The organism is Candidatus Edwardsbacteria bacterium, from assembly GCA_018821925.1.
GTDB lineage: Bacteria > Edwardsbacteria > AC1 > AC1 > EtOH8 > UBA2226.
This window is the reverse complement of record JAHJLF010000044.1, coordinates 1-42,563: the sequence shown is the minus strand read 5'-3', so window position 1 is coordinate 42,563 and position 42,563 is coordinate 1. Positions and strand designations below refer to the sequence as shown.

34 protein-coding genes are annotated in these 42,563 nt (G+C 52.7%); all 34 read right to left on the bottom strand.

The features are described 5' to 3' along the window. Positions 1–1,193: WD40 repeat domain-containing protein (locus KJ869_04830; GenBank protein MBU1576516.1), on the bottom strand; the 1,193-nt coding region annotated here is incomplete at its 3' end. A gap of 118 nt (positions 1,194–1,311) precedes the next feature. Next, positions 1,312–2,712 carry an FAD-binding protein gene (locus KJ869_04825; protein MBU1576515.1) on the bottom strand — a complete coding sequence of 467 codons (1,401 nt, stop codon included), beginning with the start codon at positions 2,710–2,712 and terminating at the stop codon, positions 1,312–1,314. A 7-nt stretch (positions 2,713–2,719) separates the two neighbouring features. Further along, positions 2,720–3,718, bottom strand: a complete 999-nt coding sequence (locus KJ869_04820) for an asparaginase (protein MBU1576514.1) — start codon at positions 3,716–3,718, stop codon at positions 2,720–2,722. A 252-nt stretch (positions 3,719–3,970) separates the two neighbouring features. Beyond that, complete coding sequence (fusA, locus tag KJ869_04815) at positions 3,971–6,055, bottom strand: elongation factor G (protein MBU1576513.1); 2,085 nt, start codon at positions 6,053–6,055, stop codon at positions 3,971–3,973. A 154-nt stretch (positions 6,056–6,209) separates the two neighbouring features. Then, positions 6,210–7,556 (bottom strand): RIP metalloprotease RseP, encoded by a 1,347-nt coding sequence (rseP, locus tag KJ869_04810; GenBank protein ID MBU1576512.1) that lies wholly within the window; start codon positions 7,554–7,556, stop codon positions 6,210–6,212. An 18-nt stretch (positions 7,557–7,574) separates the two neighbouring features. Then, positions 7,575–8,096: a hypothetical protein gene (locus tag KJ869_04805; GenBank protein ID MBU1576511.1), complete on the bottom strand. Its 522-nt coding sequence runs from the start codon at positions 8,094–8,096 to the stop codon at positions 7,575–7,577. Between the two features lie 244 nt (positions 8,097–8,340). Beyond that, entirely contained in the window at positions 8,341–9,531 is a 1,191-nt protein-coding gene (locus KJ869_04800; GenBank protein MBU1576510.1) for a tetratricopeptide repeat protein, read from the bottom strand. Positions 9,532–9,586: 55 nt separating this feature from the next. Further along, positions 9,587–11,464, bottom strand: coding sequence for a hypothetical protein (locus KJ869_04795; protein ID MBU1576509.1), 1,878 nt, complete (start codon positions 11,462–11,464; stop codon positions 9,587–9,589). Further along, entirely contained in the window at positions 11,461–12,738 is a 1,278-nt protein-coding gene (locus KJ869_04790) for a helix-hairpin-helix domain-containing protein (protein MBU1576508.1), read from the bottom strand. The genes KJ869_04795 and KJ869_04790 overlap by 4 nt, the downstream gene beginning before the upstream one ends. 534 nt (positions 12,739–13,272) lie before the next feature. Then, complete coding sequence (locus tag KJ869_04785) at positions 13,273–14,433, bottom strand: tetratricopeptide repeat protein (protein MBU1576507.1); 1,161 nt, start codon at positions 14,431–14,433, stop codon at positions 13,273–13,275. A 210-nt stretch (positions 14,434–14,643) separates the two neighbouring features. Further along, on the bottom strand, positions 14,644–15,807 hold the full coding sequence (gene ftsZ / locus KJ869_04780) for a cell division protein FtsZ (GenBank protein MBU1576506.1): 1,164 nt from the start codon (positions 15,805–15,807) through the stop codon (positions 14,644–14,646). 166 nt (positions 15,808–15,973) lie between these two features. Beyond that, the gene (gene ftsA / locus KJ869_04775) at positions 15,974–17,203 is read right to left on the bottom strand and encodes a cell division protein FtsA (GenBank protein ID MBU1576505.1); all 1,230 of its coding nucleotides are present in this window, start codon (positions 17,201–17,203) and stop codon (positions 15,974–15,976) included. Positions 17,204–17,254: 51 nt separating this feature from the next. Beyond that, a complete protein-coding gene (locus KJ869_04770; GenBank protein ID MBU1576504.1) occupies positions 17,255–18,046 on the bottom strand; it encodes an FtsQ-type POTRA domain-containing protein in 792 nt (263 codons plus the stop codon). Further along, positions 18,043–18,954, bottom strand: a complete 912-nt coding sequence (gene murB, locus KJ869_04765) for a UDP-N-acetylmuramate dehydrogenase (protein MBU1576503.1) — start codon at positions 18,952–18,954, stop codon at positions 18,043–18,045. The genes KJ869_04770 and murB overlap by 4 nt, the downstream gene beginning before the upstream one ends. Next, positions 18,951–20,312: a UDP-N-acetylmuramate--L-alanine ligase gene (locus KJ869_04760; protein MBU1576502.1), complete on the bottom strand. Its 1,362-nt coding sequence runs from the start codon at positions 20,310–20,312 to the stop codon at positions 18,951–18,953. The genes murB and KJ869_04760 overlap by 4 nt, the downstream gene beginning before the upstream one ends. Continuing rightward, positions 20,312–21,412 carry an undecaprenyldiphospho-muramoylpentapeptide beta-N-acetylglucosaminyltransferase gene (gene murG / locus KJ869_04755; protein MBU1576501.1) on the bottom strand — a complete coding sequence of 367 codons (1,101 nt, stop codon included), beginning with the start codon at positions 21,410–21,412 and terminating at the stop codon, positions 20,312–20,314. Before murG ends, KJ869_04760 begins: the two co-directional genes overlap by 1 nt. After that, positions 21,339–22,574 carry a putative lipid II flippase FtsW gene (locus tag KJ869_04750; GenBank protein MBU1576500.1) on the bottom strand — a complete coding sequence of 412 codons (1,236 nt, stop codon included), beginning with the start codon at positions 22,572–22,574 and terminating at the stop codon, positions 21,339–21,341. Before KJ869_04750 ends, murG begins: the two co-directional genes overlap by 74 nt. Then, positions 22,571–23,935, bottom strand: coding sequence for a UDP-N-acetylmuramoyl-L-alanine--D-glutamate ligase (murD, locus tag KJ869_04745; GenBank protein ID MBU1576499.1), 1,365 nt, complete (start codon positions 23,933–23,935; stop codon positions 22,571–22,573). The genes KJ869_04750 and murD overlap by 4 nt, the downstream gene beginning before the upstream one ends. Before the next feature lies 1 nt (position 23,936). Beyond that, on the bottom strand, positions 23,937–25,025 hold the full coding sequence (gene mraY, locus KJ869_04740; protein ID MBU1576498.1) for a phospho-N-acetylmuramoyl-pentapeptide-transferase: 1,089 nt from the start codon (positions 25,023–25,025) through the stop codon (positions 23,937–23,939). Continuing rightward, entirely contained in the window at positions 25,026–26,378 is a 1,353-nt protein-coding gene (locus KJ869_04735; GenBank protein ID MBU1576497.1) for a UDP-N-acetylmuramoyl-tripeptide--D-alanyl-D-alanine ligase, read from the bottom strand. Then, positions 26,378–27,841, bottom strand: coding sequence for a UDP-N-acetylmuramoyl-L-alanyl-D-glutamate--2,6-diaminopimelate ligase (locus tag KJ869_04730; protein MBU1576496.1), 1,464 nt, complete (start codon positions 27,839–27,841; stop codon positions 26,378–26,380). Before KJ869_04730 ends, KJ869_04735 begins: the two co-directional genes overlap by 1 nt. After that, complete coding sequence (locus tag KJ869_04725; protein MBU1576495.1) at positions 27,841–29,346, bottom strand: penicillin-binding protein 2; 1,506 nt, start codon at positions 29,344–29,346, stop codon at positions 27,841–27,843. The genes KJ869_04730 and KJ869_04725 overlap by 1 nt, the downstream gene beginning before the upstream one ends. Further along, on the bottom strand, positions 29,343–29,735 hold the full coding sequence (locus KJ869_04720; GenBank protein MBU1576494.1) for a cell division protein FtsL: 393 nt from the start codon (positions 29,733–29,735) through the stop codon (positions 29,343–29,345). Before KJ869_04720 ends, KJ869_04725 begins: the two co-directional genes overlap by 4 nt. Next, on the bottom strand, positions 29,732–30,655 hold the full coding sequence (rsmH, locus tag KJ869_04715) for a 16S rRNA (cytosine(1402)-N(4))-methyltransferase RsmH (protein ID MBU1576493.1): 924 nt from the start codon (positions 30,653–30,655) through the stop codon (positions 29,732–29,734). Before rsmH ends, KJ869_04720 begins: the two co-directional genes overlap by 4 nt. A gap of 16 nt (positions 30,656–30,671) precedes the next feature. Then, positions 30,672–31,061 carry an STAS domain-containing protein gene (locus KJ869_04710; GenBank protein MBU1576492.1) on the bottom strand — a complete coding sequence of 130 codons (390 nt, stop codon included), beginning with the start codon at positions 31,059–31,061 and terminating at the stop codon, positions 30,672–30,674. A 32-nt stretch (positions 31,062–31,093) separates the two neighbouring features. Then, positions 31,094–31,522, bottom strand: a complete 429-nt coding sequence (mraZ, locus tag KJ869_04705) for a division/cell wall cluster transcriptional repressor MraZ (protein MBU1576491.1) — start codon at positions 31,520–31,522, stop codon at positions 31,094–31,096. A gap of 384 nt (positions 31,523–31,906) precedes the next feature. Further along, a complete protein-coding gene (locus KJ869_04700) occupies positions 31,907–32,650 on the bottom strand; it encodes a hypothetical protein (GenBank protein MBU1576490.1) in 744 nt (247 codons plus the stop codon). Beyond that, complete coding sequence (gene polA, locus KJ869_04695; GenBank protein MBU1576489.1) at positions 32,637–35,243, bottom strand: DNA polymerase I; 2,607 nt, start codon at positions 35,241–35,243, stop codon at positions 32,637–32,639. The genes KJ869_04700 and polA overlap by 14 nt, the downstream gene beginning before the upstream one ends. Positions 35,244–35,374: 131 nt before the next feature. Continuing rightward, positions 35,375–37,183 carry an ABC transporter ATP-binding protein/permease gene (locus tag KJ869_04690; protein ID MBU1576488.1) on the bottom strand — a complete coding sequence of 603 codons (1,809 nt, stop codon included), beginning with the start codon at positions 37,181–37,183 and terminating at the stop codon, positions 35,375–35,377. An 82-nt stretch (positions 37,184–37,265) separates the two neighbouring features. Next, positions 37,266–39,047 carry an ABC transporter ATP-binding protein/permease gene (locus KJ869_04685; protein MBU1576487.1) on the bottom strand — a complete coding sequence of 594 codons (1,782 nt, stop codon included), beginning with the start codon at positions 39,045–39,047 and terminating at the stop codon, positions 37,266–37,268. 60 nt (positions 39,048–39,107) lie between these two features. After that, positions 39,108–40,226 (bottom strand): ribosome small subunit-dependent GTPase A, encoded by a 1,119-nt coding sequence (gene rsgA / locus KJ869_04680; protein ID MBU1576486.1) that lies wholly within the window; start codon positions 40,224–40,226, stop codon positions 39,108–39,110. Positions 40,227–40,847: 621 nt separating this feature from the next. Beyond that, the gene (locus KJ869_04675) at positions 40,848–41,444 is read right to left on the bottom strand and encodes a hypothetical protein (GenBank protein ID MBU1576485.1); all 597 of its coding nucleotides are present in this window, start codon (positions 41,442–41,444) and stop codon (positions 40,848–40,850) included. 38 nt (positions 41,445–41,482) lie between these two features. Further along, positions 41,483–41,962 (bottom strand): peptidoglycan-associated lipoprotein Pal, encoded by a 480-nt coding sequence (gene pal, locus KJ869_04670; protein ID MBU1576484.1) that lies wholly within the window; start codon positions 41,960–41,962, stop codon positions 41,483–41,485. 138 nt (positions 41,963–42,100) lie between these two features. Then, positions 42,101–42,563: response regulator transcription factor (locus tag KJ869_04665; GenBank protein MBU1576483.1), on the bottom strand; the 463-nt coding region annotated here is incomplete at its 5' end.

The following is a 42,563-nucleotide window of genomic DNA, read 5'->3' as shown; positions in this document are numbered from 1 at the left end:
TTAATTATCATTTTTTGAAGCTCATCGTATTTGGATTCTATACTAATAAATATGCCCCTTTTTAAATTAATATATCTTGAAAATGGCAAACCCGGCATTTCTTCCATTTCAAATTGCCCATCTTTATTAATAAATGCCAAATTATTTTCATTTTGAGTGAACATCGCAGTGCCATTATCAAATACCATTACTTTTCTACCGCTTGTACTTATTTTTTCATTTATAACTTTGTAGTATGCTTTGGTACTAGTATTCACCAAAAAGGCCCCACCATCTAAATGTGCACAAAGATATTTATTATTATCACTTAATATAAGTCCTAGTTGTCCTACTTCTGTATTAATTTGCCACATCATTTTACCGCTATCATTATATTTTCTTAAATATCCCTTATAAGGATTGCCTGAGTGTAAAATAACAAAATCACCTTTATTTGATGTAACAAAATCGGCAGTAACATACTCCCTATTAAAATCCTCTACTTTAAAAAGCAGATCACCATTGCGTTTAAGGGCATATAGTTTATATGAGTTGACGTCGGTTAATTCATTTCTAACCAAGACGAATATCTTGTCCTTCACAAACTGAACCTTACCCGTAGGCCCTATCCCTTCATAATATCCAACCGGTTTATCAATCGCCTTAATCAGACTGCCTTTATTGTCATACAATTCAATCATCCCTTTTATGCCATTGATGGTTAATATATACTTCCCATCAGGGCTAATGGCATTGGTGATGCCAGCATCATTTTTCGAAAGCAACTTCGCTCCGGCCTCGTCATAAATTATATATTTATATCTTATATCATACCCGTTCGCTGAGCCAATATACTGACTTGAAACGCAGAATTTCTTACCATCAGGCGTCCAGCTAATTGCCCATGGTATATCCCAAGGTTTTTCGCTTCTTGTTGCTAATGTTGTCGTTTTAACTATTCCGCCACCACTGTTAAAATAAACCAACTTATACCAATATGTTTCCCTAAATATCAACGCTTTCTCCGGATAGCAAACAGTCGTATCCGGGCTAAAGAACAGTTCCAACACTTCTCCGTCCAGTTCCGGGCTGGTCCAAACTGTATGAACGGCTTCGCTATCAGGCTGTTCGGCCGCACAAAGATAATTATTGCCATAAAGGCACAAAATGCCAAGTATTGTTGCCAAACTGAGATATTTTAATATATGGTTCATAGTTTAAGCCTATCATTTCTATATATTATTTCTCGTGGATTCCCATTTTCATGGGAATGACGATTGGACAACGGAAAATATTTTTCGCGCCGTTTCGTGTGTTTCGTGGGGAAAGGAATTATAAAAATATCTTTTCGGGATTCAATATGTTCTGCGGGTCAATGGCCCCTTTGACGGCCTTCATCATAGCCAGGGCCGGGGCGTCCACCGCCAGCGGCAGGTATTTTTTCTTAACATAGCCGATGCCGTGCTCCCCGGAGATGGTCCCGCCCAGCTCCACCACCTTGGAGAACATCTCTTTGAGCAGATCCGGCAGAACCTCCTGCCATTTTTCGGTTTGGGATTCCCCTTTGAGGATATTGACATGGATGTTTCCGTCTCCGATATGCCCGAAGGAAACGATCTCCATGGAATATTTCTTCTGCAGCCGGCTCAGCTCCAAAAAAAGCTGCGGTATTTTTGACTTGGGGACCACCACATCCTCCCGCTCCCGGACCGGGCTCTTGGCGGTCAGTGCTTCGGATAGGGAGCGCCGGATCTCCCACAGCCGGTCCTGCGAAGGCCGGTCCTCGGCCACCAGCACATCCAAAGCGCCGTAATTTGAGACGATCTCTCCGATCCTTTCGTACAGCTTCTGCAGATCCTCCCGGGCCTCTCCATCCAGCTGGACCAGCAGATGAGCCTCGGCCTCCCGGTAGGGTGCCTTCTTTTCCAAAAAGGCCTCGGCCGCCAGAATGGCCTTCTTCTCCATGAATTCCATGGTGGCGGGGATTATCCTTTCCCGGATCACGGCATTGGTGGCCTTCACCGCGTCCTCGATAGAGGAGAACGGGATCAGGAGGTCAACCTGGGCCTTGGGTTTGGGCAGCAGCCGCAAAGTGATCTCGGTAATGATGGCCAAGGTTCCTTCCGACCCGCATATCAAATGCATCAGGTCGTAACCCGAAACGTCCTTGATGATCCTGCCCCCCAGCCGGGAGATATCGCCGTTGGGCCAGACCACCTCCAACCCGCACAGATAGTGCCGGGTGACGCCGTATTTGAAGGCCCTGGCCCCGCCGGCGTTCTCGGCTATGTTCCCGCCGATGGAGCAGGACTCCAGACTGGCCGGATCCGGCGGATAGAACAACCCCTTCTCCTCGACCTCCTTCTGCAATTGTCCGGTAATCACCGCCGGCTGGGTGACCACCATCAGATTCTCTTGGTCTATCTCCAGGATTTTGTTGAATCGCTCCAATGACAGCAGGATTCCGCCGCACACCGGCAGGGCCCCGCCCGACAATCCGGTGCCGGCGCCCCGGGGAGTAACCGGGATCTTCTCGGCGTTGGCCAGTTTCATTATGGCCGAAACCTCAAGCGTATCGGCCGGCTTGACCACCACCGCCGGCATGAACTTGTGGTGCAGGGTCTCGTCGTGGGAATAGGGCTCCTTGTCGTCGTCCAGGGTTATCAGATATTTCTCCCCAACGATAGAAACCAATTTTTTTAGAATATGGTTATTTACCTGGTTATAATCCATTCTCTCCTTAAGCGCAGAAATATTCGCGGCATTCGAAGGCCTTTTTTATTTGAGCTATGTTCATCCCTTTGCCCAGCAGGATCATCAGCTTGATCCGGGCCTTCTGCCCCGGCAGATGCCCGCCCAGGATCACGCCCTTCCTGATCAGCTGTGCCCCGCCGCCAGGGTAGGCATAGGTTCCCAACACCCTGCCCCCGATGCAGCGGGAACAAAGAACGACCGGGATCTTTTTACCGATGGCGTATTCTATGCCGGGCACTACATCTGGCGGAATATTGCCCCGGCCCATGCCCTCGATCACTATTCCCTTCGACCCGGAATCGACGGCATATCTAATAAGTCGCGAGTCCATCCCCACTGCCATTTTAAAAAGATCCACCCTGGGCTGTATCTTCCTGACTGCATAATGCTCACGGTACATCGGCTGGCGATAGAACAGCACCCGGTCCTGATCCACCCAGCCCAAGGGCCCAAGGTCGGGGCTACGGAATGTCTCAAAAGAATCGGTGCTGGTCTTGGTCACCTCCCCGGCCGAGTTGATGGTGTTATTCAGGAACACCAGCACCCCCTTGTTGCGGGCATCGGGCGAGACCGCTGTCCGGGCGGCGCCCATCAGGTTGGCCGGGCCGTCCCAGCCCAGCTCAGTGCAGTCCTTCATGGCCCCGACCACCACCACCGGCTTGGGAGAGGATATGGCCAGGTCAAGAAAGTAGGCCGTCTCCTCAAGGGTATCGGTGCCGTGGGTGATGATCGCGCCTTTGATATCTGCCTTAGCTAGATATTTTCTGGCGATGCTGGATATCTCCAGCATCATCTCCGGCGTGATATGCGGCCCGGGGAACTGCCCGTAGTCGTGCACCTCTATCTTGAAATTTTTAGTGATCACCGGCAGAAGCTTGAGGATGTCCCGACCCTTGAAGGCCGGCACCGCGCCCCCGCTCTTTTTGCTGGATTTCATGGAGATAGTGCCGCCGGTGAAGATGATGGCTATTTTTGGTTTTGTCATTTATTTAACATTGATTTATTTACCACAGAGGCACAAAGACACAAAGTAATTTTCATTTCTATTATTATGCAGTGAGTTTTTGTGGAATCTAGTCTATCACAAGTTACATAGATATGCTGAATCTTCGCGTCTTGGCGGTTAAAAAGTTAACATTATAAGCTTGTCCAATACAACTGAATATTACTGCAAAAAAGCCCGGCTTTTAAGAAAAAACGAGGCGATCTTATCGCCCCGTTTTTTGATTGTATGGAATTATTTCTGTTTTTCTTCCTTTTCCTTCTTGGCCTCTTCGATGATCTTTTGGGTGGCCTCGAAAGGCACCGGATCGTAATGGGAGAACTCCATCTCGAAGCTGCCCCGTCCCTGGGTCATGGAACGCAGGGAGGTGGAATATTTGTACATCTCGCCCTGGGGCGCGGTGGCCTTGATCACCTGCATGCCCTTGGCCGAATCCATCCCGCTGATGCGGCCCCGGCGGGAATTGAGGTCGCCCATCACCTGGCCGGCGAATTCCTCAGGGAGGGCCACCTCCAGTTTCATGATGGGCTCCAGTAGAACAGGGGAGGCATCCAGCACGCCCTTCTTGAGGGCCATCGATCCGGCGATCTCGAAGCTGGTTCCGGAGGAATCCACCGGGTGATAAGAGCCGAAATATATGGCCGCCCTTAAGTCCACAATGTGGTAGCCCGCCACCGCCCCTTCCAGCATGGCCGCCTTGACGCCCTTCTCCACTGAGGGGATGAAGTTTCCGGGCACCACTCCGCCCACCACCTCGTCCACGAACTCGAATCCTCCGCCCCGGGGCAGCGGCTCCAGGCGCAGCCAGACATCTCCGTACTGGCCGTGCCCGCCCGACTGTTTCTTGTGCTTGCCCTGAATCTCCACCTTCTTGGAGATGGTCTCGCGGTAAGGGATTCTGGGCTTGATGATGGTGACCTCCACACCGAATTTCCTCTTCAACCGCCCGACCATGATATCCAGGTGCAGTTCGCCCAGGCCGTTGATCAGGGTCTGCCGGATCTCAGGGACGAAGCCGTAGGTAAAGGTGGGATCCTCCTCGTTAAGTCGGGAAAGCCCGACCGATATCTTGCCTTCGTCATCCTTGGATTTGGCTTCAACTGCGACCGATATCGACGGATGGGGAAGGATGGCCTCCGGCAGGATGATCTGGTTGCCCTTGGTGCTGATGGTGTCGCCGGTGCCCGATTCTTTCAGCTTTACTGCGATGCCGATGTCGCCGCAATTGATTTTGGTTGCATCGATGCGGTCCTTGCCGTTGGGAAAGTAGAACTGTCCGATTTTTTCGGCTTTGCTGAGGGAGGCGTTATAAAGCTCTATCCCCGGCTCCAGCGTGCCGGAATACATCCGAAAATAATTCAGATTGCCGGCATGCGGTTCGATAAAAGTCTTGAACATGAACAGCACCGGGGTTCCGGCCGGGTCGCACTTGATGATTATTTCTTCATCGCTGCCGGCTTTTTTGGCAACCACTTCTTCGGTATCGGCCGCCGTCGGGAAGAAGGCCACAATGGAATTCAACATGGCGTTAACCCCCACCTGGAAATAACCATCTCCGGCGAACACCGGGACCAAACTTCCTTTTCTGATGGCTATTTTTAAACCCTTGGATACTTCCTGATCGGTCAGGCTATCGCCGTTCAAAAATTTCTCCATCAGGCTATCGTCGGATTCGGCCACCGCCTCCACCAGTTTATCCCGGTATTCCTTGGCTTTGCCGGCCATATCGGCCGGAATTTCTCCGATGGTGGAATTTCCCTCGCTCTCGGTAAAGGCCTTCATCACCGTAAGATCCACCACTCCCTTCAGGTTCAACTGGTCGCCGATGGGCAGGGTCAGGGGCACTGCCTGATGGCCGAACATGTCGCGGACCTGTTCCAGCGATTTATAAAAATCGGCATGCTCCTTCAGCAGGCGGGTCAGGAAGATGGCCCGGGGAAGCTTCAGTTCGTCTGAGTACTTCCAGCACTTGTCGGTGCCCACCTCTATCCCGGCCACCCCCTGGGCCACGATGATCACGCAGTCGGCCACCCGCATTCCGGCCTTGACCTCGCCGGCAAAATCAGCGTAGCCCGGAGTGTCTATTACATTCAGCTTATGGTCCTGGTGTTCGCAGGCCGCCAGGGCCGAGAAGATGGATATCTTGCGGGTGGTCTCATCGATGTCGAAATCGAAGATGGTGTTGCCGTCGTCCACCCGCCCCAGGCGCCCGGTGGGGTTGCCGGCATGGACCATGGCCTCGGCCAGGGTGGTCTTTCCGCAACCGCCGTGGCCAGCCAATACAATGTTGTGGATCTTGTCCGCAGTATAATTCTTCAAAACGTCCCTCCCGATATATGTAATTTTGTTGTTTTATAAAGTAAACAGGATTTGAATTATAACAATCTTGATATATAAAAGTCAACAATATATTGATTTTTCAGCCGAACCCCCGATTGTGAACCTGGCACCAATCATCCCAGCCGTAATCTGCTTATTTGGCCTGCTCGATCTGCTGGCTGTTCTTCTTGACCGCCGAGTGCCGGCTGAATATCTTCATGCCGTCGTTGAGAATGGTGAACAGCATCAGCATGATCAGAATGGCGATCCCGATCTGCTGGATGACCACCTGCACCTTGACCGGCAGGGTCTTTTTTCTTATCCCCTCCAGCAGGCTGAAGAATATCACGCCCCCGTCCAGCACCGGCAAGGGCAGGAGATTAAGAACCATCAAACTGATGGAAAGTAGCGCCACCAGCAGCATCAGGTCGCTGAAGCCTTTTTTGGCGGTGCTCCCGGCCATCTCTCCTATCATCAGAATGCCGCCCAGCTGTTTGGCCGAGGAGGGTTTTACCACTATCTTGTATAACACGCCATAAGTGCGGGCCACCAAGCTTCCGGTGCTGACCGTGGCATTGGCGATCGAGGCCCAAAGTCCCAGGCGCAGTTTATAACTCCCGAACACCGGGGCGGTGACACCAATGACGCCCGCCGTGCCCTGCCCCGGATAATCCTGTTCCACCGGGGTGATCCGAACACTGAAGGTATCGGAACCACGTTCGATCAACAGCTTGGTCTCCCGCCCGGCATTCTTATTGATGATCTCCCTCATGCCGTCCCATGTTTTTACCGGCAGGCTGTCTATGGCCAGTACGATGTCCCCGGCGTTAAGCCCGGCCTGATAGGCCGGCAGGCTGGGGTAGACCTCTCCCAATTGCGCCGGCACCGCGGGCTCGATATTCTCCAGGAATTTTATCCGTTGGGATGAGGGAATATTAAGAACTATTCTCTCTCCGGTCCGGTCTAAGGTGAGGGATAATGAGTCGGCCGCTCTCTCCGTCTGCAGTTCCTGCCACATGCCGTGCCAGGTTTTTACTTCTTTCCCGTCAATCGAAACTATCCGATCGCCCTCGGTTATGCCTATCTGCTGGGCTATGCTTCCCGATCCCACCTTGCCGACCGAAGTGGAATAATCTGGAGCGTTGAATCCGACCAGCCCCAGCATAATAAATATCAGAAAGGCGGTAAGCAGATTGGCCATCGGGCCGGCCAGGGCCATCAGCACCCGGCCCCACCAGGGGGCGGCCATATAGTCGCCGGGCTTAGCGACATAGTTTTCTTCAAAAGCTTCCTCGCCGTCCAATTTTATATATCCCCCCAGCGGGAGAGCCGAGATCAAATACTGGGTATCGCCTTTTTTGAATCCGAACAATTTGGGGCCGAATCCCAGGGAGAATTTCAAGACCCTGATGCCCACCTTCTTGGCCACGTAGAAATGGCCCAGCTCGTGGACAAACACCATGATCCCCAGAACGAACAATGTTGCCAGAATTGTTATCACTATTATGACTCCTGTTTGTTATTTGTTATTAAAAGGCATGCAAACCAGACCCATGGTGCCCAAAATATTCACCGTGTTCTTTTGATCTTCGACCTTAAGATAATCCAGGCCTAGGGAAATTCCCACGCTGGGAACAAGTTTGATGACCGCCCCGCCGCCGATCCTGAAGATTGTTTCGCTTTGGCTATAATTTCCAGATGAGCTGGTAATGATATCCATCTCGCCGGCCACAAAAGGCAGGAACTTACTGTTCTTGTTTCCAAAGTACTGGGCAATTCGCGGCCCGATCAAGGTCATGGTGGAACTGCTGCTGTACGGCGAATAATAATAACTAATGTTGCTGCTGGACATGGATGTTCCGATATTAATGAATCCCACACTGCCACCCAAAGAAAGTCCGTTATTTATCAGGTAATTCCAGCTCGCCCCGGCTGCAAAAATTGTTGTGGTATAGGTGTACTCATAACTGGTCTCGTCCCACCAAACAAGTCCGGTTACTTTCTGGCGGCTATAAAAATAGGCGGAGGCAAAATTATACATACTGAAACCCTCCAACCGCAGGGAGGGTTCGAAAGATTTAATAACGGCAATGCTATCGGTTATTACAGTAACGGGTGCTGGAGATTCGGGATTTAAAACCTCTGTTTCTGTTTGCTGGATAGAAACGCTATCGGATGCTGCAGTTTGTGAATATGCTTTACTTTGTGGTGAAATAATAATAATAAGGGAGACCAATGCCGGCAGTAAGACTCGGTGCATGGGAACCTCCTTTAATGAATTTGCTTTATTTTATCTCAAAGGCCTGCTTTAAAAACGCCTCTCCCTCGGACATCTTTTCCTGGGCAAAACACAATTTGGACAGCATCTTCAGCATCTCCCCCACCTTGATGTGTTTGGGACCGTATCCTTTCTGCCAGATGGCCATCGAACGGTAGCAGAGGGCCTCGGCCTCGCTGTTCCGGCCCTGCCCGTGCTGCAGCTCCGCCAGCCGGACCAGGGGCTCCGCCACCTCGGGATGATCCGGCCCCAGGGTGCGTTCATAAATGGAGATGGCCCGGAGATAATAGGCCTCGGCTTTATCATAATATCCCTGGACCGAAGAAAGGGTGGCCAGGTTTTTATAGGTGGTGGCCAGATAGGGACTTTCCTGCGGCAAATGGATCTCGTCTATCTCCAAAGCCCGGCGGTAGATGGTTTCGGCCTCCACAAATTTCTGCTGCGTTCGGTAGAGGTCCCCCAGGTTATTTAGATATATTGAGATATCCGGATGTTCCGGGCCCTGTGTCTTTTCTTTTATTTCTATGGCTTTCAGGTATAGCTCCTCGGCCTCGCTCTTTCTTCCCTGAGCCGTATAAACCTCGGCCAGGTTGTTGTAGCATAAGGCTATTCTAGGGTGCTCGGGGCCGTAGGCGTTCAGTGACATTTCGAGGGTCGTATTGCACAGGGACTCGGCCGCCGGCAGACGGTTCAGATCGCGATACAGCCCGGCCAGATTCATCAGTATTTCTGCCAGCATCGGATCATTGGCGCCGGATTCCTTTTGGAAGATTTCCCGGGCCTTAAGTAAAATTTCCTCGGCCGGTGCGAACCGGCCCAGTATTTTGTAAACCGTCCCGATATTGGCCATCAGTCTGGCCTGCGCCAAGTTATCGTGCTCTGCCAGTTTTTTATAGAGGTTGAGGGATTTTTCATAAAACGGCAGGGCCTCGTAATAACGCCCCTGAATGCTGCACAAAACTGCCACCTTATTAAAACAAGAAGCAACTGTCAGGCTCTCCGGGCCGGATTCCCTGATGGTTATCTCCATAATTTTGCGGTGCAGGCGATCGGCCAAGGAAAACTTTCCCCAGTGGGTATAGATCTCCGCCAGTTCTTTTAGCAGGGGGATCAATTCGGGGCTGTCCGGACCGAGCCTTGCTTCCGCCTCCCTCAGCTCAAGCTCTTTGCTTTTTATTTGGTCCCTGTCTCCAGGCATAAACCGGTTCCTTTCGATCTTTAATCCAGTGCATCATTATAACATAAAATTGGATCTATTTTAACAAAAATTCCAGTTCGATTCCCAGCTCAGTGTTTTTAGTAATCTGGCCCTGGTAATCCCTTATCTGCCTGGCTATTTTCAGATAAAAGGCCCCGGAGCGCCCCAAAGCATATCTCAAAAATAAAGCATCCCGCCGCCCCAGGCCCCAGTAGCCGTGAAAGCTCCCCCCGGACCTTAGCTCCGGCTCCGCCAGGTAGAGTCTGGCATCGTAACTGGGTGCGTGATGAAAAACCGATTGAGTTTGGATCGTAATATCTTTAGGCAGCTGGGCTTTTACGGCTAAGGATATTATTTCGCCGCGTTTCTTGCCATCGTACCGGGAATCCCCGAAAAAGGATGTTTGATACCTGCCGCCGGCGCTGTAATTTTTTGCCAATTGCCACCGCAGCCCGGCCTTGAGGGTAATGTTCGAGGTATGGTATACCGGATCGCCGGATTGTCCATCGTCAAAATATTCCTTCTGCAGGGATCTGATCCGAAGATCGGCCAGGAGACCCTGGAGTATTTTTTTATCCAGCCTGGCTTCGTAGCGAAAACCCCTGTAACCCTGGGATGAAATGGGAAATGGCTGCCAGGGATAGAATTGGTTATAGATGGCCGATACATCAAAACCCAAAGGAGCCCGGTACAAACCGGCGATGGTGGCCCCCTTTTCGTCATCGCCGCCGTAATAATTTTCCGAATTGAAACGGGGAGGGTTGAATTCCGGGGAATATCCGTAAAAATTGATTCGGCCGGCATAATCCCGCTCCATAAACCCGATCTCCCCGATATACCCGCCAACCGCCCCCTCTCCCTTGGCCAGCTCAAGCGAGGCCCAGTTTTTATCCCTTATGGTCCTGGCATCCAGGCTGATCAGGGAAGCATTATATAATCCTTCGACCGACGTTTTATCGAAGGACCGGTTATAGCCGGTTATCCCGATATTGCAGAAGCGGCCGGCGCTTATGCCCGCCCGTCCGCCGATGATGGTTTCGGCCGAATTGTTTTTCCTTTCCAGCTCCGCATCGCTGCGATGATGTCCGTCGTCATAGATGCTGGTTATTTGGTCCAGCGAATCTATTTTGGCATCCATCTGCCGCCGGGAGGCAAAACAGATAATGTTTAAGTTGTCATCTAATGGGTATTTTAAGCATAGTCCCCTTAAGCCCCTGTATTCATGGGATGAAAAATACGGCCGGATCGCTGCCGCGTCAAGCCGGGCCGAGCCGGTCCAGTAGCTGGAGAATATGCGGGGTGAGCTGCCGCCGAACACCAGCCCCTCCCCGATCTTCATCTGATAATCCCCTATTATTACCTGCTTTGTTCCCCCGCCATCCGACCACCATACATTGCCGGAATAATAGTCGTTCCAGGCCGGCTCGCCCACATCATGCTGGCATTGCCCGAACATCTCCCAATTTTTCTCCGGGCGAAACCACATCCGGGTGCGGCTCTCCATCGGCGAACCGTGAAAACTGCCGTCGGCAATGCCGTCCGCATCCGGCCATTTTCGCTGCAGCCTGGTGGAAAACTTTAATTTGACGCTATTGGTGGGGAGATAGGAATCAAGGCAAATATAGGGCAGCAAAGATTCCACGGCCGGCAGATCCAAAATGGAATCCCTGGCCAGAATGAATGGGTCGTTCAATTTGGGGTGGCTTTTTAAATACCGGTCCAGCCGGAGGGCCTGGTAGGGGGTGATCGCCGGAAGGATCATCAGTTGATCAAGATTGGCATGATTGAGATTTACCGGGTGCTCCTGCAGATAGAGCATCTGCTCGGCAAGATCCTGCGAGGCCTGCTCGTCCTCGATGTCGGGCATCTCCTGAGCGCCAGCATTTAAGGAGATTGCTATCAGCATCACCAAGCCCTTCAGGAATTTGTTCATGGCCCGATAGTGATAAGATTCTTTATCTCTTCGTAGGTCTTCCGCCCGATGCCCTTGACGTTCATTATATCCTCCAGGCTCCGGAATGGTCCGTTCTCCTGGCGGTAGGCGGTAATGTCCCCGGCAGTCTTGGATCCGATGCCCGGCAGAGCGGCCAATTCCTGGGCCGAGGCCTGGTTGATATTGATAATTACCGGAATATCGGGTTTGTATTCCAGAGTCATATACGGTACCATTCTCTCCAGCATTGAGAGGCCGATCCCCCTGACTTCGGCCAGGTCATCGAGGTATTTGAACGGCCCGATGCTGTCGCGATAAGCAATGATATCCGCGGCCGATTGGGGCCCGATACCCGGCAGGAGGCAGAGGTCATCAAATGAAGCGCCGTTGGGATCTATCTTTTCGATGATTTTGACGGTTTGAGTATTCTCTATCCTGACCTCCTCATGCCTGGCAAATATCCTCTGGGTGATATAGTTCAGGCTTAGGCAGTGGGATAGCCCCAGATCGGTGTGGGTCCTGACGGCATAATCCAGCCTTAAATTTTTATATATCACCCCGAAGCCCAGGCTGGCTGCATTTGGCCGGTCGCAGAATCCGGCCCGGAGGGCTAAAAGGTTGCGATAGCGGTATTCCTGCCCGATGCGTACCTGGCTGGGCCAGTCGCGCTGGCAATACAGTTCAAAGGACAATGTAATTTCATCTGAGGGCTCCACCGCCACGCCCAGCGAAAGGCTTTGCGAGATCTCCTCCCGGTTTTGGCCGATGGTCGGTCGGTTCACATTGGCAGCCATCATTCCCAGCGCCAGCCATTCTGCCGGTTTGCCCAGCAACCCTAGGTCCAGCCCCATTCCGGCCGCTGAGCCGTATCTTTCGATGTTTAACTGATAGCAGTTAAGGGAAACACCCACTGCCGCCTTTTCTATCAGGCGGTAGGAGAAAGCCCCTTTTAAAATATTTTCCCGGTAAAGGCGATTGCCCATAGTAGCCAGCACCACGCCCACGCCCATTTTATCCTTACGATGGGCATAGGCGCCGGAGAAGGCCGTCAGGTCTGTCAGCCCGAACGGGATCGCACTGCCGCTGGAGGCCGAGAGATCGCCTGCCAGCGCCGGCAGGGCCGGATTATACAGGTCGCTGCCGGTCATGTCGGATAGCGCCACCCCGGCCCCGGCCAGACCGTAGAGCCGGGCATCGGTCTGGATCTCTTCAAAGGAGGCAACGGCTAAGACTGGAAACAGCACCACCAGGGTCAAATGATATGCAGTTTTCATAAACAACTGACATTCTATTTAGTGTTACGATATTGACATTGCCATTAGATTATACTAATACAATTTATTGATTTTTGTCAATGACCCAAATTAAGATTCTTTAAAATATTTTTTTGGAGGGTGAGGGAAAATGAAAAGCCTCGGAAGGGGTGGTCAGGACAGGCATGTATGTGGGCGTGATACACGAATCGCCCCTACAATATTGGATTTGGCATGCAACCAAAACACCCCTCCTGTCCTCCCCTTATTAGGGGAGATAAATCCCCTCGCCTGGTTTAGCAGGAGAGGAGACAAGGGGGTGAGGTCAATATAAAAACCCCTTCCCAGTGGGGAAGGGGTAGGCCTGCCCGCCTATATGGGCTACAGGCTAATGGCGGGGGTTGGGCTGGAGGTGTTCAAATAAAGGAGATATCAAAGCGTTCCCGGCCATCCGCCGAAGAGATAGCGGACGGCCTTCGCTTTTGTAACAATTTCATTATATGTTATAAAACAATGATAAATCAAATACTAAATCGCCATAGATTCCTATTTTTCTTACTTGTAACACCTGTCAATTTCCGTCTTTAATTTTTCCGCAAGGGATATATCTTTATGTTTCAAAGTTTCATACTCATTTAATGCAGAATATTTATCTTCAAGCAATAAATATATTAAACCTAAGTTGTAATGTATATCATTTCTATCTTTTTCGATTTCAAGAACATCAAAACATACTTTTTTAGCTTCATTGTATTGGCCGATATAGCAGTAACATTGTGATAATTTTAGGTATGCATCAATAAATCCTGGTTTTTTATCTATTGCTTTTTTAAACGCTTCTATTGCTTCAGTGTAATTTCGCAGTTTGCCATAACTGAGGGCCAAACTAAAATATATTTCATCATAATTTGGATCAGATTCAATCACTCGGTTGAAGTAAAATATTGCCGTAGAATGCCTATCATTAATTGCGTATATCAAGCCCAGTAAACAGTTGGCTTCACTAAAGTCTTTTTCCAATTTCACGGCCTTTTCAAGGTATTCAATGGCTTTTTGTTTGTTGCCAAGTTTATAATATGCAAGACCGATATTATAATAAATCCCAGCACCGTTTGATTTCAATTTGAGAGCTTTATTATATTCCAGTATGCTTTTTTCTCGATCTCCAAGTTTATCGTAACAATTGCCTAAATAGACATATATATCTGAATTGTATTTTGGGTTTAAGTTTATGGCATATTTATAATAATCAATTGCTGTTGAAGTTTGTCCTTCTTTTTCATGGATAATACCCAGATAGTAATAGGGGTTGGCATCCTTTGGTTCACATTCTATGGCCTTTTCTAAAACACTTTTAGCCGCGGAAAACATTTCTTTTTTATAGTAACACCATCCCAACAAGATATAGGCGTCAGTATATCCGGGATTCATTTGAACGGCTTTTTGAAACTGGCTTATCGCCTTATCCCTTTCACCAACATTTTCATATGCCTTTCCCAACGAATAGTGTATCTCCGGTTTTCTAGAATCACTCTCCATAAGCCTTTCATAACAACCAATGGCCTTATTGTTTAAATTGAGGTGCAGATATAAATTTCCCAGATAATATAAGCCAGTCCCGTTATTTAACAAGACATATATTGCTATTATCAACAACAGGGCGTATAAAAATATGGCCCATATTATTTTGGTAGCTATTTTTTTCTTATTATCCATACTTGAAGTGTCATTTGATAATTTACAGAATCATACATTAAAAACAAGTATTTCGTCAATCCTTATTTAAAAAGCTTCATCCGCTAAGGATGAAGCTTAAATAAAGAAGAGATCAAACCACTTCCGGCCATCCGCCGAAGAGATAGCGGACAGCCTTGGCTTATAAAATCTTAATCCTATTATCCGTTATCCGCAGACCGAGACCCTTTTTTAGTCCATCAAACGCCGCATGTAGGTGGGTATCTCCAAATCGTCCTGTTTTACAGCACTGACCTGGCCTTTGGTGACTATGGTCTGGATGTTGGAGCGCTGGTCCTTGCGCTGAAAGGTCCCCGGAGCCAGGTTCTCCTTGCGGAAGGACTGGGGAAAATCTATCCGGTTGTTGTCAGGGAGGTCCTTCTCCATCTTGGGTGCGCCGCCGCCCAGGCCGGTGGCGATCACGGTCACGCTCATATTATCCCCGGCCTCAGGGTCTATCACCGTTCCAAAGATCAGGTTGGCCTCCTCGCCGGCCGCACTGCGGATCACCAACGCCACCTCGTTGACCTCGGTCAGGGTCAGCTCGTCGCTGGCCGAGATGTTCAGCAGGATGGCCTTGGCCCCCTTGATGGAAACGCCCTCCAGCAGGGTGTTGGCGATGGCTTCCTCGGCCGCGGTGATGGAGCGGTTCTCGCCGGTGCCGATGCCCACGCCCATCAGGGCATCGCCCCGCTCCAGCATCACCGAGCGAACGTCGGCGAAGTCTACGTTCACCAGGCCGGGAACGGTGATCAGGTCCGAGATGCCGCGGGTGGCCTTGAGCAACACATCGTCTATGATCCGGAAGGATTCAGTCAGCTTGGTCTGCTTGCCCACCACCGACAGCACCCGCTGGTTGGGGATGACGATCAGGGTGTCCACCCGCTCCTTCAGATCCCGGATGCCCTCCTCGGATTGCAGGATCCTCTTGCGACCCTCCCACTCGAAGGGCTTGGTGACCACCGCCACGGTTAGGATATTCATCTCCCGGGCCAGGTCAGCCACCATCGGGGCGGCCCCGGTCCCGGTGCCCCCGCCCATCCCGGCGGTAATGAACAGCATATCGCTGCCCGAGATCATCTCGGCCACCCGGGCCTTGTCCTCCTCGAAGGCCCGGCGCCCGATCTCGGGATTGCCCCCCGAGCCCAAACCCCTGGTCAGCTTGTGCCCGATCTGCAGTTTCTGGTTGGCCAATGATTTCCTCAGCACCTGCAGATCGGTATTGACGGCGATGAAGTCCACCCCGTTCAGGCCGGCCTCCACCATCCGGTTGACGGCGTTACCGCCGCCGCCGCCCACTCCCACTACCTTGATGTTGCAGCGTTCGCTGATAACATCCTCTTCAAATTCCAGCATTCTCTCTTCTCCTTTATTTATTTTCTTGGGTTCGTTCTGAATGATGCCGTACAACGGCTCGGCGATCGCCTCGGCGATCTGCTGTTCCAAAAGTTTTATCTGTTCGGCCATGATCGGACCTCCTGATTTTCGTGTTCCCTGATAACGAGTTTATATGATTTTATTTTCATCCGTTGAAAAGATCGCCGAACCAGCCCTTCATCTTGCCCAGGATCGATTCGAAGGGATTGCTGTCGTCTATCGAGTCCCCCTTGAACCTCCGGGCGTAGCCGTAAAGCACCAGCCCCACGCCGGTGGCGTACATCGGGTCCTTGATCAGGTCCACCACCCCGCTGACGCCGCGCGGCTCGCCCAGCCTGGCCGGCTGGTTGAACACCTGCTCCGCCAGGGAAGCGGACCCGGGAAGCTTGGCCGCACCGCCGGTTAGGACCACCCCGGCCCCCAGCATCTCGCCGTAGTCGGACCGCTTGATCTCCCGGCTGGCTAAGCTGAATATCTCCTCCATCCGCGGTTCGATTATCTGGGCCAAAACCTGGCGGGACACCTCCCGCTCCTCGCGCCCGGCCACCCCGAACACCCCGATCATCTCATCCTCCTTGACCTGCGACAGGGTGGCGCAGCCGTATTTCTTTTTGATGCTCTCGGCCTGCTCGGTGGGGGTCCGAAGACCGATGGCGATATCGCTGGTCAGGTTGTTGCCGCCTAAACCTATCACCGCTGTGTGACGGATGGAGTCCTCGAAGAACATGGCGATATCGGTGGTCCCGCCCCCGATGTCCAGCAGCGCCACTCCCAGCGACTTTTCGTCCGGTGTCAGCACCGCATAGCTGGAGGCCAGCGGCTGCAGCACCAGGTCGTCCACCTTGAGTCCCGCCCGCTTGATGCTCTTGTAGATGTTCTCGGCCGAGGCCACCGCCCCGGTGACTATATGGACCTCCACCTCCAGCCGCACCCCGGCCATCCCGATGGGGTCCTTGATGCCCTTCTGGTCGTCGACGATGAAGCCTTGGGGGATCACATGCAGGATCTCCCGGTCCATGGGAATGGCCACCGCCTGGGCGGCATCTATCACCCGCTCCACGTCAGCTTGGGTTATCTCGTTGCCCCCCCGGGAGACGGCGATCACCCCCCGTGAATTGATGGAGCGGATATGATCCCCGGCGATCCCGGCATAGACCGAGTTTATCTTGACCCCCGCCATCAGCTCGGCCTCGGAGACCGCCTTCTCGATGGACCGGGCGGTCTTCTCCAGGTTGACCACCACCCCCCTCCGCAGGCCCTCCTCCGAGGAACAGGTGCCGACCCCCACTATTTTAAGCTGATCCCTCTCGACCTCGGCGATTATGCAGGCGATCTTGGTGGTGCCCAGATCCAAACCCACGATTGTATTAGCCATTTCCGGCCTCCTTTATGATGCTCTTGACGATTTATATTTTCAAAAATATTTTTAGTTGTCTCTGGCTTTATCTTCTTGTCCCAGGACCAGCGCCTGTCTCTTGATCACAGCCTGTCCGTTGAAACGCAGGTCTATCCCGGTGGTGGTAAGGTTTTCGTTCTTCAGGGTTTCCAGCACCTCTCCCAGCTTCTGCCATTGCTTTTTAAAGTGACCGTTGCCGAAGTGTACCGCCACCCCTCCCGGCAGCCACAGCTTTATATCGTTCTCGTCGGCCGGATCGAACAACCACTCGTTCTCCACCCAGGGGGCCGACTCTATCAGCCTCAGGGTCCGCCAGACTCCCACTGTGCCGGCTCCCTTCATCTTCAATCGGGGAAGTTTTTCCCTGCAGCTGTCAGCGGACATTAGAGCGGTCCTGAAGACCATCCCTTCAGCGTCGATAATCAGCTGGCCATCATGCTGTAGTTCGGCCAGAGGCTTCCGCTCGGTGATATGGAGGTCCACTATCCCCCAGGGCCACACCGTGAATTTGGTTCTTTTTACCGCCGGATATTTTTGGCAGACCCGGGCCGCGATTTTGTTATACCCTGCCCTCCAGAGGATCCGGCCGTTCAGGTCTCCGGCTATTTCCATGATCCCGGCGGTATCCGTCATCCGGTTCCCGTTGATATTGACCTGTTTTATGGTAAAGATCCCTTTTTTAAGGACTTGTTTATATCCATAGAATCCTGCGGCCAGCATTGCCGAGAAGATGATCAGAACCAATACGGCTTTCAGTTTACCTTTTTGCCGGCGCTTTTTATGTAGTCGCCCGGCGCTCTTCCGGTCGAAATAAGCGGTCATGGTTCCCCGACGGTCTTGACTTCGGGCACCAGCTCTATGCCGATAGTTTTATAGGTTCTTTCCTTTATGATGCCGATCAACTTCAATACATCGGCCGCTCGGGCCCCGCCGTTGTTGATAATGAAGTTGGCATGTTTGCTGGAGACCTTTGCCCCGCCTATCTTTTTCCCCTTTAGGCCTGCTACGCCGATCAGTCGGCGGGCTGAATCATTAGTTGGATTTTTGAAGATGCATCCGGCCGAGGGCAGGCTCAAGGGCTGATTTCTCTGCCTTTTGCTCATCCACTGTTCCATGGCTGACTTTATCCTGTTCCTTCGGCCCTGCTGCATCTCAAGCTCGGTGCCAGCGATCACAAAGCCCTCGGGATATTCGGAATGGCGGTAGCCGAAATTTATCTGGGCGGCCCGCAAGGTCAGCCGGTCACCGGATTGAGTATATCCCCAGACCTTTTTGACTATATCCGACATCTGGCCGCCATAGGCCCCGGCATTCATCAACAGCGCCCCGCCCACCGAGCCCGGGATCCCCACTCCCCACTCCAGCCCGGCCAGGCTCATTTCGGCCGATCCTTCCACTAGCCGGGGAAGGGCGTACCCGGCGCCAACCTTAAGGGTGTTTTCTTTTCTGTCCGCCTGCCGGAACCCGGCGGTCATCTTTATCACCACTCCCCGGATGCCGCCGTCCAGCACCAGCAGATTGGTGCCGTTTCCCAGAACCATATATGGAATCCTTGACTTATGTATCCCGGCCAGCAGGTTCTGCAGGTCAGCCTCATCGGCCGGGATCACCAGCAGGTCGGCCGGCCCGCCTATCCTGAAGGAGGTATGGCGGGACATCGGCTCGCTGAAACGGCACTGTCCTTTGGCCTTGGCGGCCAGCTGTTTTAATATATTTGATGGGATCTTCATTTATTAAGGAATTCTTCCCCGTATTTATATATATCCCCGGCCCCCAGGGTAATGACGATATCGTTGGGCTTGACTATCTTCTCCAGTTCGTCCGGAATATTATTTTTATCGGCCACATAGTGGACATTGCGGTGGCCCTTCTCTCTGGCCGCCTTGGCGATCAGCTCCCCTGTCACCCCCTGGATCGGGGATTCCCGGGCCGGGTAAACGTCGGTGACCACCAGCACGTCGGCTTGGAAAAACGCCCCGCCGAACTCAGTGTGGAAATCCCGGGTCCTGCTGTACAGGTGCGGCTGGAAGACCGCCACCACCCGGCGGGAAAAGCCGTCCTTGGCCGCCTTGAGGGTGGCCTCTATCTCGGTGGGATGATGGCCGTAATCGTCAATCACCAGCGCCCCGTTCTTCTCGCCCTTTATCTCGAACCGGCGATAGACCCCGTTGAATTCCGCTAATGCCTGGGCGATTTTTTCAAAAGGTATCTCCATGTCCAGCCCCACCGCGATGGCCGCCAGCGAATTTTTTACATTGTGCACTCCGGGCAGGTTCAGGTTTATATTTCCCATAAACCCCCGGCCATTGTGCACCTCAAAGCTGGTTTTCATTCCGTCGAACTTCAAATCCCTGGCCTGCAGGTCAGCCTGCGATGACAGGCCGTAGGTGATGCACCTCTTCTCCAGGCGCGGCATGATGGCCTGCACTCCCCGCTCGTCTAAGCAGGCAATGATGGCTCCGTAGAAGGGAACCTTGTTGGCGAATTCCACAAAGGCATTCTTGATCTCGTCCAGGTCCTTGTAGCAGTCCAGGTGTTCGGCTTCGATGGTGGTGATCACCGCTATCACCGGGGCCAGCTTCAAAAACGAACGGTCGAACTCGTCGGCCTCGGCCACCAGATATTCTCCGGTGCCCAGCTTGGCGTTGCTGCCTAATGAGCGGACCTTCCCGCCGATGACCAGGGTGGGATCCCGCCCGGCCTGGGTCAGCACCTGGCCGATCATGGAAGTGGTGGAGGTCTTGCCGTGGGTTCCCGCTATACCAATGCCTATCTTAAGGCGCATCAGTTCGGCCAGCATCTCGGCCCGGCGGATCACCGGGATCTTTTTCTCATGAGCGGCCCTGACCTCGGGGTTGTCATCGTGAACCGCCGATGAGGTGACCACCACTTCAGCCTGTCCCACATTCTCGGCCCGGTGCCCCTCGACTATTTTGGCCCCCAGTTTCTGCAGGTGCTCGGTAACCTCGGAAAATTTAAGATCGGAGCCCGAGATCGAATAACCCAGGTTGAGAAGCACCTCGGCGATCCCGCTCATGCCGATCCCCCCGATGCCCACAAAATGTATTTTTTTAATCTTTCCGAACATTACTTTCCCGTCATTCTTATTATATTATCTGCGATTTTATTTGCCGCATCCGGGCTGGCCAGAGTTTTGGCGGCATTGCCCATCAGGTTGTATTTTTTCTGGTCGAATAAGATACCCGATATCTTTTTCGCCAGCACTTCCCCGTTCAGATCCCGGTCCAAGATCATCATCGCCGCCCCGGCCTGCTCCAGACTTCGGGCATTGTATTCTTGGTGATTGCTGGCGGCATAAGGATACGGCACCAGTATCGAGGGCAGGCCACAGGCCAGTGTTTCCGAGACCCCGGCCCCGGAGCGGCTGATTACCAGGTCGGCGGCCGCCAGGGCATGAGGCATTTCATCAATATAGGCCAGTATTTTTATTTTTGTTGCAAACTGTTTGATGCCTTCTGCTACCAGGGCATGATCTCTTTTGCCGGTCTGGAATATTATCTGAATATCCTTAAGATATCCGGATCGATCGAGATATTCCAAAGAATCCAGCACCGAAACATTGATGCTGTGGGCCCCCTGGCTTCCGCCGAATACCAAGATGGTCTTTTTATTTTCATCCAGCCCGAACCGGGCCGTTCCCTGGCCCCTTGCTATTCTTCCGATCTCGGGCCTGATGGGATTTCCGGTGAAGATAACCTGGGACTTGGGATTCAGATAACGGGCGCATTCCGGGAAGCCTCCATATATCTGGCCGGCGAACCGGGCCAAAAACCTCACCGCCTGGCTGGGCATCACATCCAGGGCCAGCAGGGCCACCGGAATTCTTAACACCCAGGCCGCCATCACCGGAGGGACCGAAACATAACCGCCGGTGCCCAGCACCACATCCGGGCGGTTACTGATCATGTGAAAGAGCGATTGGATGGTGCCGGTTGCCATCCAGAGAGGGGAAAATATTTTGGCTGTCCAGCTCTTCCCCAAAAAGCCCCTGGCTGAAATATATTTTATCTTATAGCCCATCCCCGGCAGCACCCGCGATTCTATGCCCCGCTTGGTACCGTAGAACGTGATCCTGGTCTGAGGGTCCGCTTGTTTAACGGCGGCGGCTACGGCCAGACCAGGATAGAGATGACCTCCCGTCCCTCCACCGGCTATCGCTAACTCCATTGTTCTTCCTGATAAAAGTTTGACCGGACTTTTCCCCCCGGTGCTTTGAGATATTCAGTATCAAACCCACCGATACCGCATTGGCCAGCAGGGCCGAGCCTCCGTAGCTCAGGAAAGGCAGCGGCAGGCCAGTGATGGGAAAGATCCCCAGCGCCACGCTGATGTTGATGACCGCATAGATGAATATTCCGCAGCTTAATCCCAGCACCGTCAGGGACTCGAACCGGTCGCTTAATTGCAGCGAGAGTTTAATCCCCCGCCACAGGATGACCAGAAAGACCAGCATGATTATCCCGGCAAACAAGAGACCGCCCTCCTCCCCGATGATAGAGAAGATGAAATCGGTATGGGCCTCGCTTACGAAAAGAAACTTCTGCCGGCTTTGCCCCAAACCCACCCCAAAAAACCCGCCGGAGCCGATTCCCAGGAGGGACTGATGGGTCTGCACCAATGTGTTTTTGATATGCCCCGAGGAGGATTCTATCAAAGCAGATAACTCCTCGGGTCTGGTCAGCCCCCACCAAAATCCGGTCAGCCGGCCCAGCACATGCTTTTGGGTCAGGGCCGCGGCCGCAAATGCCACCGAGGCCAGGCCCAGCCCGCCCACCCAGGCCAGCAGGTTGGCCCCGCCCAGGAACAGCATGGTATAGCCCAGGATCGATAATGCCATGGCGCTCCCGAAATCGGGCTGAAGGCCAATGATGACCGCCAGCAACACCACCGCCGCCACCCCCGGAATATATCCGATCTTTATTTTTTTGAAATCCTCGCCCTTTTTATCTATGAAATCGGCCAGAAATAACACCAAGGCGATCCTGGCAATCTCCACCGGCTGTAGTCCCATTATCCAGCTACGGGATCCTCTGACAGACTGGCCCAGAACCAGGGTAAGCAGCAGCACCACCAGCATCACCCCGAAGAATGGTACTATCAGGCTCCTTAATTTCCGGTAATTGATATTGAGAGCTACCAGGAAAAATACCAGGGCCAAGGCCACCCTTATCAGCTCCCGCTTGAAAAAGAACAGGCTGTCGTTGGAGAATTTGGCCGAACTTCCGGACATGAACCCCCCGGCGCTGAAACTCATGATCAGTCCGAATCCGGTCAGCACCAGCACCGCCACCAATAGGTAATGATCTATTTCTCCGCTCCTGCTGTTCATCTGTTCTCCAAATTATGAACCGCCTGTTTGAACTGTTCCCCCCGGTCCTCAAAATCCCTGAACATGTCGAAACTGGCGCAGCCTGGCGCCAGTATCACCGCATCGCCGGCCTGGGCCTGCTGGGACGCCAGCCGGACGGCATCGGACATGTTGCCGGCCAAAAGAGCCTTGCTGAAGCCCAGAGAATCCAGCTCGGCTTTGAGTCGTTCTCTGGCCTCCCCTATCAACACCGCTGCCCGGGCCCGCTGGGAAATCTCGGCCACGAAATCGGAGAGATCAATCCCCTTCTCCTTGCCGCCGGCTATCACAATCAGTGGTGAGTTAAAAGCCTGAAGGGAGCTTACCCCGGCTGCGCTGTTGGTGCACATGGAATTGTTTATATATCGGACGCCCTTTATCGTCGCCACCTCCTCCAGGCGATGCGGCACTCCCCTGAACGAAACCAATCCTGCCGCCATATCGGACAAAGAAACGTCTAGGACGGAGGCTGCGGCTATCGCCGCCAGGGCATTGGCGATGTTATGTTTTCCCGGAATTTTAAGTTCCTTGGCATCCAAAACTTTGTGGCTTTTTTTATCATGTGATATGTATAGGCTTTGGCCGTCCCACCAGGCTCCGTTCTCCACTGTTTTTGTCAAACTGAAACCCCGTCTTTTTCCCCGGTACCCGCTGCAATATTTCTGAACATTGGAATCATCCAGATTCAGAACAGAATGGTCCGTTTCATCCTGATTTTTCAACAGCTCCCCTTTGAGCCGGGCATAGCTTTCGAAATCAGGGTGCCGGTCCAGGTGGTCCGGCGATATATTTGTCACCACGCCGATGTAGGGTTTGAAGGTCTTTATGGTCTCTATCTGAAAAGTGCTGATCTCTGCCACTATGATGCTCTCGGGATTGGCTTCGACGGCCAGCTGGCACAGGGGCCGTCCCGGGGCTAAGTTTCCGCCGATATGAGCGTCCAGTCCCGATTTTTTAAGGATGCTGCCGATCATGGAGACGGTGGTGGATTTGCCATTGGTTCCTGTGACCGCGATGATCCGGGACCTGGTTGCCCGGTAAGCCAGCTCGATCTCGCCGATCACCTCGATGCCCATCCTGGCGGCCTTCTGCAGGATCGGAATATCGGTGCGGACCCCCGGGCTTACCACTATCATCCGGCTGCCCAGCAGCTTTTCGGTGTGCCCTCCTGTTTCATAGGCCACGCCCAAATTATCCAACTCTTGTAGTTCTTCGGAGCCGATGCTTTTAAAATCGGAGACAAAGACATCCGCCCCGGCTTTTTTTAAAAGTCTGACCGCCGCCATCCCGCTACGGGCCAGGCCGATCACCGAGATTTTTTTATGTGCCAGATCGAGCTTCATTCTATCTTATCTTCAGGGTGCTCAGGGCCACCAGGGCGCAAATCAGCGCTATTATCCAGAATCGGGTGACAATTTTTTCCTCGCTCCAGCCCATCAGGGTAAAATGGTGATGGATGGGAGCCATTTTGAATATCCGCTTCCCGGTCATCTTGAAGGAAGCTACCTGTAGGATGACCGATAGGGCCTCCATTACGAAGACCCCGCCCACGATCAGCAGCAGTATCTCCTGTTTTATCAGAACGGCAGTGGTGCCTATGGCCCCGCCCAGGGCCAGCGAGCCGGTGTCGCCCATCATTATCTCGGCCGGATGGGCGTTGTACCACAGGAAACCCAGCGAAGCCCCGACAATTGCAGAGCAGAATATGGTCAGCTCTCCGGAGCCCTTCATGAAGATGATGTTAAGATAGCTGGCCAGCTTGAAATTCCCGGCAAAATAGCACATGACGGCATAGGCCGCGGCGGCGAACAGCACCACTCCTATGGCCAGGCCGTCCAGCCCGTCGGTCAGATTGACTGCATTCGATGTCCCCACTATGACCATGACCACGAAGGGAATGAACATCCACCAGGCCAGATTGATGAAGATATTTTTAAAGAACAGAAAATTGGTCTTGGTGGCAAATTCCGGATTCAACGGATAGATGACAAGGATGGCCCCTATTATTACCGACAGAACTATTTGCCAGGCCAATTTTTTCCTTCCCACCAGGCCCTTGGGCTGCTTTTTGACCACTTTTAGATAATCGTCGCTGAAGCCGATAGCAGCCAGACAAATAGTGACCACGGACGCGATCTGAATATACCGGTTCGTCAGGTCGGCCCACAGCAGCACCGGTATTATTATGGACGCCAGGATGATCAACCCGCCCATGGTGGGGGTCCCAGCCTTTTTTTTATGATGATCAGGGGTGTCCTCCCGGCCGATATCGCCGATCCTGAGCTTTTTTAGCCACCGGATCATGTAGGGCCCGATCAGAAAGGATATCAGCAGCGCCGTCACCAGGGCATAGGCCGAGCGAAAAGTGATGTAGCGAAACAGATTGAAGAAGTGGATCTTATCGGCCAATGGGTATAACAGCAGATACAGCATCTATGATAATCCTTTTATGGCGTTGACGATCTCCTCGAAATGCCGGCCCCGGGAGGCTTTTACCAGGACCACATCGCCTTTTTTCAGGATGTTACCCAGCTCGGCTATCAAAGCGGCATTATCCTGATAATGGCGGCTGTTCTTCTTCAAGCCGGAGGCCCCCAGATAGATATCGTTCCCCAGCGGCCCCACCGCCAACACCAGGTCGGCATTCTCCGCCGCAAATGCCCCGATGTCGTGGTGCCTCAGCTTTTCGATGCCCCCCAGTTCCAGCATCTCCCCCAGGATGGCCACCTTCCTCCGGGAAACATCCCATGATCCCAGTACTTTAAGCGCCGCCCTCATCGATGGCGGGTTGGCATTATAGGCATCGTTGATAATGGTGAATTTGCCGGCCGTTATTACTTCCAGGCGCATGGGGCTTGGTTCCAGCCCGGCCAGCTTTTCGGCAGCGCTTTTGATATCCACCCCCAGCGCCTCCCCGACAGCAATGGCCGCCAAGCAATTGTAAACATTATGCAGTCCCGGTTGCCTGATAATGACCCACTGCCCGTTCACTTTGAAGGAGGTCCCGTCCGGGCCGTAATTTATCTGCTCGGCCCTGTAATGGCAATCATCGCCCATCCCGAATTTTATGATTTTGGCCCTGGTTCTGGTGGTCTGAGCCATTACGTTTGCATCATCGCCGTTGACCACCGCCAGTCCGCCTTTGGGAAGGGCCTCCAATAATTCGCCCTTGGCTCGGCCCACCGTTGGTAGGTCTTTCAGGTACAGGGTATGGCCCTCGCCCACGTTGGTTATCATCCCGATCTCCGGCTCCACCAGACGGCACAGATCGGCTATCTCACCCAGGGCGCTCATCCCCAGCTCCATCACCCCGATCTGGTGTTCTACGGTAAGTTTGAACAGTGACAGCGGTATGCCGTACTGGTTGTTCAGGTTCCCCTGATTCTTGAGAACATTGTATTTGGCGGAAAGGATGGCCGCCGTCATCTCCTTGACCGTGGTCTTGCCATTGGTGCCGGTGATGCCTATCATTTTGGGATTGTATTTTTTCCGATAAAAATAAGCCAGCTCCTTCAGCGCCCTGAGAGTGTCGGACACCTTGATGAATCCGGGAACCGTTTCGCCGTTCCGGTCTATGTTTCCGGATATCATGACCCCAGAGGCCCCGTTCCTGATCGCCTGGGCAACAAATTCATGCCCGTCGAACTTGGGTCCTTTTATGGCGATGAACAGCTCCCCCGGCTTTATGGTGCGGGAGTCGATGCTGAGCCCTTCGGCCAGGCCATCCCTGCCCGAAAGCGTTCCGCCCACCGCCCGGGCTATCTCCGACAGGCTCATGTTCTCCATCAGACGCCCAGCCTTTGTTTCAGGGCTTCTCCTGCGATCTCCCGGTCGTCAAAATGGATCTTGGCTGCGTTCAGTATCTGGTAATCCTCATGGCCTTTGCCGGCTATGATTACCATGTCCCCTTTTTGGGCCAGTTCGATGGATTTGTATATGGCCTCTTTGCGATCGGGCAGCAGGATATATTCCCGGCCGGACAGACCGGGCAGAATATCGTTGATGATCTGATCCGGGTCCTCGGTTCGCGGGTTGTCCGAAGTTACGACCACTATGTCGGAATTCTTTGCCACCGCCCTGCCCATCAGGGGGCGCTTGCTGCGGTCGCGGTCGCCCCCGCAGCCGAAAACGGCTATGATCCTTTGGGGCTTAAGCTCCCTGGCCGCATTCAGGAGATGTTCCAGTTCCTCGGGGGTATGGGCATAATCCACTATCACCGAAAAATCCTGGCCCAGGTTCACCGGCTCGAACCTGCCGGGCACGCTGCTGATCTTCTCCAGGCCGGACCTGATCTCTTCCAGCGGTATGCCGCAGGACAAAGCCGCAGCTGCAGCCGCCAGGGCGTTATAAATATTGTGCCGGCCGGCTACCGCCAGGTTTATTTCTATCGCCCGATCGCTTATTTTTAATCCGAACTTTGAGCCCTGTGGAGTGCTGATAATATTATCCGCCGTGATATCAGCCTGGCTGTCTATTCCGAAGGTCAAGGTTTTGGTCCTGACCGCTTCCCTGACCCGGCCGGCTGCCGGGTCATCCAGGTTGATCACCGCCGTGGCCCCGCCCCACAGGTTCTGGAACAGCTTCAGCTTGGATTTAAGATAGCTTTCCATATCGCCGTGGAAATCCAGGTGATCCTGGGAGAAGTTGGTGAAAACCGCGGTGGAGAAATTTATGCCGGCCACCCGGTCCAGCTCGATGCCGTGCGACGAGGCCTCCATGATGGCGGTATCGGCCCCGGCGCTGACCATCCGGAACAGCAGATCCTGGAGGTCCAGCGATTCCGGAGTGGTGTTGGGGGCCGAGAATTTTCTGTCCCGTATCCAGTAGTTGATGGTGCCCAAAAGGCCGGTCCTCCTGCCGGCCGTTTCCATGATGGAGCGCAGCAGATAGGTGGTGGTGGTCTTCCCGGCGGTGCCGGTCACCGCGATCATATCCAGCTGGTCCGCCGGCCGGCCCAGGAAAGCGGCTGACATCAGAGCCATGGCCCGGCGGCAATTGGCCACTTTGATCCAGGGGACATCATCCGATATTTTATTGCTCTCGCTGACGATCAGGCCGGCCCCGTTGGCCAAAGCCTGCCCGACGAACTTATTGCCGTCGGATTGGTAGCCGGAAATGGCAAAGAACAGATTTCCCTTCTCTATTTTCCGGGAATCATAATGCATCCCGCTGATCTCCATCCCCTCCGGCAGTGCTGACCGGGAGACGATCTGATCGGGGCAGGATTTTATGAGTTCTGTTATCTTCATCACAATTTCGTATTTATCCCCGTATGGTTGGCCATCAGGTCCTGGGCGAAACCTCCGGGCAGGCTGATGATCCGCTTCATTATATTGCGGCAGACGGGCGCCGCCACCTGGCCGCCATACACCTTGCCGTGCGGTTCGTTGATTATCACCGTCACCACCAGCCGGGGGGATTCCGCCGGAATAAAACCGATGAACGAGGCGATGTATTTATCCCGATCGTAGCCCTTGCGGCCTTCGGCCTTCTTCTGGGCGGTGCCGGTCTTGCCGGCGATCTTCCAGCCGTTGATGGCCGCCGGCTGGCCGGTGCCTTTCTCCACGCACTGTTCCAGCATGGCCACCAGTATTCTGGAGGTCTCCTGGGATATCACCCGGCGGAGGGTATCGGCTTTCTCGGATCCCGGCACTGCTTCACTGTTTTCCCCATACCCCCTAAGCAGCCGCGGTTTCACCAGAAATCCACCATTGGCGATGGCGGCATAGGCTGCCGTCAGCTGAATGGCATTGACCGAGAGACCTTGGCCGAAGCTGATGTTGGCGCCCTGGATCACCGACCATTTATCCGGCCTCTCCATCACCCCCTCGGTCTCTCCGGGAAACTCTATTCCGGTCTTGCATCCGAAGCCGAAGGAACGGGCATATTGGTAGAGTTTCTCCTTGCCCAGTTCCTGGCCGACCTTGACCAGGCAGATATTGCTGGAGTGGGCAATGGCCTCCGAGGCGGTTATCGGGCCGTATTTATGTTTCTCGGCCTCGCCGATTTTGTAGCCGCCGATGCTGAAAGTGCCTTTTTCCCCGTCGATGATATCCTCCGGTCCGGTCACCCCTTCCTCGATCGCGGCCGCCATGGTGATGATCTTAAAAGTGGAGCCGGGCTCGAACTGCTCCAGCACCGCCCGGTTAATGTATGATCCCCGGCCATAGTTATTGAAACGGTTGGGATCGAACGAGGGATAACTGGCAATGGCCAGTATCTCGCCGGTGCCGGGGTCGGAGATCACCACTGCGCCCGAGGACGCCCTGGCTGACTTGGCCCCCCTATCCAGTTCCTGGTCGGCTATGGCCTGGTATTCGGCATCGATGGTCAGGAAAACGCTGTGGCCGGCCTTGGCCGGGGACGAGGCATATTCCAGGGTGGCATGGGTCCGGCCGGTGGCGTCGCGCTGTCTGATGGCCCAGCCGCTCTGCCCTCTTAACAGATCGTCGTATAGGAGCTCCATTCCCTCCAGGCCCCGGCCATCGTCTCCGATGAAACCCAGCAGCTGGGCCCCCATCGAACCGTAGGGATAGGAACGCCGGCCATCAAAAGACAATGCCAATGGCCGGCCGCAACGATCGTATATCCTCCCCCGCTCCGGCAGGATCCCTATCCTTTGCTGGTGCTGTCTTTGGGCCAGATATTTATAATGGCCGCCCCTGACTGACTGCAGCCAGACCAAACGGCCAAACATAACGGACCATATCACCAGGCCGGCTAACGCCAATATGGTAAGCCGGCCCCGGTTCATTGCTGCCCCCAAGCGGTTGATGCCGGCTTGAAGACCCCGGCCAGGTTAGAGGACCAACTGGCTTTGCCCCTGCCTCTGGGCGGCAGGATCATGGCCACTATCTGGGATTTCTCAGGATAGGCCAGCCCCAGACTGCCCACCGCCATCTGCTCTATCCTGCCCCGGAATGATAATTGCTGTTTCTCCACCGTCAGCATCTTTACCCGGTCGGAGACCCTGCGGTTGGCTTCCTGATAGTATTCTATGGCCGCCACCTGCCGGGCCAGATATATCTTCTGCCATACGTAGCAGAACAATACGGCAAAAAAGGCCAGGGAGATGGCCGCGATCAGCCAACCGGTCTTGTCCCGGCCCGGCTGGTATTCGCCTCTATGTAAGTACTTGCTCATAATTTTTCCGCCGTTCTGAGATGGGCGCTTCGGGCCCTGGGATTCTGGACGATTTCGTCATCATCCGGCAATACCGGCTTACGGCTCAGTATTTTTATTGCCGGCTTCTTGCCGCAGGCGCAGAAAGGCAATTGTTTGGGGCAGGTGCAGGGATCGGCCGCCTGGCGGAAAAGATCCTTGACCATTCCGTCCTCCAGCGAATGATAGGTCAGCACCACCAGTCTTCCGCCGGGAACCATGATGTCAATCGCCGCCTGCAATCCTTTTTTCAATGAACCCAGCTCGTCGTTGACCTCTATCCTTATGGCCTGAAATATGCGGGAAAGTGTCTTGGTCGGCATCTCAGGCCTGGTACTCTTGATGATTTCAGCCAGTTGTCCGGTGGTTGTTATTCTGGATATCTCTCTTGCTTTTGCGATCGCCCTGGCTATCTTGCCGGAAAACCTTTCCTGGCCGTATTCCCAAAAAATCTTCTTTAGTTCAGCCGGCTGGTAGTTATTTATGATCTCCTCGGCCGTCAGGGAAGAATTTCCCATCCGCATGTCCAGCGGACCGTCGCCCTGAAAGGAGAAACCCCGCTCCTGCCGGTCGATCTGGGGAGAGGAAACCCCCAGGTCCAGCAGCACCCCGTGGATGTCAAAGGAGATGTTGGCCATGATATCCGCCAACTCCGAAAAATTTCTCTCAAAGAACAAAACCCTGTTGCCGAATGTATTTAAATTCTCCCGGGCCGCCGCCAGGGCCACTGGGTCGCGGTCCAAGCCGATCAGTTTTCCGTCCGGCGAGCTTCTCTCTAATATTTTTTTGCTGTGTCCGCCGCCGCCCAGTGTCCCATCCAGGTAGTTTCCTCCGGGCTTGACGGCCAGATGATCTATGCTTTGGTTTAAAAGAACCGGTCGATGTTGGAATGGTTGGGACATGATCGGTCGATGCAATTCAGGCCACGGCCGACAACGGGGGATTCTCCTGGTCCGAATTATCCTGCCGTTTGAAAAGGTCGCCCTGGGCGGCAGCATCGTTATCCAGGACCTCGAAGGATTCGGCCGCCCCGGCCATTCGCAGGATGTTCACCAGATAGGGGGACAGACCGCTTAAGATCAGGTCCCCTCCGTAACTGCGCAGCCGTTCGGCCCGTTTTAAAAGGATCTCCACCCCCCGATAGTCCATATGTTTTACCTGGGACATATCCATCTCCACCCTGAAGCAATTCTTTTTGATCACCCTCAAAATAGCTTCCTCGATCTGAAAAAAACCCTGGAGATTGATCATCCCGTTGACCTCCAGTTTGGTGGCGTTCTGTCCGGCCGGTAAAACTTGTATCCTCATCTTTTTTATCTCCCTATAGGTGATGAATTGGTTTAAAGCTGCTTGACCAGTTCCTGGTAGTTATCGCTGTTGTCGCCCAGGAATTTTTCGTAAGCCGAGGGATTCCACAATTCTATCTTGTCCATCACCCCGGCGATCACCACCTCCTTGCTGAGGTTGGCCTGCTTCTGGAACTGGGCGGGGATGATGATCCTCCCCTGCGAATCTATCTCCACCGGAAAACTCTCGGCCGAAAAGATCCTGATGGCGTTGCGGTTCTCCTCGGTGCGGGGAAGGGCATTCAACTCCTCCATCTTCCTCAGCCAATTATCATTGGGATAGACGAACAGGCAGCCGTCCTTCAGGCCGCGGGTGATCCACAGCTGGTTGTTGGCTTGGGCGGAGATCATCTTCCGAAGCTGGGCCGGAATATTCAGCCGGCCCTTGGCATCGAGATTATGATGGTATGTTCCCCCGAAAATGGTCATGATGGCACCTCCCGAACCGTTTTAGTTGAAACGGCTTTTAATAGATAGCAGGGCTTTGTTCGTAAGTTATTGAAAACATAGAGCTATGGGTTTAAATTCCACTCTTATCCACTATGCCCCACTTTGTCCCACTTCGAACCATTCTATATACATTTTGCCCCATTGTCAAGTAAAAAATGAAAATATTTTATATTTTTTTGCCGGGCTTGATCTGAGCCGAAAAACCAATGAAAAAAGCCCCCAAAATGGGGGCTAAAAAGTATGTTTTTTATTTATGATTTGTAATGTTTAATTCACGAAAATATTCTTATCGCTTTGATGTATCATAACAATAATTATTTCTGATATTTTCATTTTATCTGCGTTTCTTATCAATTTTCAATTTGTAATTTTTCCTTTTGCTTTCAAAGCATCAATAGTTCCCTGTATTAACGGTTTATCATATTTGTTTGCCCTATCCATAACTCTATTCAACCTTGGTATATCTTCTTGCGGATCCCCTAAAATCGCAATGCGTTTTAATGATCCTTTTGCCGCATAATGCATACTTTTTTCATTTTCTATTATATATCTATACACATCCAATCTTTCTGGGTTTTTCTTGAGTATCTTATTAAAAGCAACTATTGCCGGTATAGTACCATCCCATTTTACAATATACTTGACATCAGTTCTGGTCATCACAATCTTAATACTTTGAATTGTGAAAATGAATAACAAAATTAATGCAAAGATCCCAATATTTATAATCGTTTTACTAATTTTCTGCGAGTATTTGTTTTTTTGTTTTAAAACACCAATAAAATTAGCTAGGGGCGGTATCATAAAGGGTAACAGCGACAAAGGCCCCAACATAATAAAGCTGGCCACCAAGCAAATAACAATTAATAATACAACTAAAGCTATATTAGGAATAGCCCAGAGCTTTACCTTATAAACTGTGGATAATATTGCCGTTGCCAAATACCAACCCAATGCGATTAAGCACCAAATCTGAATCGGGGGCATGAAATAATCAAAATACGCAAATTGACATTGACTACAGGCAGTTGCTTTTGCAACAAAGATCAAAGAAATCGATGCTGCTATAAGATAAATTGATTTGATTTTAATGAGCCTCAAACCAGTTCTCCCCTTCGCCCATCTCCACCACCACCGGCACCGAGATCTCTATGGCGTTCTCCATCTCCTGCTTGACTATCTTTTTCACCTTGGCCAGCTCGCTCTTCTCTACCTCAAACAGCAGTTCGTCATGCACCTGCAGGATCATCCGGCTTCTTAGCTTCTCATCCTCAAATCTTCTGGCAATGTTGACCATGGCCAATTTTATCAGGTCGGCCGCCGTCCCCTGGATGGGGGTATTGACCGCGGTGCGTTCGGCAAAGGCCCTTCTCTGGCCGTTGTCGGAGTTGATCTCCGGCAGGTAACGCCTGCGGCCCAGCATGGTGCAGACGAAACCGTCCTTTTTGGCCTGGGCGGTGGTCAACGCTATCCAGGCCTGCACCTGGGGGAACTGTTGGAAATACTGTTCTATGAATGTGGCCGCCTCGCCCACTCCAATGCCCAGCTGCTGGGCCAGCCCATAGGGCCCCATGCCGTAGATGATGCCAAAATTGATGGCCTTGGCCTTGCGCCGCATGTCGGGCGCAACCTCGCCCTCCTCGCAGCCGAACACGGCGCAGGCCGTCTCGGTGTGAATATCGCGCTGGGACCTGAAGGCCTGCTGCAGGCGCTGGTCCCCGGATAGGTGTGCCACCAGCCGGAGTTCCACTTGGGAATAATCGGCCGATAATAAAAGATGCCCCTTCTCGGCGATAAAGCCCTTGCGGATCTCCCGTCCCACTCCTTCCCGCATTGGAATGTTCTGAAGATTGGGATCTGAGGAGGACAGCCGCCCGGTCTCGGTCAGGGCCTGGTTGAAGGTGGTGTGCAGCCGGCCGGTTTTATCGTCAACCAGGGCCGGCAGGGCGTCCACATAGGTTGATTTTAGCTTGAACAACTGGCGGTAATCCAGAATCAACTGCGGCAGTGGATGAACATTGGCGAATGATTCCAACACCGAAACGTCGGTGGAGTATCCGGTCTTGGTCTTCTTGGCCTTGCCGATCTTCAGCTTGTCGAACAGTATCACCCCCAGTTGTTTCGGAGAATTGATGTTGAATTCCTCGCCGGCTTCTTTATATATCTCCTTTTCCAGTTTGCCGATCTGCTTTTCCAGATCGCGGGACATGGTTTTGAAAATATTAAGATCCAGCAGAACCCCGTAGGATTCTATCTCCGCCAGCACCGCCAGCAAAGGCATCTCCACTTTCTGGAACAGCTCGGTCAGATTTTTCTCATCCATCTCTTGTTGGAATTTTTCCTTGAGTGACTTGATGGCATCCAGTCTGCGCCCCAACATCTGGTCGCGCGTTTCATCATCAATTTCGAAGGCCAGCTCGGTCTGTTTCTTGGTGGATGGCTGGGTCGCCTCAAAAGCCAGTCCCAGATGCTCCCCGGCCATGGCCTCCAGCGACTGGTGATGCCGCCAGGACGGGTCTATCAAATACGACGCCAGCATGGTGTCGAACATCGGCCCGTTCATAGCCAGACCGCTTTTCCGGATGGTGGATTTAATATCGTGGCCGATCTTGGTGATCTTATGATTCTCCCAGACCAGTTTGAGTTTATTTAGATGCTTATTCTCCACTATCAGCGGTTTGCTGTCCACCATCACCGCTGCCCGAAAGATCTTGTCCTGGCGGAACTCCGGTTCGAAATACAATTCCCCGGCTTTCTTGATTTTTCCGATCACTAGTTCTAGATCGGTTCCGGCCCGGATAGTCTGAAACTCCACGCTTTTCACCTGACCGGCCTGAAACTCCCTCAGCAGCGAGCCGAACTCCAGTTCGCGAAACAAATGGGCCACCTTCTCCCGGTCCGGCTCATGGATCCGCAGATCGGACAGCGAAACCAGCGGCAGTTCATCCATGTGCAGGGTTACCAGTTCCCGGGACATCACGGCCTGCTCCTTATTGTCCTCCAAAAGTTTTTTTATACGGGGCTTTTTGACCTTGTCCAAATTCTGATATAGGTTATCGAACGATCCGAATTCTATTATCAGCTCGGTGGCGGTTTTGGGCCCGATGCCCGGCACGCCCGGAACGTTGTCCGCCGCATCGCCGGACAGGGCGAAGATGTCCTTGATCTTATCGGGGATCACCCCGTATTCCCGTTTGACCTCGGCCGGCCCGAATATCTGCTCCTCGTTTTTGCCGGTCCGGGGGCGGATGACCTTGATCTTGTCCGTGACGATCTGCAGCAGGTCCTTGTCCCCGGTGACGATATAGCTGGGCCAGTTCTTGGCTTCGGCCTGCTTGGCCAGTCCGGCCAGAACATCGTCGGCCTCGTAGCCGTCGTTCTCCAGCACCGCTATCTCCATGGCCTTGAGGACCTGCTTGATGCGCGGCAGCTGGGCCTTGAGCTCGTCCGGCATGCCGGGACGCTGGGCCTTATAGGCCTCGAATTTTACGTGGCGAAAGGTGGGGGCTTTGGTATCGAAGGCCACCCCTAAATAATCTGGCTGATGCTTTTTTAACAGGTTGATCAGGATGGTGGCAAAGCCGTAGCTGGCGCTGGTGTTCTCGCCCTTGGAGTTTATCAGCGGGTTACGGATGAAGGCAAAATAAGCCCGGTAGGCCAGGGCCGTGCCGTCGACAAGCATTACTGTAGGCATTGTTTAGATTTTAATTGTTGGATTTTAGATTATGGGGAAACTACGTCACTAAGATATCACACCCTATTCCAAAAAACAAGCAAAAATAAGAGCCCCCGGAATACCCGGATGCTCTTTTAAATAAATTCTATTTATTTTACAACATTTCCATTCCCGTTCTCCTGGAGCTTCTCCTTCTCCCGCAAGGTCACGTAGTACCCGTCGTTGGCCATCAGCTCCTGATGGCTGCCCTGCTCCACGATCTGCCCATCCTTCAGGACCAGTATCTTGTCGGCCCGCTCGATGGTGGAGGTCCGGTGCGAAATGATGAAACAGGTGACGTTCGGCAGTTTTTCATTGAGCTCCTGCCAGACCAGGGCCTCGGTGGTGCCATCCAAAGCCGAGGTGATGTCATCCAGGATCAATATTTTGGGATGCCCCTGGGTTATCCTCTCCACTATGGCCCGGGCCAGTGATGCCCGCTGTTTCTGGCCACCGGACAGGCTGGTGCCGCGCTGACCGATAAGAGTGTCATATCCCTTAGCAAAGCCTTTTACCTCCTTCTCCAGCTGGGAGATGCGCCCGGCCTCCACCGCCCGGTCATTATCCACCTCTTCCCGGTGGAAGATGACGTTGTTGAGGATGCTGTCCGAGAACAGCAAGGCCTCCTGCGGGGCGTAGCCTATGATGCTGCGCAGCCCGGCCAGGCTGAAATCTTTTATATCGGTGCCATCAATACTGACCGAGCCGGAAGTCGGATCGTGCAGGCGAAGCAGCAGGTGCACCAGGGTGGTCTTGCCGCAGCCCACCTCTCCCATCAGGGCCACCTTTTGCCCCTTGTCAACGCTGAAACTGATGTCTTTAAGCTGCAGCTTGTCGCTTTTTCCGTAGCCGAACGATACCTTTTCAAAATCAATTGTTCGATTGAATGATATTTCCTTAGGGTTGGGCGGATCGCCGACTTCAGCCAAAGCTATCTCCAACTCATGGGCCCGGGCATAGGACACCGAGCCCCGCTTGGCCGAGACGAAGAAATACCCAATGTTCCACAGGGGCTCGATCAGCATCAGGCTGTAGGTATTAAAAGCCACGAAGCTGCCCAGGGTCAGGCTTCCCTTGATGACCAGGTATCCGCCCACCAGCAGCACCACCAGGACTCCCAGCTGATCGATGAATATATTCGACGAGTTGAACAGCCCCTCCGATTGGATGCTTCTGACCTCGGCCTTTATCCGGTGGTCCATAGCCCGGGAGAAACCCTGTCTCTGGTGCTCCTGACGGTTGTAGACCTTGAGCACCCGGATACCGGAGAAGCAGGCCTCCAGGAAATCGTTGACCGCCGAGATGGCGCCCTGCAATTTTTGATAGCGTCTCTCGAAGGTCCTCTCGTTGAACAGAAACAGTCCGGCTACCACCGGCACCGGTAGCAGTGAAAAAGCCGCCAGGGTGGGGTTCATCCTGAACATCACTATCAATATAAAGCTCAGCAAGACTACTCCCTGCACCGCCCGGAACAGACCGGAGCAGGTGAACCAGGATAGTTTCTCCGCCAGGTCGTCGGTCAGCCGGGTAACCACATCCCCGGTCCGGTAGGAGGACAGGGTTGACGGCCCCAGCCTGGTTAGGTTGGCGAAGATGTTGTTCCTGAACTCGGCCTCGATATTCATGTTGGTCCAGCCCCGGGTGGACATCAGTATCCAGTTGACTAAGGCCGCCCCGGCCCCCAACAGCAACAGATACAACACGTAGCGGTTCAACTGATGAGCCGGAAGCTTGTTAATCAGACCGTCCACCACCATCTTGAAGAAGATGGGGTAGCTGATGGCCAGCGCGGTGTAGACCAGGGTCATGATCATCAGCACCAGAAGCTTTAGTTTGTGCGATCTCCAGTAGCGGTACAGCCACCCGAAGATGAGCTTTAAACTGCCGGTGTCTTTTTTATTTTCTATTTTGTTTGACATATAAACCTAATACATTTTTATTATTGAATAAATGCTTTGTGTCATTCCCGCGCAGGCGGGAATCCATAATTAATAATGCTTATCAAGCAAATTGTATCCGGTACAATTTAGCGTAATAACCGTTCTTCTCCAACAGCTCCTGATGCCTGCCGGATTCCACGATCCGCCCCTTATGTATCACCATTATTTTATCGGCGTCCAGTATAGTGGAGAGCCGGTGGGCCACGATGACTGCGGTCCTACCCTCCAGCAGTCTTCTGATGCCCTGCTGGATCAGCCGTTCCGACATGGGATCCACCGAGGAGGTGGCTTCGTCCAGGATCAGTATCTGCGGATCGAAGGCCAGGGCCCGGGCAAAGGATACCAGCTGGCGCTCGCCCTGGGAGAGGTTGGCCCCCCTTTCAGTCAGTTCCGACTCCAGACCGCTGGGCATCTTGTCCAATATCCTCTGCAGTCCCAATATCTCGACAGCCCGGTCTAATTGCTCCCTGGTCATCTCGGCGCCCAGGGTCAGGTTCTCCCGCACCGTTCCCGGAAAAAGGAACACATCCTGCAGCACCAGGCCGAAGTGCCGGCGCAGTTTGTCTATGGGTATTTCCTTGATGTCGATCCCATCGATGGATATGCTACCGGCCTGGGGGTCGTAGAACCTCAACATCAGATTGATGATGGAACTTTTTCCCCCGCCGGTGGCGCCCACCAGGGCGATCTTCTCGCCCTTGCTGATGGTGAAATTGATGTCCCGCAGCACCCAGTCGGGCTCGTCGTTTCCGGCCCTGGTAACATAGGAAAAATCGACATCTTGGAATTCAATTGAATTTTTAAAATTGTCCCAGTTGTTGCCTGAAACAACATTGATCACCTTGGGTTCGATATCCATGATCTCAAAGACCCGCTGGGCGGCGGCAAAGGCCCGCTGCATGATGCCAACCTGCTCGGAGAAAGCGTATACCGGCATGAAGAATTGTCTTAAATACCCCAGAAACAACACCATGGCCCCGATGGTCAAAAGTCCTTTGGCCACCATATTTCCGCCCACCGTCAGGATGATGGCCAACCCGGTTATCTCGAATACCCCCACCAGGCTGAAGAAGCCCATGGTCAGAACATCGGCCGGCAGCAGGGTCTTGATATACGACCGGTTGAGCTGAGCCATCTTTTGTTTGACCGCACTCTCCCGGGAGAAGGCCTGGATCACTTTCATGCCCTGAACCATCTCAGTAAGATAGGCCACGATCTCGGCGTATTTTTTACGGACTACCAGGAATAGCGGCCGGACCTTTTTCTGGAACAGAACGGTCAGCAGGAATATCACCGGGATCAGGGTGGAGATCGCCAGAAAAAGTTGCAGGCTGACCTTCATCATGATGAACACCATCCCGGCCAGGCTGACCACCGCCCCCAGCACGGTGAACATGGTGGAGGTGAACAGTCGGCGGATGGCCTCGGTATCGCTCTCCACACGGGCGATCAATCTGCCCACCGGGTGCTGATCGAAATAGGCGATGTCCAATCCCAACATATGGCCGAACAACTGCTCTTTCAGGGCCGATACGATCCGGACCCCCAGCGATTCCAGCACCACCAGCATCAGGTAGTTGACCCCGAAGGTGGCCAATTGCAGCAAAACATACAGCCCTACGGTTATAAGCAACCCGTTGAAATCCGAACCGGCGATGTTGACATCGATGGCCCGCTTGAGCAACAGGGGGGGCAGCAGCCCTAGCCCGGAGGATACCACTAGTATCAACCCGCCGCCCAGGATGCTCAATTTAAATGGTTTCAGTAATGGTAACATCCGTTTTAACAGTTGCCGGTCGTATATTTTCTTCCCTGCGGGAAGATCGTCTAAACTATCATCCATCCACATATGTTTGTCTCTTTTTTATGATTTGCATTAATCCATTTTGAGATTTGAGAAGAGTCATCGGATTGTTGAATCCTTATTTAAATGCCTCCTAGTCTTGGCAATATTCTTCCATCTCTTTGATTGTTCCATCCGAACCTTGGCATTGTTTCGCGTCTCCTGGTGCTTAAGCTCGCGCTGTAATTTCAGGTAATTCTCGTACCTGGTCCGGTCTATCTCCCCGCTTTCCAGGGCCGATTTGACGGCGCAGCCCGGCTCCTCCTGGTGACGGCAGTCGCCGAACCGGCATTGGGCGGCCAATTGTTCGATATCGTCGAAGGTTTCGGAAAGCCCCTGTTCGCCCTCCCAAAGCTGTAGCTCCCTCATGCCCGGGGAGTCTATCACGATGCCCCCGCCCTCTAGGATGTACATCTCCCGGCTGGTGGTGGTGTGCCGCCCCTTGTCCTTGTAATCGGAGGTTTCCACCACCTTGATGACATCCCGGCCCAGCAGCCGGTTGATGATGGTGGACTTCCCCGCTCCCGAGGAGCCGATGAATACCGAAGTCCTGCCGTTTTGAAGATATGGCGTCAACTGCTCCAATCCCTCCCCCTGGGCCGCGCTGATGGCATGAACCGAGACACCCACCGCGGTCTTTTCCATTTCCACGATCTTGGCGTCAACTTCGGCGCAGAGATCGGCCTTGTTGAGCAGTATCACCGGGACCGCCCCGCTGTTCCAGGTTGTGACCAGGTACCGCTCGATCCGGCTGGGGTTGAAATCGGCATTGAGAGCGGCCACGATAAAAGCATAATCGATATTGGAAGCTATTACCTGCTCCTGCGAAGTAACGCCGGCCGCATTCCTGGAGAATTTGGTCCTCCGGGGCAGGATCATCCTGATCATCCCGGAATTGTGTTGTTGGTCGTGGATCATCGCCACCCAGTCGCCTACCGCCGGAAGGCCCGCATCCAGCATTTCTCCGGTAGGAGAGATGATCTCGTTGTTGATTTTATCCCTCATTTTGCCCGAAATTTGAGCGGTGATCTCGCCGCCCTCGGTCAGTACCCGGCACAGGTTGCTGTGGACAGCCGATACCCGTCCCACCAGGAATTTGTAATCGTACTTGGCATTTTTCATGATCCGTTCCAGATGGCTCTCAAAGAAAGCATCCCATCCGATATTTTTTAGGTCCATTATATGATTTCCTTATTGTGCTGTTTGGGATTTGGTTATTGGCCTGTTCTATATGTTTTCAAAGGCCAATATCCATTTTTCAATTCAGCAGCGATTTGCCGCTGATGACCCGTGAATCGTTTAAAAAACTGTTATTAATGATCTGTTGGATCACATACAATTTATTCAATTCGGGGTCGCTTTTAAGACATTGTTCCAATATCTTCAGCATATTCTGTCCTCCCTTCGTTGTCGTGGCTGATTTGATCTTTCATTGCTGATCTTGATGCCTACTGACCACCCCTTTCCCCTCCTTGATCAAGGAGGGGATTTAGGGGAGGTAAAATAAAAAAGCCACAGGTTTTATTGTTTTCCTGCGGCTCTTGGGGATTTACCATCATAAAATGGCAAAAGAAAAAGGCCACAGGTTTTGGTGAACCCATGGCCCGTAAAAGATGTTAGATCATACGGTATGGCCGATGGGCGCACCTATCCCACTGTCGGTCGTGGGAACTGCAAAATTGCGATATTTTAGCATATTGTGAATCATTTTCGCTATCGCCCTCTCGGCACTTAAAAGGTTAAAGGTTTTTGTGAACAACCGGATTGTATACTAAATAGTATAATTTGTCAAGAGAAATTTTATTGCTTGAAACATTTTTTCAATGGCGGCAAAAGTTTATTTTCCCCAATATCGGGCAGCACGATTTTAAATTCGGTGGTTACGAAAGGAGTTACCTTGGCATTGGCTTGGATTAATTCTCCCCTGGCATCAAAAGCCTGGGTCTCCCATTTATTGGCCAGGTAGGCCGCAGCCGCCCTCTTATCTTTGCTGCCCTTCTTAGCCGTGGCGGGTTTTGAGCCATTGGGGGTTTTCATTTTATTCAACGCGGATGTCATGGCGCCGCTGGTCATGTCCCCCGATGCAACAGCCCTGCTCAGCAATCCATCGAATTCGCTGTGAAATTCTTTCCATTTTGCCGCCTTGGCCTTGGGCGCTATGGTCAGCTTGTTCTGGATCTGCCGGAGATTGTTTTTATGGCCCTCATAGAATCCCACTGTTTTCTCCAGGCCCTTGAATGGTTGGTTTTCAAAATCCACCATTCTGGTGACCTCAAGCTGGTAGGCGCTGACCAATGTTTTTATATATTCAACGTATTTAGCATCCCTGGTAAAGCACCCCTGGCTTGATACGGCCAGCACTATCGCAAGCATGATCGGAACAAAAATCTTTTTCATGGCGCAGTCCCCTATTTAATTTGATTTCCTGGGTGTGTTTATTTTACCTTAATCTCGGACCGGCGGTTTTTTGCCCAGCTTTGCTCATCGTGTCCGGCAGCCGCGGGCTTCTCCTCGCCGAAGCTTATGGTCTGCAGCCGGCTTTTGTCCAATCCCGAATTAACCAGGTATCCCTTTACCGCCATGGCTCTTTTCTCTCCCAGGGCCAGATTATATTCGGTGGTGCCTCTTTCATCACAATGACCCTCTATTGACAGGGCTACTTTGGAATTGCTCCGCAGCTGGGCGCTGGCCCGGTTGAGTGTGTTCTTGGCGTCGGAGCGGAGTTCGTAAGAATCTAAATCGAAATAGATTGTCTGGGTTTCCAGCTTGGCCTCGGGTTTCTCCTCTTTGGCCTGGGGCGGGGCAACTTCCGTTTGCATAACCGGTGGCTCTTGTTTCAGGGTCTGTTTTTTAGCGCAGCCGAACAGGCCGATGCTGAGAACAGCCAGCGCGATGGTAAGGTGAACTTTTAACATTTTATCCTCCTTGTTTGTTTTGTGTTTTATGAATTATATGATTTTCGGGCATAAAAAGAAAGAAGCGAAACCTGATTTTCATTATCAAGCTTCGCCCTTTTATTTTGTAAGGTTTAACTTACAAACCGCCCATTTACTTTACTTAATTTTATGTTCTATGGCATACCGGACTATGTCGGCATTGCTCTGGATGCCCATTTTCTCTAAAATCCTCCCGCGATAGGTGCTGACGGTTTTGGGGCTCAACGTCAGTTCGCCGGCAATTTCCTTTAATCTTTTCCCCGAAGCGATCATAAGCAATATTTGATATTCGCGGTCCGTTAATGACTCGTGCGGAGCTCCTTCATGCTCGCCATGCAATACATCAGCCAGCTGTTCCGCCAACGATGACGTTATATAACGCCGCCCCTGTGTTATGCGGGTTATCGCCATACCCAGTTCATCTGGAGCGCTTTTTTTGGTTAGATATCCCATGGCTCCGGCCCTCATGGCCCGGACGGCATATTCCTCTTCGGGATGCATACTGAGGATCAGCACCGGCAGTTTAGGATATTGTACGATGATCTGTTTCAAAACATCCAGGCCGCCGGCCCCGGGCATG

Coding starts and splice junctions, on each gene's coding strand:
- KJ869_04825 (MBU1576515.1), bottom strand. CDS start 2,712: ATGGATTATAACCAGGTAAATAACCATATTCTAAAAAAATTGGTTTCT.
- KJ869_04820 (MBU1576514.1), bottom strand. CDS start 3,718: ATGACAAAACCAAAAATAGCCATCATCTTCACCGGCGGCACTATCTCC.
- KJ869_04805 (MBU1576511.1), bottom strand. CDS start 8,096: ATGTATAATTTTGCCTCCGCCTATTTTTATAGCCGCCAGAAAGTAACC.
- KJ869_04800 (MBU1576510.1), bottom strand. CDS start 9,531: ATGCCTGGAGACAGGGACCAAATAAAAAGCAAAGAGCTTGAGCTGAGG.
- KJ869_04795 (MBU1576509.1), bottom strand. CDS start 11,464: ATGAACAAATTCCTGAAGGGCTTGGTGATGCTGATAGCAATCTCCTTA.
- KJ869_04790 (MBU1576508.1), bottom strand. CDS start 12,738: ATGAAAACTGCATATCATTTGACCCTGGTGGTGCTGTTTCCAGTCTTA.
- KJ869_04785 (MBU1576507.1), bottom strand. CDS start 14,433: ATGGATAATAAGAAAAAAATAGCTACCAAAATAATATGGGCCATATTT.
- ftsZ (MBU1576506.1), bottom strand. CDS start 15,807: ATGCTGGAATTTGAAGAGGATGTTATCAGCGAACGCTGCAACATCAAG.
- ftsA (MBU1576505.1), bottom strand. CDS start 17,203: ATGGCTAATACAATCGTGGGTTTGGATCTGGGCACCACCAAGATCGCC.
- KJ869_04770 (MBU1576504.1), bottom strand. CDS start 18,046: ATGACCGCTTATTTCGACCGGAAGAGCGCCGGGCGACTACATAAAAAG.
- murB (MBU1576503.1), bottom strand. CDS start 18,954: ATGAAGATCCCATCAAATATATTAAAACAGCTGGCCGCCAAGGCCAAA.
- KJ869_04760 (MBU1576502.1), bottom strand. CDS start 20,312: ATGTTCGGAAAGATTAAAAAAATACATTTTGTGGGCATCGGGGGGATC.
- murG (MBU1576501.1), bottom strand. CDS start 21,412: ATGGAGTTAGCGATAGCCGGTGGAGGGACGGGAGGTCATCTCTATCCT.
- KJ869_04750 (MBU1576500.1), bottom strand. CDS start 22,574: ATGAACAGCAGGAGCGGAGAAATAGATCATTACCTATTGGTGGCGGTG.
- murD (MBU1576499.1), bottom strand. CDS start 23,935: ATGAAGCTCGATCTGGCACATAAAAAAATCTCGGTGATCGGCCTGGCC.
- mraY (MBU1576498.1), bottom strand. CDS start 25,025: ATGCTGTATCTGCTGTTATACCCATTGGCCGATAAGATCCACTTCTTC.
- KJ869_04735 (MBU1576497.1), bottom strand. CDS start 26,378: ATGGAGAACATGAGCCTGTCGGAGATAGCCCGGGCGGTGGGCGGAACG.
- KJ869_04730 (MBU1576496.1), bottom strand. CDS start 27,841: ATGAAGATAACAGAACTCATAAAATCCTGCCCCGATCAGATCGTCTCC.
- KJ869_04725 (MBU1576495.1), bottom strand. CDS start 29,346: ATGAACCGGGGCCGGCTTACCATATTGGCGTTAGCCGGCCTGGTGATA.
- KJ869_04720 (MBU1576494.1), bottom strand. CDS start 29,735: ATGAGCAAGTACTTACATAGAGGCGAATACCAGCCGGGCCGGGACAAG.
- rsmH (MBU1576493.1), bottom strand. CDS start 30,655: ATGTCCCAACCATTCCAACATCGACCGGTTCTTTTAAACCAAAGCATA.
- KJ869_04710 (MBU1576492.1), bottom strand. CDS start 31,061: ATGAGGATACAAGTTTTACCGGCCGGACAGAACGCCACCAAACTGGAG.
- polA (MBU1576489.1), bottom strand. CDS start 35,243: ATGCCTACAGTAATGCTTGTCGACGGCACGGCCCTGGCCTACCGGGCT.
- KJ869_04690 (MBU1576488.1), bottom strand. CDS start 37,183: ATGTCAAACAAAATAGAAAATAAAAAAGACACCGGCAGTTTAAAGCTC.
- KJ869_04685 (MBU1576487.1), bottom strand. CDS start 39,047: ATGGATGATAGTTTAGACGATCTTCCCGCAGGGAAGAAAATATACGAC.
- rsgA (MBU1576486.1), bottom strand. CDS start 40,226: ATGGACCTAAAAAATATCGGATGGGATGCTTTCTTTGAGAGCCATCTG.
- KJ869_04675 (MBU1576485.1), bottom strand. CDS start 41,444: ATGAAAAAGATTTTTGTTCCGATCATGCTTGCGATAGTGCTGGCCGTA.
- pal (MBU1576484.1), bottom strand. CDS start 41,962: ATGTTAAAAGTTCACCTTACCATCGCGCTGGCTGTTCTCAGCATCGGC.